Source organism: Paenibacillus sp. GQ49 (assembly GCF_059759055.1).
The window spans coordinates 1-48443 of record NZ_JCAXEL010000035.1; the positions used below are offsets into that span (position 1 = coordinate 1).

The following is a 48443-nucleotide window of genomic DNA, read 5'->3' on the forward strand; positions in this document are numbered from 1 at the left end:
AAATTCGTCCACACCGTCCAGAAATCCGCCCCAGCGTCCATAGGTCTTGCCCGGTGTGCCCGGCGCTGAATCATATACCTGCTCCTGGTCCCAGCGTTCAGATGGAACCTCGGTAATGCTGTCCGTTCCACTGCGCAGATTCTCCCAAAACTCATGGATGTTCCGTGCTCCCGGGTACCTTCCCGCCATACCAATAATGGCGATATCCTGCTGCGTATCGACAGGTGTGTCCTGTCTGGAGACATTAGTCTGTGATTCATTCATCCGTGGTGCAGTTGTTTGAGTCTGTCCAAAAGTTAGATAGGGCGATCTGGTCTCTCCAGGGATGGATAAGACAGATTGCACTAAGGTCTGCTGTACTTTGACATGCTTGGCTTCCAAAGGTATGGATGCTGCATCTGAAGTTGTGTCGGGATCTCCCTCCCTTAGCAACCTGTCCAGTTTTTCGCCTTGCTCCTGTAGAAAGTAACTGCTCAAATCCCCGATCGTCTGGTATTCAAAAAATAATGTTTTGGGCAGTGGTCCAAATAAACTTTCCAGTTTGTTTGTCATCTGCATGATCAGGATTGAATCGATTCCATACTGCTCCAGAGGTGCATTCGCTCGAACGCGAGACTCGGGCAGTCCAATAACTTCGGCAAGAGTTTGGATCAAAAATTGAACCGTTCGTTTGGGTTTGTCAGCTGCCTGTGATCGGTTTGATTCCCCCACAGGAGAATTTATTTCTTTCATCGTTTCCAGTCTTTCGCTCTCACCATTGAAAGCCAGGAATCCCTGTTGGTTTTTGGAATGTAGAAGCCTCCTGATCCGGGTCATATCACCCGACAAAACAGCAATCTGTCCAGCTTCTGTTGCCAAAGCCCGATAGAAGGCCTGTATGCCGCTTGACGTTTCCATTCCCGCCAAACCGTAACGATGGAACATCCTTTGCTGAACGGTTTCAGGTATCGTCATCCTCCCTTCAGTCCACAACGGCCAGTTTATGGACAAGGTCCGCCCGTACCGCTCACCTTTCTGCACTCGCTGGTGCCGTTCAGATGCAAAAGAATCCATAAAAGCGTTGGCTGCTGCATAGTCGGCTTGTCCAGGGTTGCCAAACATCGCGGCAACAGCCGAACAAACGATGAACAGATCCAGTTTGTCCTCCCGAGTGGCTTCGTCCAAATGAACAATACCGGATACCTTCGGTGCAAAAACGTTGCGAAGATCGTCCTCTCTTTTAGCAAAAATGGGGTGATCCTGTATAATTCCTGCACAATGAATGATCCCGTTCAACTTACCAAACTCCATCTTGAATGAACTCACTAATTCTTGCACGGTCTGACGATCCGAAATATCCCCTTGTCTGTAAAGAAGGTTTATTCCTTTCTCACGTAAAGCATCCAATGGCTTCCGAATGGTTGACAAGGATGCTCTCCCTACAGCAACAATGGTGCAGGAGGGTGCATGAAGCGCTATTTCTTCAGCCATGATAATCCCGAGAGCACCTGCTCCCCCGGTAATAACGTAGACCCCTTCGGGTTTCCATGGGATGTCGAATGCACTTTCAATTGGATCATGTTCAATCATTTTCCAGTCCTGAACATGACGAAGCCCAAAACCTGATTGCCCTGGTATACTCTTATAACGGATTAAACCATGCTCCGGGTAGGCCCGATTATCTACGAGCATGTTTGCCAGCATCTCCGATTCCGTTTCATTCAAAATCTCAATAACCTGACCATGAAAGAATGGATTCTCCAGCTCGGCCGTTCTTAACATAGCGGCAATTCCGCGATACAACGACAACTCGCCAGGAATGACAATTTGCAGCCATTTTTCATCGTTAACATGGGACACTGCCTGCATCAGAAGAAGCTGGATCTCTTCAAGTACCCGCAATGCGCCGTTGGTAAATAATTCGTCCCAAGACTGGTTGAAATCCGTTGACGGAATACGTACACTTTGAATGGAAAATCGCTGTAAATATTTCTCAATTCCTGGATACCTGTGATTGCTATCTTCGAATAAAAGCACCACATGATTGTCCACGGTTATGGTCTCATTCCCGGGAACACCTCCGGCAAATGTGTCAGCAGGTGCCACTTTCCAATAGGGTTCAGCCAGCAAAGTCCCTTCATCCCCATGCTCTACCTGTCTAGGAAGCTCGCGGAACGTCAGCCCCTTGATTCGAAGGACAAGCTGTTCCTTATCATCATATCCATCAATATCAACCTTTTTCGTTTCAACTAGAGAGTCATTCGGAGTACAGACGTGAACATGCGACCACATTAATGATGCACTGTTTCCCCATATCTCCACTTGCTCCATGGCAAACGGAACCGGTGTTGTAACAGGTGGACCTCCTGCTGCCATCAACAGAAGCCCAATGGATGCCTGTAAGGCACTGTCTGTAAGACCAGGGTGAAGCTGACCTTCACCATATTCATGGGACAACCCTTCTGCAAGGCTCAGTTTGGCAAGCGCCTGATTGGTCCCGATGTACAACTCTTCAATTCCCTGATAATAATCCCCGTATTGCAGACCCATTTGTTTAAACTGGTTGTAACAACCCTCTCTTGTATAAAATCCTTCGGTGCATTGGGCTCTGATCTGTGTCAGATCTGTCTGTCCAGCTTCCCGAGGCTGCATCCTGACCGCTTGCCCAAGACAGTGAACTACAGCCTCTTTCGCACCATGGCTCTGTATCCGAAACTCGATCGTTCCCCGTTCAAGCGGATGAAGCAAGACGTCAACCTGAACAGGCTCATTGTTCACCTGTAGTGGACCATACCAGCCGATATGGCTAAGACTTATCCATGTCTGTTTTAGATCATCATGCGTATGGGCCATTTCCATTGCAGCACGAGCCATCTCCAGATAGGCTACACCCGGGAATACACTTTCCCCTTGCACGACATGATCCTTCAGGAAAAGCTCTTCGCCATCAAAGGTGGAACTGAATTGGAGGGCAGCCCAATTCGAAGTATTACGATGCAGCAAAGGATGAAGCAACTGGTTTGAGTCCTCTATGCTCTGGTTAGCATGTTGTTGGATCGTATGATCATTTGTTGGTGGGTGACCAGCATCAATCCAGTACTTATCCTTGGCAAACGGATACACGGGCAGTGAGATTCGTCCTGTGGGCGCATGCTTAAACAACAATTCAAAATCAAGATGATATCCCTGCATATATAAGCTTGCTGCTGCTGCTAATTTTTCCGTAAATTCGGCCGAATTCGGTGATTCCGAACAATGCTGCAAACATTCATTTCCATAACGCATTAATGAAGACTGCGGGCGCAGTGTATGTGACAGTTCCACCACCTGAACTTCTGCTGCGGCTCCCTTTTCAAGCCACTTCTCCAATATTCTGATCAACTCTTGCTCATTACGGACAACACAGCTCAATCGGGAGTTCAGATGTTTTCGTCCCATGAGCAATGTATAACTCATATCCCAGCAGCTCACATCGGATTGTTCTTTGCAGAAGCTAACCAGTTGCTTGACTTGAACTTGCAATTGTTCCTGTGACTGAGCCGATAAAACAATCAGGTTCCCGGGACGATTGACCTTCTGACTTCCCATGACAGGTGCTTGTTCAATGACCATATGCGCATTCGTTCCACTGAAGCCAAAAGCGCTGATTGCGGCCATCCTTTTAACACCTGGCGGTGTGATCCAATCGATTGTCTCTGTATTGATGTAAAAAGGACTGCTTGCAAACGGAATGTGTTCGTTGCCTTCCTGAAAATGAAGGGAAGCTGGAATTTTTGCATGTTTTAAGGAAAGTAAAATTTTGATCAGTCCAGCCACACCGGCAGCGGCCGCAGCATGTCCAATATTCGTTTTGATTGAACCAAGGGCACAGTAATTTTCCTCTTCGGTGTACGACCGGAACGCTTTCACAAGCGCACTGTATTCAATGGGATCTCCCAATTTAGTTCCCGTTCCATGGGCTTCAACCAGTTGGATATTTCCAGGATGGATGTCAAAACGATTGTAGACCTCACTCATGAGCTGCTCCTGAGACTTCGCACTCGGCGCGGTGAGCCCGTTCGAGGCTCCATCCTGGTTAATGGCTGTACCGCGAATAACCCCATGGATGTTGTCCCTGCCACGCAAAGCGTCACTTAAACGCTTCAGCACTACAACTCCTGCACCTTCTCCAGGCACAAATCCGTCTGCCCGCTGGTCGAAAGTATGACATTTTCCTGTCGTTGAGAGCATGCCGGCCCGGTTGGATGCAATGAAAAAACCTGGGGTGGACTGTATAAAGACTCCTCCGGCAAGCGCCATTTCCGTCTCTCCAGACCATAATCCCTGACAAGCCAAATGAACCGATACGAGTGAGCTTGAACATGCCGTATCCACTGCAATAGCAGGGCCCTGCAAATTCAGATAATATGCAATTCGAGCAGGAATGACTGAACCCGAGTTGCCCCAGAATGCCTGCGGAACAGGATTCGGTCCAAGCAGTGTCCGGTAATCAAGCTCATTAAATCCCGCGTATACACCACACTTCAGCCCGGCAACTGCCTGCCCTGCATATCCAGCATCCTCCAGCGCCTTCCAACATTCCTCAAGAAAAATTCGCTGATGCGGGTCCATATGAGCAGCTTCCGTACCTGAAATGTTAAAAAATTGAGGATCAAATTCATCTATGTTTTCCAAAAATCCACCATGGCTGCAATAGGAAGTATCCTTTTCAAAATAAGATGATAGATCCCAACGCGTAACTCTCCCGACCAGATCCTTTCCTGTGACTAAATTCCCCCATAAGGAATGAATATCATCTGACTGCGGAAATCGCCCGCTCATCCCAACAATAGCGATATCTCCCCGCTCCACCTTTAAGGGACTATAAGACTCTGGGAACACAGAATGCTGGTCATGATTGTGTTCGGATGAACCTTCTGTTTTGTATGCATGCGGGGCAGCAGCTTCAGAGCTCAACTCCACCGGATCTACAGATTTGGAAGTCTTTTCGATGGTTTGCACAAGGCCGTCCCTATACTTTTCAACGATATGGTTGGATAACAACTCAATGGAGCTATAATCAAACAGGCTGGAGACCTGCAAAGATATGGATAACGCCTCGTTGATCGACTGAATAAGCCGCACGCCTGTAATGGAGTCCACACCATATTCGGAGAAGGGTTCCTCTGAATCAATCATGGTGGTGTTCACTTTAAGCGAAGCAGACAGCATATCTGTAACGATCTCTCTTACATGTGCTTTCAATGTGGTTGCTGAAGTGCTCTCCAAACCAAGAGATGACTTGCTCGGCTTCTTTTCTTGCAGTTCAGGACGGCTTCCTGGAGAGAACGAATCATTGGACTGTAATTCAGACCGTGCCTGATTGGATGATCCAACTGGAGTAACTTCCGCGTCGATCTGCCTTACTATGCCGTCACTGTATGCCACAATGACCTGCTGCCCTTCCTCGTGCCAATCTTGTGCAGGAAATTCGATAGAATGAAAACCCGCTTCCAGTAACAGCTGTTCCCATACATGAGGTGCTACTCCGGGAGAATCGGTTAGACGAAGCTCGGGGTCCTCATACAGCCACCATCCATCCAACAAACCAAAGGTAAGGTGAGTAAAAAGGGAATTGCTGCTAATCTCGTTAATTAACAGCATTCCGCCTTGTTTTAGCAGAGCCTTCACATTACGCAGTGTTGTCCGCAAATCGGGAGTTGCGTGCAGCACATTGGCTGCGATGACCACATCATAGGCACCGGTGTCTATCTGTTGGGCAGACGGAGCATAACGAACATCAAACATACGATAATTCAGGAATGACCTGCCTGCTCCATACTTCTGTTCACCATGCAAAAGGAATGCTTGGGATACATCCGTATATGCATACTCTTGAATATGTTGTTCCACCGGTTTCAGTCTGTGCAAAACGGCTGCGCTTGTTCCTCCGGTTCCCGCCCCAATCTCCATCATGCGGAGAGCAGAGCTGTCCAACTGGATTTTATGCTGCACATAATGTAGTGCTGTTTCAGCAAGCACTTCGTTATAACGGTTTATTTTCACGTGTATATCCCCCCGACCAATTCCATAGAGGAATCAGGAAACATAATCTCGGTTGCTAGGCATTTTCCGCCGATAATATCTGGCAGCGCCTTCAGCATCGTTTCAACCAATCTGATTTGTGATTCCGCGCCGTGGTGTTTGATCCATCCGGGTTTGTTATGCTCCCATTCCTGCCAAGCCGTTTCGGCTTTCGGCTCGTCGTAATTGCATACCCTGTAACCAAAATCGGTTTTCATCAGATAGCCGTAACGGACTAGCGCGGTCAAACTTCCTCTGATCCAATGCGCATAGGTGTCCGACAAATTCTGTGTTAATTCAGCCAGAGTACCGGAGCTAACATCGGATTCAAACCAACCGGAGGCTTGCAGCTGCACCCACATCAGTTTTGCAAGCAAAGGCTCCATCTCTTGGAGCAAATGGCTTGTATTCTTGTCTGGATGAGAGGTATGCACGAGGTCACGAGTCACTGGCCTGCTTGCCTTTAGAGGCTGATCCGACATATAGACTTGTACAGATTTTTGCATATTGATTCCAGGAATCGAATATGTTTTTGTTTTTAACAAGGCAGCCTGTGTAAGATCTATGCTCATGAGCATCTCCAAGGCTTCCATCGCTTCTGGCGCCTCAATTGAACTCACACCCATCCGGTTCATGCGTTCCCTGTATTCCAATGAAGCCACACGGCCTACACTCCCCCAGAAACCCCAGTTCATAATTTTGACCGGACATGTCCAGGATTGTCGCAACCAATGCGCAAACGAATCTTTAAACATACAGCCCGCCGAGTAATTGCTCTGGCCTTGTTGTCTGGTAAAAGAGTTCATAGATGAGAAAAAAAGGACAAAGTCCAGATTTTCTTTCGCAAATATGTTTGCCATCACAACACTTACATCCAGTTTGGCGACAAATACATGTTGAAACTGTTCCTCTGTCATCTGCTCCAGACTGCCATCTTGCAAAACAATTGCTGAATGCACAATACCATTTATGGTCTTGAACCGGCTTTTGATCGTTTCATACGCACTCATTAATTCCTCTTCACTGGCTGCATTGGCCGAAATATATTCGGGAGCAGCCCCCAGAGCTGACAAACGATTCTGTTTATTCCGTATCTCGTCGTTGCATTCACTTCTCCCGATCCATATTACTCTCGCCTGATAGGTCCGAATCATATATTCACTCCATACTTCTCCGATCCCGCCGGCTCCGCCAATGACAACATATATTCCACCATAACGATAATTGTTGTTGTCCTGAGGGGCATTGCTCTCCAGGCGAACAAGTTCCTGACTGTACCAGCGGTTGTTTCGATGGACCTGGAGATCCCCTTTACTTTTCGGTTCCAGTGAGAGCGCTCCACGAATGGAACGTTCATTGATGTTACCAGCTTGCAAATCCACAAGACGCACAGACCATTGTGGAAACTCCTGCGCCATTGAGCTGGCAAGACCATGAACTCCGGCATCCGCAGGATTAACCGGGTCGCTAGACCATACGGATTGTGTCTGACAGGTTAAGAATGACCATTCCAACGGACGATGACCATATCCCAATTGAATCATGGCTTTAATGATTCGAAACACATTTTTCACGCCCATATTCTGTGCCAATATCATATGATTCAGTGACGTTGGAGGGAGAGACATATGATTGGATAACCAAATGATATGATCAATCGTATCGACCTTTTTCAAGGCATTCATCAGACTGACGGGATCTACAGCCGTTTCCGCATCCATACGGATTGATTTTGCATGGATCTGATGAACCATCTCCCATTGCTCCGTTGTACCTCCAATCACCAGCCATCGTTTATTTCCAGGATTGAATTCGGACTTTTCAGTCTTTTCGACTACTTCCCATATTGGGGTCAGCATAAGATTATGGTCCGATGGCTTTGATGACTCCACAGGGGAAGTTTCCTCCTCAACCTTTGATTCACTTATCATGTTGGCCTGAGCTTGCTGCGGAATCCAGTACCTTTCTCTTGCAAAAGGATAGGTTGGGAGACCGATCCGTTGGGGTTTACCCTCAGCAACATATAATGTATTCCAGTCCAGGTTCAGACCCTGCACCCATAATTCCAGTAATTTCTCATGCTGGCCCTTCTGAATCCACCGGTTCACCATTTCTTCCATATCCTCATCCCGACTAAGGATGGAAAGCATCTCTTTACCCTTTTTCACATGACCGGTATAAAAAACCATTTGCGAAGCTTGTGTTTCCAGATTGTTTGCCTGTTCAACATACTCTTTTAGTTTCGCAATGAGTTCCTCTATGGACGCCGCTAGCAAGCCCAGACGCTCCTCCATCGATTCACGTCCAACTTGCAAAGTATAGGACAGGTTCCTCATATCCGAATCCACATATATTCCGGTACATAACACCTCAAGCAAGTCTTTGGCCTTTGCCAAGAGTCGTTCCTGATTTCTTGCGGACAGCACAACGATAACAGGAGATTTAGGGTGATCTTTGCCAACTGTTATTTGTTCCGGATACATACCTGTCGGGGTATACTCTTCAATGATGATATGTGCATTGGCACCCCCAGCTCCAAATGAAGATACGCCTGCACGTCTTGGGATCTGCACTCCGTCTATTTCCGGACGCTTCCATGGTTCGAGCAACTTCTGAACCAAAAATGGACTCTGGGTAAAATCAATGTTTGGATTGGTCTCTTCCGCGTGCAAGGATGGCGCGAGTTCCCCATGCTGCAGCTGCAGCAACACTTTGGTTACCGCAGCAATACCTGCTGCGCTTTCGCAGTGACCAATGTTGGATTTGGCCGAACCGATAGCACACTTGAAGTTGGATTGGACCGTCTGCTGAAATGCTTTTGTTAAACCCGTCACTTCAATGGGGTCCCCGAGTGAGGTTCCTGTTCCATGCGCCTCCACGTAACTGATCGTTCGCGGATCGATACCTGCTTCAAGCAGGGCGTCACCGATAACCTCAGCCTGTGCGTTGGGATTCGGGACGGTATATCCATTGGTTTTGCCTCCGTGATTCAGCGCTGATCCTTTGATCACACCGTAAATCCGGTCCCCATCCGCTATGGCTCTCGCCAACGGTTTCAACAGAACCGCGCCGACACCTTCACCCGGAACATAGCCGTCCCCACCTTGGCCAAAGCTCTCGCATCGTCCTTTGCTGGACAGAAACTTCCCTTGAGACAAAAGAATATATTTGTTGGGATGGACCGACACATTCACACCGCCAGCTACAGCTACCTGGCACTCGTTCTGTCTCAGGCTTTGACAGGCCAAATGAATGGATGTTAATGACGATGAACACATTGTATCCACGGCCATGCTTGGTCCACGAAAATTACAGAAATACGAAACCCGATTGGCAATGGAAGAAGGATTACCGTTGAATGCCATGGAATTCTGGGACCCATAGAGCTGATACTCCTCATACATTACACCTACATAGACGCCCACTTTCTCCGTGCTCAAGCTTTGTCTTGTGTATCCCGAATCTTCCAGTGTTTCATATACACACTGCAAAAAAAGTCGTTCTTGAGGGTCCATTGTTTCGGCTTCACGAGGAGACACCTTGAAAAACAACGGGTCAAACTCATCTACACCATCCAAAAAACCACCCCAACGGCCATAAGTTTTGCCTGGAATTCCTGGCTCTGGGTTATACACCTGCCCGTGATCCCAACGTTCAGATGGAATCTCGGTAATACTGTCCACACCATTTCGCAGGTTATGCCAGAATTCCCCGGTATTACGGGCACCTGGATATCTGCCCGCCATTCCAATAATCGCAATATCCTGATGCTCATTATTCTTGCCCTTTTCACCATCAGAAGGTGAGTCCATATGAATGGTAAGGTCCGGGTCTGTTTTTTTCAAAATAGGTTCGGCTTCGGCTTCAAATTGGGTTCCTGTCAGCAGCTTTCGCTTCAACATCATGGTGTGCGTTGGTGCGTGCGTTCGAGAGTCCGACACATTCTGTACATTCGCTAACACATTCTTCTGCGACGTTCCGGCTGGTTTCATCCCTTGTTGTTGAAGCAGCTTATCCAAACGCACCTGATGCATGTTCATAAAGTAATGACATAGTTCCCTCAGGGTCTGATATTCAAAGAACAGCGTTTTGGAAAGGGAACCCAATTCATTCTCCAGTACGTCCGTCATCTTCATAATGAGCAGCGAATCGATACCATATTGCTCCAGTGGGGCATCCGGCTCAATCCTTGATTCTGGCAAGCCAATCACGGGTGCCAATTTTTCAATTAACCAAAGGATCGTTCTATCCTCACGATTGCCTTCAAGTTCGGTGAATTCTTCCGTATTCTCAATACTCGCAGGTATATCTGTTTTTGAACTTTTGGCAAGGTTTAATTGACCCACGAACTGCTCAGCGGTTGCGTGGAGGTTCATTTGTTCCAACAGTGTCTCTGCGGAAATGTCCCATCCATGCCGGGTCAGCAGTCTGCGGGAAAGCTCGCTCCATTGCACCGGGTCCAAACCATATTCGCTCCAGTCCATGTCCGGATCAATCTCCTGCTCCCCTACGTTCAACAAAGCGGCCACTTCCAACGTGAGCACAGCTACAGCTTCCTGTTGGGCCATGCCTCCAGCCAGAGGCGCTCCAAGCTCGGTTGATAACGATTCCGGGGAAGGTCTGTGCCCGTTAGCGTTAGTGTTTACGTTAGTGTTTGCTGACTCCATCAGTTCAGTTGACCACGAATCTATCGGCTCCAGCAGGCTTCTGCGCAGCGCCAACAGATTGCCTTCCGCAACCGCAACCTGACTGCTTCCACTCGCCCAAGCCTGATACAGCGCCTTCACACCCGACGTGGTTCCCAGCGGTCTTAGTCCATGCTGGTTCCACAGACGCGCCTTCCCCTCTTCCTCCAGCTGCATCCCGCCTTCTTCCCACAGCGGCCAGTTAATGGACAAGGTTCGACCCTGACACTCCCCGCGTTTCATCCGCGCATTTCGGCTCACCGCATACGCATCCATATACCCATTCGCGGCGGCATAATCGCCCTGCCCTACATTCCCCGTCACCGCTGCACCGGAGGAGAACAGCAGCAGTACATCCAGCGCCTCTGTCCCGATCGCTTCTTCCAGGTTCCGTGTGCCATTTACTTTCGGGGCCAGCACCGCCTGCCAGTCGGGTTCCGTTTTGTAGCGAATCAGACTGTCCCGGATCTCTCCAGCACAATGCAGCACTCCGTTCACCCGACCGTATTGCTGACGAAGACGCCGAAACAGTGCATTGACCGCCTCTCTGTTGGTGACGTCCACCGTTTCATAAAACACCCGGGCCGGAAGCTGCGCCATCTCTCGCTGTACCGTCTCTGGCATCGCCGGAGATCGGCCAGTCAAAATGAGCGTACTGCCTTCTGTTCGAGCTGCAATTTCCCGGGCCCAGATCCGCCCCAGTCCACCGGCTCCACCTGTAATGACGTACACGCCTTCGTCCCTCCAGGGAGACAACCGTGGGACACCGGTCTTCGGCTTCATCTCCGTTTCCGCATGTACATTTCGAATCCAATTTTCATCCATATCCACATTCTCATCCATGTCCACGTTGAGCGCCTGCCAGCCCGTTCGCTTCAGCTCACCTGCTTCCCAACGCAGATGAGTTTCCTCCGCATGGAGCGCACACTGGTGCAGCTGCTCGGTCAACATTGCGGCGGATGTCTCTGGCTGGACTTCGACCAGCTGTGCCAGACAGCCCGGATGCTCCAGTCGCACCGTTCGCAGCAGCCCGCTCAGGCCGGCGAACCGTCTTCCTTCTTCATCTCCCGCCACGACGACCTGCACAGCCATCCGGTGGCTCCGCTGCATCGCAAGCTGCTGCTGCACATCGTGCAGAATGGCCTGAACAGCCTGTCCGTATCGCGCCTCCAACGACCCCGTTAACACCATCTGCTTCCAGGACACATCCGCAGCCGCGAAGTCTTGCGGGGCCCAATCACACAGCAGCACCGCGGGTTCAACCCCCACAGCTTTAGCCGGTAGGGAGCGCTTCGGCAGCTCCTGCCACTTGGGCTGCACCAGCAGCACACCTTCCCGGCTTTCGGGTACACGCGAGGTCACGCCCCGCAGTCGAATGCAAACCTGTCCCTCTGAATCGCACAACTCCAGATCCAGTTTACGGACGCTAGCCTCAGCGGAAGATGCCGCTGGCTCGGGGCGAACACGCACCACCCCCCACATGTGCGCCTGGCAAGGGGACATCACTTCCGCCTCCTCCAGTGCAAAAGGCAACGGAGCGGAGGCGGGCGGGTTCCCATGTCGTTCTGTTGTGCTCGCAAGGGCCGTGCTCTCCAAGCTTACTGCACCACCCTCCAGAGTAGTGGATCTCAGCACTTCCGCGATCTGATCTCCGGCCAGCAGGGCGATGGATGCTTGCAAGGCCCCATCCACCATACCGGGATGCAGCACGGTGTCCGCTTGCCCTTCGAAGAACGCTTGTGGCAGACGCAGCTGCGCCAAGGCCTCGTTTGCCCCCCATTGCAATTCGGCAATGGTCTGATGGGACGGACCGTACTCCAGACCCAGTTTTCGGAATGCTTCATAACAAACTGCTCCACTGGCCTGTCCCTCTGTACACCGGCTGCGTACAGCGTGCAAATCCAAGGTTTGCACGGCTTCTGCGAGAGGTCGTCCCACACTTACACGCCCTTGACTATACACCGCTTCGCTGGACTCAATTGATGACGCTGCCGATATTTTATAGGACAAGCTCTCATCTGCCTCAGCCTCAAGCGCCAGATGAACCTCCACAGGCTCCTCTCCAACAACGAGCGGTCTGCCCCACATTACATGCCGCAGCAGCAGACTGTGTGTGAGCGGAGCCCAATTCGCTGCATGCGCCGCTGCTGCCCGGGCCATTTCCAGCTGAACAACAGCTGGAAGCAGCTTGTGCCCCTGTACCACATGATCGCTTAGGAAAGGCTCATTGCCATTGAACTGACTGCTGTACCACTGGCCCCGCAGCAGATCCGAACGGTTGTGGTGCAGCATGGAGTGCAGAACTGTAACCTTTTTGCCGAAACCTGCAGTCCCGCTCCCCCTTTTTGCATGGACCATGGGGACCCAATAGCGTTCTCTTTGAAATGAATAGGTAGGGAGACTGATTCGAGTAGGCCTGCTGTCCTTCTGGTACATGCTGTTCCAATCAATGGTTATTCCTTTGGCCCATACTTCAGCGATTGAAGCCATCTTTCTTTTGTTCATCCATATTTCGATTGCTGTCCGAATGTCTTCATCTGATTGAAACAGTTCTGTGATCGCATCTTCTTGAAGCCTGACTTCTCCCTCATAACCAACCCGACTGTTCAAAGATCCAATCCGCTGGCCTTGGTCTTTGCTCTGCACATACTCTGTACATTTCCTTCTCAGCTCTTCAAGAGAACTGACAACAAAGGCAACCCTGTATCGCATATGCTCTCTGCCCACCTGCACCGTGTATGCTAGATTGGATAGCTTGATTCCCAGTGTGGCGACGGAATTTTGATGTTCCTTACTGGTGGAGAGATAATTCATCATGTCGCGCACATGATCAAGCAGACTTGTTTGACTTTTGGCAGATAACGGAACAATGACTGGAAGCTCGGACTCCAAATCTGAACTGGAATTTACTGCTGTTGGTGCATATTCTTCAACAATCAAATGGGCGTTACTGCCGTTTGCTCCGAAGGAGCTAATACCCGCTCGCAAAGGATGGGTTTCTGGAGTGTTACGATCTGCCTTCATAGTTCTCCAGTCCTTTCCTTCCCTCTCCACATAAAAAGGAGTGTTCTGAAAAGGAATGTACGGATTCAGACGTTCCGCATGTAAGGAAGGAAAAATCCGATTGTGTTTCATCTGTAACAGTACCTTGGTTAACGCAGCCACACCCGCAGCCGCTTCCAAATGCCCGATATTGGACTTCAGTGAACCAATTGCACAACTCTGTTCCGGCAGTGACCAGTCCGCCAATGCTTTGTTCAGTCCCTGTACCTCGATCGGATCTCCGAGGGACGTTCCTGTGCCGTGTGTCTCAAAATAACTGACCGTTCGAGGATCAACCCCTGAACGTTTGAATGCATGTTTAATAACTTCCGACTGTGCTGTTGAGTCTGGTACCGTTGGGCCTGATGTTTTTCCTCCATGATTGATTGCAGACCCTTTAATAACACCATAGATGGAATAACCTTGCTCTTCGGCATGACTCAGACTGGTCAGCAACACCGTTCCGGCTCCCTCACCCGGCACATATCCGTCTCCGCCCTCTCCGAAACTGCGGCATCGTCCATCGGTAGATAATAGCTGTGCCTCTTTCAAAAACATGTATCGATGTGGATGCGTAATGACGTTGACTCCGCCAGCAAGAGCATACTCACATTCCTCATTTCGAATGCTTTCGCAGGCCAGATGAATGGCCGTTAGTGCGGAGGAACACATGGTATCTACCGCAAGAGAAGGACCATGGAAATTCATGCAATACGATACCATGTTTGCAACGGACGCTGCACTGACCCCCAAGGATGTAGGTACACCGCGATCTGTCAATTCCGATGCAAACAGCTCATAATGATTCCAGAATACGCCGGCAAATACACCCACACTCCGGGTACCTGTTGAAGTATCCTGGTGCTGACTGCGTTCAACGCGAAATCCCGCATCTTCACAGGCTTCCCATGCCGTCTCCAGAAAAAGTCTTGCCTGGGGGTCCATCATCTCCGCCTGACGGGGAGATAAATTAAAAAATAGTGGATCGAACTCATCAATCTTATCGATGAATCCCCCAAACTGATAATATGAATCCGGCGTATACGAAAACCGCCCCTGTTCCCAACGATCTCTGGGAAAACCTGTAATGCAATCCTTACCTGATAACAGATTGGCAGCAAATTCATCCACATTCCGAGCCATCGGATAGCGGCCAGCCACACCAATAATGGCTATATCTTCTGTATGCATTTCCGATGGTCGCTTTTCTTTTCGAGGAACCTCATGATTTAAAACTTTTGCTGCAGAAAGGCCCTCCACATGGATAGTAGTTTGTGCAAAATTTCGGATAAACGAAGGTTTACCATACATCACAACAGTCTGCGTTGATGCATTCATCATAAGCGAATCGAACAGTTGCATTCCTTCGTCTTGAGGCAGCGGGGCCAATCCCGTTTTGGCTTCCAACTGCTGCTGGTAAACTGGATCGATTGACATGCCTCCATTCGCCCATAGAGGCCAATTAATTGAAAGGGTTCTGCCTGATCGCTGTCCTGCCACAACCTGTTGCTGACGCCGCTCTGCAAACCTATCCATAAAAGCGTTACCACAAGCATAATCTGCTTGTCCCATATTCCCGAGCACAGCCGATAGTGAAGAGAATAAAATAAAAAAGTCCAGTGGTTGATCACGAGTATATTCATCCAGGTACCAAAGTCCGCTCACTTTAGGGCCTAGCACTTCCGAAATATTCTCTTTTGTTTTCTGTAAAATGAATTGGTCCCGGGTAACTCCTGCACAATGTATGATTCCCCGAATAACTCCCAGACTGGTCCGAATCTGCTGGATGACATGACTCGTCTGCTCGCTATGCGTTAGATCTGCCTGAAAATAATGAACATCCGCTCCCAGACTCTTCAACTCCGATATCTTATTGGACTCTTTTTTGCCAAGAGAAGAACGCCCCACCAGCGCCAATGTAACCCTCCCTTGCTCAGCCAAATGGCGACCTACCATCAAGCCTAATCCACCCAATCCACCAGTAATCAGATAAACACCATCTTTTGCAACATACTGGCTTTTCTGCAGCATCGGTATCGGCTTCTCACGGTATTTTTTCACCATCCGCACACGAGATTTTCCGGTGTAACACACTTCACTGACTCCCGAGGAATGTGTTACTCGCTCTTTATCCAACCAGTCCGCCCATTGGGTTCTTGTAACGTTATGAATATCATTCACCGTGATGATCTGTCCATGCAGATGAGGGTTCTCTGCATGAGCTGTTCTTAAAAGGGCTCCCATCGCGCCTGAAAAATCAGTGCCCGTTCCTGACGGACCAATTATTTGAATATGGGTCTCCGCTTTGGGAAACTGCTGCATGTAATTCTGAAGCCAGACTATACATTGCTCGCACATTTGTTCAAATGACTGTGGCATGGTACGTTCACTGGTTAGTGTGACAACCTCTGATTGCGGAAAACATTCCTTGATCATTTGATCATGTCCAATTGCCTGCTCGCAAAGAATAACAACGTGGCTCCGCACTGTGTTTGAGGTGTTACGCATATGCAGCGTGACCTCTTCCCAGAAGGGTTCGAGCATGACAGATGAGTAATCATCACTCTTTCCCCGATCATGATTGAGTTCTGAAGTTTTGATGCTTGCCTTGCTGGCCGAAGCTTTGCTCTCCGTGTACTGATTTTCAGTAAATGCCTCAGGCCAATGTTGGTGCAGGTATGCAGCAAGAGACTTAATATTGGAATATTCAAATAACAGCGTGGGGTAAAGCTGCTCCTTCACTTTGTTCTCCAGCGTCCTTGAAAGGTTGATAAGCTGCAAGGAATCCAGTCCCATCTGATAAAATCCCAGCTCTGTGTCCAAATTCGCTTCAGATGTTCCAAGCACTTTGCCTATCTCTACCTTTAAGTAGTCCGCAACCTGCTTCGTGTTCCCTTTTGGAACACCTCTTCGCTGATTCGATAGTTCGGATGTATCATCTATACTGAGAGGTGAATCTTGTATATTGACCTGTGTGGCCAGCTCTGGTACAGATGCATCCTCTGAACCTGAGCCTTCTACCCCATTTGGATTCTGATGTACTTCGGCCCATTTCTGTATCAAATGAGGATTACGAATACGTTTAGCGGTTAAACGCTCAAATTCAACCAAGGACTTGCCAGCAGAATCAACCACTCTAATATCTGTAGAAATCAGATCTGGTGATGAGGCAGAATTATCGTTTATCAATGGTCGAGCGAGCGAGTGCACACCAATGGTGTCAGGTAACGGACCATAAATACAGAAGCGTTCAATCATAAAAGGAATATAGGGAGTCTGATCATCAAACATCCCCTGTGCTTTTTCCTTTAAACGAAATGAGGAGCCCGCAAAAGTTGCCCCATCCAAAAAAGCTGCATGTGCATAAAAATCATTGGAGTAAACGGAAGCCTGCTCACTGAGATTCAGACACATAAGCTCCTGATTCTCATATTGGTAGACGACCCCTGAAGTTTGCATAAATGGCCCATGCTCGATGTTGACCTGCCTTGCCAATTGATAAACCTCATCCATGCTCCACTGATCTCGGGATTGAGTTTTCAGATCCTGAACATGGATCACGGGTGGATTAAACTCAGGATCAACAAGAAACATCGTACATTGCATATGTTGTTCTTCACTGCCCTGATCGATGGTACCATTCATCACTTTGTTGCTTGTAATGGTTACCCTCCATTGCAACTCTGAAGGTACAGGTGAGAACGTCACAGCAATCTCGCGGTCAAATTGCTCTGATGTCACAATGGGCGTTGTAAACAAAATCTGCCGCAATTCGACACAGTGTGTCTCTAAATATAAAGCCGACAAACGATAGATCATATCCAGTAGGGTGACCCCGGGTAACGTACAAATTCCGTGTACACGATGATCCTGAACGATGGCGTTGCTGTGGCTTAAACGTTGCACGTATGTTTCTTGATTGCGACCTATCAACGACAGTTCCCCCTTACTGCAATTTTTTCGGTGTGAAGAAAGACAGCATATGCTCAGACTTACGATAGGTTTGTCCTGAAGACGATCCGAACACCAAGTTTTTCTCCTCAACCTCATCCGGCCAAAACCGGGCTCTGTTCCAGATAATGCGATTGAAACGAGGTTCCAGTGTTGCTTTATTTGGGTCTGGTACACCTTCATTGCTGACAAGGATATGAGCATTATTTCCTCCGAGTCCAAAAGCGCTGACACCCGCACGCAACACTTTATTGGTCCAAGGTGTAAGTTCTTGAACAAGGAATAACGGACTTTCTTCAAACCGAAATCTCGGATTCGGATGCGGACAATTTAAACTGGGCGGGATCTGACCATGTACCATACTCAGCAAAACCTTGATCATGCTAACTGCCCCTGCTGCACTCAACAGATGTCCGACATTGCTTTTGACACTTCCCACACCGCAAAGATCCCCCTTTTTCATACTGATTCCCAGCACTTGGGTTAACGCTTTAAGCTCAATGGGATCTCCAATGACCGTGCCTGTTCCATGTGTTTCTACATAATTGATTGAAGCCGGATCAATATTTGCATCCTTGATGGCACGTTCGATTAACGACTGCTGAGCCTGGGGGTTCGGTGTAGTGACGCCCATTGTATGACCATCATTGTTAATCGCAGAGCCATCAATCACTCCGTAGATTTTGTCACCGTCCGTTATGGCCTGTTCCAATCGTTTCATGACGATTACTCCACAGCCCTCCCCAACCCCAATTCCATTAGCGGAGGCATCAAAGGTTTTACATTGTCCATCTGGTGACAGCACCCTTGATGCAGTCAGGGAAAGATAAGGGGTCTCGTCCAATAAAACTTCAACCCCACCGGCGATCACCAGATCTGCTTCCCCATTTTGCAAACTCCGGGCACCCAGATGGATGGCTGTTAGGGAACTGGAACAAGCGGTGTCCACGACCATGTTGGGACCTCTGAGGTTATATAAATGAGCCAAATGTGCCGTAATAAAATTTTGACCTGTGCCAATAATGGTTTGTTTGTTGTCCCGACGTATTTTGCTCATGAAATGACCTGTTCTTGCCCCTGCAAACACACCAACCTCAAGCGACTCAAGCTGACTCTTTCCATATCCTGCATCTGCAAGTGCTTCAGCGCTAACCTCAAGCCACTGCCTTTGCAAAGGGTCCAGATGAGTTGCCAGGGAATGATCCATTCCGAAAAAATCGGGATCAAACCATTCCAGCTCATCGAGAAAAGCCCCCCATTTGCTCATGCTTTTCCCGGTTTTGCCATCAGGATGGTAGTACGTTCTCCAATCCCACCGGGATGACGGAATTTCACGTATACTGTTTTTGCCTGTTTTTAGATTGTTCCAAAATTGTTCCGGGTTCACCGCATCCGGGAAATGACAGGCCATTCCAATGATGGCCACTCGGGATCGAGAACGATCTTTGGGCGGCTGGAGAATCTGTCGAGCCTCATGTCTGTTGATCTTTTCGGGAGATGTACGTGGACTTGTTGCGTATTTTTGCAGCAAAGCCCCTGTCAGTCCTGCAATCGTTGGATAGTCCAAAAAAAGACCAGGTTCCACCACAGGAATTTGAAGTTCGCGTTCCATCCGGCGTGCCAGCTGAGCAATCAAGATTGAATCCATCCCGAAATGTTCGAAGGATCGGTCCGGGTTCATTTTCTCGGGTTCAATACACAATTCCTCGGCGAATATGGAACTTAATTTCATCTGTAATATCTCGAATGTATCAGAAAAAGGAACACCACTTGTCATAGGTATTTCGGACATCGTTTCTGCTTTCACCACTCTGGAAATTCCCGATTTCCCCTCAGCGTCAATGAATTCGCTGCTCACGATTGCCGGAAGCATGACTGCACCTGGTTGAGTGATTAGTGCCCAGTCCAGCAGCTTCAATCCTTCTTCATCCGTGATGCTAAGCAGACCGGTTTCGTTATAAGCTTGACTTGGAAACTCACCCATCCCGGATTCCTTCCAGTTCGGCCATTGGATACTGATAAGTGGACTGGTATGGGCATTCGCTGCGGCATAATAATCCATGTAGGTGTTAGCCATAGCGTAATCGCTTTGTCCGACACCAAGTTTCGAAATGGCTCCAGCCACAGAAGAGAACAAGACAAAAAATTGCAAAGGATCGTGACGGAAGCATTCATAGAGTGCTACAGTGCCTAATATTTTGGGAGACAATACGTTCCGGATCGACTCCAGCGGTTTACGAATAAAGGCGGGATTTTCCATGTCGGCTATACCAGCTGCGTGAATTACTCCTCCGGCTACGCCCATCGTTGAACGTATGTGTTTTGCAGCCTCCAGAAGTTTCTCTTTATCACCTATATCAAAAGAGAGTACTTCAATCTGTACGCCCTGTTTCTCCAATTCCAGGATATCTCTTATTTTGCTGCCAATCTCTTCTTTGTCCCCGCGTCGCGCCTCCCATTCATGTCGAGATGGAAATGGGGTCTGACCGATCAGAACAAGTTTACGGACCCCGTAGTGTCGGACGGCATGCTGCGCACACAGCATGCCGAGACCCCGTGTGCCCCCAGTTACCCAAAGAACATGATTGGATGAAAAAGGAAGTCGGGTTTGATTCAACTGCTGTATATTGATGTTTTCGAGTGTATCAAGATAAGCACTGTACCGCTGTCCTTCACGATAACAGACTTCCTGTTCCTTACCCGTATGAGTTAACTCCTGAACGATTTGTGCTGCGACATCAAGCTCACTGTCTGCCGGGTCCACATCGATATGCCGCGAAATAATATGTCTGTACTCACTTTGTAGTATCCTGTAGAGCCCAGCCCGTTCTGCTCCACCTAGATAAATCGATTTATTTTGGAAAGACTCCAGCCCCATAGTGACTCCAAGCAGCTTTAATTCTTTGTGACCACGGGTATCAATCATTTGTTGAAGCCTTTCTAACCAGTAGATCAGTTTGTCCAGCATCATTTCTTCTGCTTCCATCTTTCGGCCACAGCCTGACAGATCTATAAAAGCATCACAATTCATCAAAACATCGAGCAAACATCCAGAGTCCTGCTCCTCCTCACTCAGAAGCACAACCTGGCTGCCCTGTATCATTTGTGAAAGTTTATTGGCAAGCCCAACGGTTTCCAGTGTAGATCCAACCACAACTTTTCCATGCCCAGGATCAGGATTTTTAACCGCCGAATGCTTCCATTGCTTCAAAAGAAGCTTTGCTATTCTCTCCTCTTTGTTGTCAGAAGCAACATTCGATATCTCACTTTTTACATCTGTTTCAACGGACCTCGTCGCTATCCCAGACCTCACCCAATATTTTTCCCGTGCAAAAGGATACGTTGGCAGAGGTATTCTTTTATACTTTTCTGTCAAATAAATCCGGTTATAATCCAATTCATACCCTTGTACATACAGTTCTGCAATAGTATGCAGGTTTTCAACATATCGCGAATCATCTAATGATTCGGTAGCTATTTGTTGGATACATTCATTGCCAAAACGTCGAAGAACGGATTGCTCTTGGGAAGGCTGGCCTGATAAATCCGTCGTATAGATCTGTGATGAGCCTCCGGTTTCAAGCCATTGTTCCAAAATGGAGGCCAGATCGTCCGAATGCTGGACTACACACGCTGCTCGATGCTCCAAATGCCTTCTCCCCGTCATCAAAGTAAAGCTTGCACTAGCAAAATCAAGCAGGCCAGCCACTTTCCCGTAATGTTGCACCATTCGTCTCACTTGTTCCCTTAACTGTCCTGTCGATTGTGCAGACCACACCAATAGATAACCCGGTTTATGTATTAAAGGAGACAACTCTCCGGGAGGCTCCTCAATGGCAAGGTGAGCATTGGTTCCACTAAAGCCAAATGAGCTTACAAGAGCAGCCCTTTTTTGTCCGGGGGGTGTATGCCATGGAATTAATTGAGTATTGACATAGAATGGACTTTTCGAAAAATCAATATCGGGATTCGCTTTGGAATAATGAATGGATGGCGGAATCTGTTGATGTTTCAAGGCCAATAATAATTTGATCACACCGGCTATGCCGGCTGCTGCAATCGAATGTCCCATATTGGACTTGATCGAACCTAGTGCAGCATATTGTGAACGACTTGTATACTTCCGGAAACTTCGATTCAGCGCATCGAATTCAATGGGATCACCCAACTTCGTTCCAGTACCATGTGCTTCAACCAATTGGATCTGATCCGGATTAACACCGAACTGGTCGTATAACTGGCGTTCCAGTCTTTCCTGCGAAGCTCTACTAGGGGCTGTGATACCATTGGTACTCCCATCCTGATTGATACAGCTGCCTTTGATGATCCCGTGTACATGATCGCCATCTTGGATGGCATCCTCCAGCCGTTTGAGCAACACGGCCCCAACACCCTCACCCGGTACAAAACCGTCTGCACGTTCATCAAAGCTATGACACCTTCCAGCAGGGGACAACATGCCCGCCCGACTAGCAGAATTATAAAAATCAGGCGTGGATTGCACAAACACTCCACCTGCCAGAGCAAGCTCCACTTCCCCTGACCATAGAGCTTGACAAGCCAGATGAATGGCAACCAACGAACTAGAACATGCGGTATCCACTGCGATTGCTGGCCCCTGTAAATTCAGAAAATAGGATACCCGGGCAGGTACGATGGATGCAGCATTACCCCAAAAAGCTTGTGCAGGTGCCTGTTCACCGATCAACTTCTCATAGTCTCCTCCGCAATATCCGGTGTAGACTCCGCATTTGCGGCCATGAATCAGTTCCCCTGCATATCCAGCGTGTTCAAGGGTTTTCCACGATTCCTCCAGAAACAATCGCTGCTGCGGGTCCATATGCATTGCTTCAACATTGGAGATTTTGAAAAACAAGGGGTCAAAACAGTCGCTATCTTCCAAAAAAGCTCCATGATTATTTTCCGTTTTCTCTAAGGATGATCCTGTCTGTTCCGAAGTCCACCGCGCCCCACGCTGAATCAAGTCATGACCTGCGGCCAAATGCTCCCATAATTCATCCACATTATCCGATTGCGGGAATCTGCCGCTGTAGCCAATGATCGCAATATCCTTGTGTCTGTTGTTGGAACCGGGGGATGTTATACCGCCATCGGAATGACTCTCCATGGCATCATCCAACGTGAACTCTCGCTCTTCACTAATCCGTTCAGTTCGTTGAACGTCGGGCTTCTCGGCACTGCAACCTCCATGAAACTCCATTTGTTGTTCTGGCTCCAGCGGTTTCTCCTGATACATAGGGGCAATATACTGTGCAAGCTGGTTGACACAAGGAAAATCAAAAATATCGGTGGTGAACAGCTCCGTTCCCAATCGTTCATTAATCGAATGAATTAATCGAACACCCGTTATGGAGTCAACCCCATAATCGGAAAAAGCCTCCTCATGGTCGATAAGCTGTGCCTCAACTTTCAAAGATTCGCATAGTGTCCGAACAAGCACTTCCTTTATGTACTTCAGTTTTTCTTCGGATGAACGTGAACTCTCCAATTCAGGTAACCGGATTTCTGACGGTTTTTCCTGCATATTCTGCGAATTACGGCTCGTTTGACTTTGGACCTGATGTTTTACCGTTTGCTCATGTTTCAAGGTTTGCTGACGTACCACGCCATTGCTTGTCCCCATTATCACTTGCTGGCCCTTGAATTCGTCAGTGTGAGCCAGTAACTGAACTTCCCCGAACCCCTCGGATAACAATACGTTTTTCCAAGTTTCCTGTTCAAGCAAAGGTCCTCCAGAAATACGCAGAGCAGGGTCCACATAGCTCCACCACCCATCCAATAACCCAAACGTAAGGTGATTCATAAGCGTATTTTCGGTAATTTCATTAATCAAAAAGACACCCTTACAACGGAGCAATGCCTTAACATTCCTTAAGGCAAGGCGAATATTAGGAGCAGCATGCATGACATTAGTTGCTATCGCTATATCATAGGTCCCCGCTTGCAAAGATTGGGTGGACACCGGTTTGGACAAATCAAACGTTCCGTATGTAAGGTACGGATAACGCGGGCCATATACCTTTTGGGCATGACTTAAAAAAGCCTGGGAAAGATCCGTATAACAGTATTCCAGAATATGGGGATAAAAATCATTCAGACGGTTAAAAACCGCCTGGCTCGTGCCTCCTGTTCCAGCTCCGATCTCCACAATGCGAATATGTGCACTCGGCTCCCGCACAAGTTGCTGTTTTATAATAGCTGCAACCCGATCTGCCAAAACGGCATTGAAATAATCGGCAGCAGGATTGTTCATGTAAATGTTCTCCACCAGATGCATGGAACTATTCGGAAAAATAATGTCGGTTGCGGACTTCTGACCAGTCAAAATGTCCGGCAGTGCTCGGAGCGTGGCATCCAGCAGTGGAATGTAGGAAGATACATTTGGATCGGATAGCCACAGCAATTTTTTCCTATCCCATTCTTTCCATGCATGAGCCAGGTCCGTATCGTTGGTCTGAATCAAGGGATTTACAGCGTCAGTAGAGGTGCAATAACCGTATTTTCGCAAATAAAGGAAACTCTCCCGCCACCATCTTTCGTAACGCTCGATCAATGAATCAGGTATTTCTGCTACAGCTGCATCTTCACCCCGGAAATTGCTCAAAAGTCCTGCAGCATGCAGTCTGCCCCATAATAATTGACCCAACAACTCTTTCAGTTCTGTCATTACACGTTCCCCCCACCGTCTGATAATCCCCGCTCTTCAGACCCCTGTTATATAACCTGAGACGGTACAGCCCCCTGATAGACCATAATGGATTCTTCTTCATCTAAGATCTGTATATCTACCAAAGACTGTTTCTTTATCAATGCAATCTGATCCAGCACACCATTCATCAGTACATCTAGAGCCTCCATCGCTTCAGGAGCTTCGATTGAACCTTGTCCTGCTTTCGCCATGCGTGTCTTATAATATTCAGAACGTACCGAACCCACACTTCCCCAATATCCCCAGTTCATCACTTTGATAGGAAAATCACAGCACTGTCTCAAAAATTGGGCAAATACATCTTTGAACGTACAGCCGGCTACGTAATTCGCCTGCCCGGCCGAATTCAAAAAGGAATTCATGGACGAAAAAAAGAGTACAAAGTCAGGCGACTCTCCGATACACGCTTTGGCTATATTGATGCTGATGTCTACCTTGGTGGAATAAGCTTTCCGAAAAGAAGCTTCGTCCATATATTCCAGACTGCGATCCTCCAACACGATGGCAGAATGAATAAAACCATGAATGGCTTGATGATTTCGCCTAATATTTATACATGCCTGACGCATTGCTTCCGAATCCGTTGCATTAACAGCCATGTAACAGGGCGCGGGGCCAAGCTCGCCCAGCCTTTGCAATTTCGCTTGAATATCAGCATCCAGCTCCCTTCTTCCCAGCCAGATGATCTGGGCTTTGTAATGCCGGATCATATATTCACTCCATGCCTCTCCGATTCCGCCTGCTCCTCCAATAACAACGTATACACCCCCATGGCGATAGGAATGAGACTGCCCGGAACTCACAGGAGAATATGTAACGGGCACAAGTTGTTGACGAAACCATTCGCCTTGTCGGTTTACATATGGGAATCCATAGGAATCAGCAGAAACCGAAAACAATTCGTACATATTCTTATCATTCAACTGATCCAAATCCACCTGTCTAACCTTCCATCCGGGTCGTTCTTTGCACAGTACTCCTATAAGACCATGTATCCCGGCATGAGTGGGATCAACCGAATCAAGTGTATGAATGGCGTTTGCCCGCATTGTGATTACAGTCCATTCCATGCTCCGATTCCCATATCCATTCTGAAGAAGTGCCTTAATCAGTCTGTAAAGAAGAAACACGCCATCTTCCTGAGCCTCAACCATTCCCTTGACATCAGGCGAGCTTCCAGCGGTTATCGGAGATATCCACACCATATGACGAAGGTTCATGATTAGGTTTAGTTGTTCAGAGATCCGCATGATCGAATCCTGTGGATTCAAAACGATCATCTCGGCATGTGGCAGGTGTTTGAGCAGCTGGGTCAAGTACGAGCTCTTCGTACCTATCAAGCATATTTCTCCCGGGAGATCGTTGAGTACACGTTCATGTTCATACAAGCCGATTGTCTGCTCTTTCCATACAGGGGCCAACATTTGTAACTCGTAAGTCTCCATCCCTTTAGTCTCTTCGAGGCCAGAAGCTTTCGGCTCAGATCTTCTAAAACGCATTGCCCTAATAGATACTCGTACATCACCCTCAACATTAAACAAATCCATGTCATATTCGGTATCTGCGTGTACAACGGCGCTGCCACTCTCCTGACGTACTCGGACATGAGCCCACATCTCGGCTTCGCAGGAGCCAAATATTTGAATTTGCTGTATGGAGAAGGGCAACAAAGACGTATCTTGCTGCTCCTCCTGAATTTTTCCCGAAGCACTGGACCAGATCCCGATGGCGGCCTGAAAAGCATTATCCAGAAGACCTGGATGAAGGGTACCCTCCTGAAATCCAGCGATAATATTCGAAGGCAGAGCAATTCTGGCCAATGCCTGATCATGACCCACTGATACAGATTTCAGACCCTGGAAGTCTGGACCATACCGCATGCCTCTTGCTGAAAAAAAGGAATAACATTGCTCTGAAGTGAGATTTTCCAGATTACAGCTGCTCAGGATGGTCTCCACTTCGCTAGTCTTGCGTACTCCACGCTTGGTAATCACAGCAGTCCCCTGGCTAAAAACTATGGTCTCTGTCTCATCCCCCTGGGACTCACTTGGAGATTGAACGGTCACCTCAATATCTCCATTAGAGGATGGAATAAGAAGGATTCGAAGCCTTCCCATACCTTGTTGAGCTACAACAGGTTTGAGCCATATCAGCTTTTGGAGGTTGATTTGTTCATCCTCTCTGGGTTGAGCAGCCATCATGACAGCGGCTCTGATCAATTCAATATGAGCTGAGGCAGGCAATACGTTATATCCGTTTATTTCGTGATCCTGAAAAAAGGATTCTTGTCCAGTAAATGCAAATTCGTAGCTGTATGCGCGAAAATCCGATCTATTTTCCAGCTTCATCATGAATCTGTTGTCCACTCCCGACCGATGAATCTCTTGGCTTTCTATCCGTTTGACTGGATTAGGAAGCCAGTGCCGTGTCTCTGCAAACGGATAAGTCGGGATGGAAATTTTCCGTTTCCGTTCTCTTTTATCCATTGAAGACCAATCAATCCGGTTGCCAGTTACCCAGAGCTGAGCAAGTTTATGGAGCTCTGCTTCAACCATGAAATCCTGATCTGTGGAAGGCTGATGGTAAGCTATAGCCTGTTCATCTTGTGAGGGCTTGCGCTTGGTTACGCTCCCTTGCCAACATCGAGATAGATCTGCCTGACCTGCAACAAACCGCTCAAGCATTTCCGCGGCATCCGTGATGCTCGAACTCACCAATGCAAGCCTTTCCTCCATCTCTTCCCTGCCCGTTTGCATCGTAAATGCAACATCAGCTAGGGTAATCTCATCCGTTTGACTCAGAAATTCAACGAGTCGCCTCGCATATGCTTTCAATCGATCCCTGTTCTTTGCAGAAACGATGAGTAACTGGGGGCGATTGGATATATTTTGGGAACTATTGTGCTTGGTCACATATTCTCGGATGACGATATGAGCATTGACACCTCCAAAGCCAAATGAACTTACGCCCGCACTTCTTGGGACAGTGTCATGTTTGCGATTCCACGTCTGTCCTTCCTTTACGATATAAAATGGACTGTTCTTCAACTGGATGTACGGGTTAACTTCATTTAACTGCAGATTTGGCAGCAATCGGTTATGCTTCATACTGAGTAACACATTTAGTACTCCCGCTACTCCTGCTGCTGCCTCCAGGTGCCCAATATACGTTTTTATAGTTCCCACTGCACAGTGCGGAACAGTGGAATCCGGGGATGAGCCGCTCTGCGTGCCATGCAACTCATCCCAGTTTTGAACCAGCTGAGAGAATGCTTTTTTTAGCGCATTTATCTCGATCGGATCACCCAATGGCGTCCCCGTACCATGTGCTTCAATATAATCTGCTGTCCTCGGATCAATTCCGGATCTGGACCACGCTTCAACAATGAGTTCTGCCTGTGCGTTAGGATTTGGAGACGTCAAAGTGTTGGCATGTCCCCCATGATTTATAGCCGTTGCCTGAATTACTCCATAGATATGGTCTCCATCCGCTTCCGCTTTGGACAATGGTTTGAGTAGCAATGCCCCACTACCCTCACCACGAACGTACCCATCAGCACCTTGATCAAAGGTTTTACAGCGACCATCCACACTGAGCATACCTGCCTGATTAAAGGCAATCATCAGCTGTGGACTTGCGATAACACTGATGCCTCCTGCAACTGCCAGTTCACATTCTCCGTTGTGTATCGACTCCACTGCCCGATGAATGGCGACCAGCGAACCGGAACAGGCTGTATCCACAGGCTCACTGGGTCCATGCAGATTTAGAAGATATGAAATTCGGTTAGCCAGAATGGAATGAAATATGCCCAAAGCTGTATGTGCCTCGGTAGGAATGCCTGATTGATGCATCAAATCATAATAATCTGAACTAACCACCCCAACAAACATGCCTGTTTTACTCCCGGACAAATCGGATGGCCTGTAACCAGCATCTTCAATGGCTTCCCATACGGTTTGCAAATAAATGCGCTGTCTCGGGTCCATCAACCCAGCTTCATGAGGCGAAATTCCAAAAAACGAAGCATCAAATTGATCAATGGCTTTCATAAATCCGCCCCATTTGATGTTGGTTTTATTAACTTCCTTTATTGGATCCCCATAATATTGATGCCAATCCCAGCGTTCAGGGGGGATTTCGGAAATAAAGGTTTTTCCGGAAACCAAGTTCTCCCATAGTTCATCCATACTCTCGGATTGAGGCATATGAGCGCCTATTCCAATAATGGCAATGGGTTCTTTATTGCTCCTATGGACATCGACAGGCTCACTTGAGTTCTCATTTGTTTCATCATCACTGACCGTATGTGAAGTCTGCATTACGGGTTCATCGTGTCCCCCACTCATTCCATGATATCGGGCAATGTCTTCGCCATAAGCTCCGATCAGGTAGGTTGCAAAGGTCCTTAAAGTCGCATATTCAAACACAACAGGAGGCGTCAGATCAATGTTATACGTTGCGTTGATTCGATTGACAAAATCAGTCGTCGAAATGGAATCAAATCCATAGTCGCTCTTATCCGCATCCAGATCCAGTTCCTGTATGTCAACACTAAGAATCTTTGAGGATATGGTCAAAATGACCTCTGAAACCCTTTCTAGTAGAACTTCTTCATTTATGCTGTTCTGCAACAACACATCCTTTTTCGACGGGTCCACATCCGCAAACGATGTTTTCTCGTGTACCTTCTGAAATTTGACCGCATCTCCGCCAACAATTACCAGCTGATTTTCCTTACAATGGAGAGCATCTTCAAAAGCCTGTATGGCATGTTCGCTGGATATCGATGAAATCCCGAGCGTATTCTCCAAAAAAAGGCGATGAGTTGGATCTACTCCCATCCCCGCTTCCGACCATAGAGGCCAATTCAGGGAAATCGTCTGACCAGAACGTAACCCCTCTTTGTTCAAACGATCCCGTTGACGGCAAAAACCGTCCATAAAGCCATTGGCAAAGGCATAGTCACATTGTCCAGCGTTGCCCAGAACGGACATGACGGAAGAGCAAACGATGAAAAAGTCCAACTGTTCATGACAAGAAGCTTCGTCCAGCCAAACCGTTCCGTATACTTTAGGAGCGATAACAGCATCCATGTCTACTTTATTTTTGGATTGAAGCGTTGAGTCTCTCAATACACCAGCGCAATGAATCACACCATGAATGCCTCTAAATCTGGCTTTGCACTCACGGATGAGATTAAAAGTGGACTCACGTTCCGATACATCCACCGGGATATACACTATTTCAGCTCCAAACTTCCCTAGATCATGCAATTGTTGTTCCTGATCCCTACTCAGCATGGAGCGTCCAGATAAAACAATGACACGAGCGGATTGGGCAAGCAAGGAGGCAAACTTTAGACCGATGCCGCCCATCCCACCTGTGATCAAATACACGCCTTCTTTGTTCCACTCCACTTGTGAATATTCTCTTTTCGGCAGCGATACCAATCTTTTTACATAACGCCGATTGTCCCGATAACGAACCTCCACCGCTTGGTCCCGAGCTTCCAGCTCCTGTTTGATGAGTTGGAACATATCGATTGGTTCATTTCCCATGTCCAATGTACGGCATGTCCATTGCGGGTGTTCCCATTTCACACTGCGCATGAAACTGCTTACAGCTTCATTTGCCGGTTCTTCTTTACGATCGCTGGAATAAGCATATAAAAGATGTACTTTCTTTTTGTCAGCACATTTCGCTAGCCATTGGCATGTATAAAATAAAGCGTACACGCCCTGGGCAAGCTGTTTACTCAGCAGCGTCCCTCCATCTTCAGAAAGCACGGCACCACTCCATCCATGAACGACAGTATCAGGAATCCACTGTAATTCGGACAGTCGGTTGAATAAACGCTCGTAATCCTCTTCATGTTCCGGACGGACTACGAATGTACCAGCATCCTGCTCGATGAATTGACTTCCTTGTAACACACGAATGATGGAAGCACTCTCATCCCATTGCCCCATGTTTTCTTCACCAGTAACAAATAACAGAAGTCTCTCACTTTTGAAAACAGTACGTTGAAGGTCTTGAATTTCCCAGGATGGATACAGATACGTATTCTGCTGTATGTTTTTTTCATTGGAAGCCGAATTATCATGCCGCTCTATTTCCTGTATAAGCTGGTAGGCTATCTCTGATGAGAGACGTCGTCCCTTCACCATTTCAAGAATCTGATCCAGTGATAACATCTGATCTTTTCTCATCGTTCCTCCATATAAGTTAAGACATCAATGGGTTCAACCTCTCCGGCTTCCAATCTTTGCAAAAGTGTTTTCAGTGAGTCCTTCGCATGGCGCTTTTTGTCCTGAACCTGTCTTACCGTAAAATCACGCATCTCCATGCATATTTGTTCCTGTTCATCAAGCAAGACAATATCAAACTTGAACGCTTTTCCCCCTTGTGTACTCTGCTGCCTAACATACACACTCCCCTTATCGGGAAGCCGATTCCACCATTTGACGGTACCTATAGAATAGGGCATACAAAGACTAGAGCTTACCTTTTGGACAAGTAACATCGCTGTCTGCAAAGCACTGTCCATCGTTACAGGATGAAGCGTATATGCATGTGACTGTTCATCACAAGGGAGTGGGAACGCAAAGCTGGCAATAGCCTCACCTTCACTCACCCAACAATCCGTTATGGATTGAAAGGACGGACCGTAGACGAGAAGACTCTTTTCAAGTGTACGATATACTCCTGGAACAGGGTCACCACACCTTCTTCTAATCGCATCCATATCACGTTTAACTTCGTATTCAGTGCCTTGTCGCAAGGCTTGTTTATTGCCTTCTGTTTTTATTTCATACAACGTTCCTTGCCCGTGAATTCGTCTGGAGTTTGAATCATCGCCGGTCCATACGTGAAATTGAACTTTTTCCTCAGCTCTCGACAAAGAGATATTTACTTCAACAGGATGCTCCATAACCGTCAGGGGTCTTGACCACACCACTTCACCAAAACCAGTAACCTCCTGGATTCCTGCCTTCTGCGCAGCAGCCAATGCCATTTCCAAATAAGCCACACCTGGTAAAGTCCGTTTACCATCGATGATATGATCATTCAGAAAAAATTCTTTGCCAGTAAACAGTGTTTGGTACTTGAATTCATCCAAGGTTGAGTTATTCCAGCCAATCATCGGGTGCAAAGCTGGATCTATCCCCTTCCCCTGTGGACGCGGAAGCTTATGTACATCCATAACCGATTGATTAGCCAGGGTATTGTTATTGTCATGTAATCGATGTATTACAGACTCGAAACGCTGAGTCGGCAAAGCACACTTGTTAAATGTTCCTGAAGGGAACCATAGGTCCCACCTCACATTCACGCCATGGAGCCATAATTGATCGAGGATATTCCAGACGTCATATCCCGCTTCATCCTCTTTTAAAGCAAGTTTCAGCGTATCAGGCGCGGCCGATTGAACTACTCCGATGTCGATGATCTTGATGTCTGACGAAATTTTTTCCAGATCAACTTGGCTTTCTTGTGTTTGATGCAGCCATTGCTCAACATTTCCAATTTCGGGCAGGTTATCGTTTCGGTCATGTAATGGGTTTTCGTTTTGATCCGTATGCATCTGTTGCTGTTTCAGGTTCATGAATTGGGCAATCGCCTTATAATCCGCATTGGAATCCAAAACAAGCTGGGCGACCATTTCAGGAAGTAAGATGTGATCGTCCATCAGATCCAATATTTGTTCGAATCGTGGATCGGGCTCAGTCATTATCGTCAAATCCCATTTGCGATTCAACCTCCGCAGTGAATGAGCCACAGCCGTAACGATAATGAACAACTGTTGAGTGGAAAGCTCCGTAAACATCAAGACATCAACAGGCTTCCCAAGCAACTCCTCCAAATTCCAATCGTCCCCACTTACTTTACCTAGAAGATTCGACCATTCATCTATATACTTTCTGAAGGTGAACTGATGAGAGATGAGTGATTGACCCTTAGTTAGATAATATTGAACCCGTTCGTGATCACTGACCATTGGATATTCCAATCGATCATCTTGTCTGTTCCCAGAGCCCACACTTTCAACTAGTGTGCCACCCAACAAGTGACGAAGATAGGCCTCGTTAAAAGAAACCGGATACAAAATGTCTTGCAGTATTGGATCATAATAGGGAATACACGGACGATGAAGTTTAATGATGTCAGCTTCATTTCCCCCTGCAAGCCTCGAAAGAATTTGTTCTGGCACAATCATCTGGTTTACCCCAAGAACTGCCCACATTCCTGTACGTTCCCCTGTCATCCATTCCACTTTTAAGCCCGCATCAAGTAAACATCGAAGAACGGCATATCCCGCAATGAACTGACAGCAAGGAATTGTCTCTTTCCCCCATGGTTCATTGTAGAACATGTTCCGATAGTGATCGGCAAGTGGACGATCACTATCGGCAATTTGATTCAGTAAGGATTGGATGATGTCCTCCACATACGGTAAGTCACGGGTTAACACGCTAAATTGCTCATAATTTATATAGGAAAAGTAACCTACTCTGATTGCCCACTTTTGCTGCTTTGGCATGAAAGGATGACTTGATTCCGAATGCAACTCTTCCTTCAACTGCTGTAAGTTGTCTACCATCACAGCATAACGATAAGGAAAAGCCACTCTTCCTGTGAGCAATGTTCCACAAATATCACGCAGCGTACATTCATCAAATTCGGGTGTGAGCGAGTATGCTCTCCACGATTCAAGCTGTTTTTCCAAATGCCATTTCGATTTGCCTGATAGCGTGAACAGCTGAGAACGGGCGGCGACGGCATTCTTCTGTTTGTTCGAGGGTGCAGTGCACCACTGTTCAATCACCAGATGTGCGTTGACTCCACCAAAACCGAAAGAGCTTATGCCCGCTCTTAAAGGTAAACCTTCGCCAGCACTGTTCCAATCAGTTAGAGCCCCTGCCACTTCAAAAGGAGTATTCTTAAAATCTATGATCGGATTAGGATCGTTAAAATGAAGGTTGGCAGGTATTTTGCCATGTTTCATCATCATGATCACTTTCACAATACCAGCCATGCCTGCAGCACTCTCCAAGTGGCCAATATTGGTTTTTACCGAGCCAATCCGACAGAATTGGGTTCGGGAAGTATAGGCAGCAAATGCATTTTTAAGCGCTTCAATTTCAATCGGATCTCCCAATGACGTTCCCGTTCCATGTGCCTCAATATACGTGACCATTTCCGGGGAAATATCTGCATCCTGATAAGCAGCCAAGATGACGTCTTGTTGTGCCTTCATGCTCGGAGCAGTTATGGATGCGCTTCTTCCACCATGATTGCAGGCAGATCCTTTGATAATCCCGTAGATATGATTACCTTCCGCTAAAGCATCTTCAAGCCTTTGGAGCAATAACACGCCTGCTCCATCCCCTGGTACATAACCATTGGCTTCCTTATCAAAGGTTTTACAACGTCCATCCGGACTTAACATTCTTGACTTGGAAAATGAAATAAACTTCCAGGGATGCAAATTTAGATTTACACATGCAGCTAAGGCGTAATTGCACTCATTTCGTTGCAGGGCTTGTTTGGCTTCATGCACGGCTACTAATGAAGATGCACAAGCTGCATTTACCGATATACTCGCGCCCTTGAGGTCCATAACGTAAGAAATTCGATTGGCAAGAATACTTTCATAATTTCCAAGACAAGCGTAGCTATCTATCTCCAATTCGGGAAGGCACGCCATTTGGCGGTGATCTACCGTCATTACTCCGGCATAAACGGAAGTGATCTGATTCTGTAACCTTTGAAGCGAAATCCCGGAATCCTCTATGCATTGCCAGGATACTTCAAGCATCATTCGTTGCTGAGGATCCATATTTTTGGCCTCTCGGGGAGAGATACTGAAAAAGCGGTGATCAAAAGAATACACATCATCCAGCAGACCGCACCATTTACCAATGCTCTTATTCGGGGCGTCAATATCTCGAGAATAGAACTTCGATACATCCCATCGATCTGGAGGAATCTCCTTGACAGAATCCACTCCATTCGCAAGATTATCCCAAAACGTCGTATAATGATCAGCCTGCGGAAACCTACATGCCATACCAACAATTGCAATATCTGTAAGTCGAAATTCTGGATCAATATCAGATGTTGGCTCCATGTTCTTCTTTTGTCGCATCATCACACCCCCTGTCCCTAACAATGCTAAAAGTTAGTTCGTCTCAACCTGCCCAGCCAATTGCTTCAATCGTTCCTGTAAAACCAAAGCCGTATCTTCCATCAACTTTATGCCCACTTCAGCTACACGACGGTTTCTCCAATCCTCGAGATTTGTACCTTTCACCCATTGATTAAACGCTCCCAAGGCTGGACCACAGTGGATCTGATAATCGACCTGATGACCTGCTGTTCCTTCCATTGCAAGCTTTGTACTGTGGGCAAAATACCACTTAAACACCAAGGCCATTTTGTATTTGGGATTCTGCTCGGCTTTCTGTATTTCCTCGGAAGATCTATATTGAACAACCTGGCGGTATACTTCATCAAAGGTTTTTTTGAAATATTTGTTTTCCAGCTGCTGTTTGTTTTTTTCGCTAATGTCATTCAAAGAATCATGCTGCCGATATAAATCATAAAGCTTGTTCGCTCTGGCGGGGAAAAATACACCTTTGCGAAGAACCTGTATCTTGGCTCCAATCTCAAACATGTCTCCAGCGGGGGCATATTCCGTGTCGTGAATGTTCATATCCTGTAGTAAATCCTTGGCAGCATCGCTAGTAGCTGCTTCAACCGTGCATTGATTGATTGAACCTGTTACAATAAAATCCGCTCCGAGCAAAAATGCTGCTGCTGCTGCTTCAGGTGTACCAATACCACCGGCAGCACCAATGCGGACTTCTTTCGAATAACCGTACTTTTCCATCATTGTATTGCGAAGACGAACCATGGCAGGCAGCATGACATATGCCACACCCGCATCTGTATGTCCACCCGAATCAGCCTCAAGGCACAGATCCTCTGCAATGGGTACTTTTTTCAGGAGTTCTGCCTGAACAGATGTAATCTTGTTTTCCTTCAACATCTTCTCAACCATGAATTCCGGAGCGGGGCTTAAAAATGCTTCAGCCACTTCAGGTCTGGATACTTTGGCAATAATGCGATTGGTTGCGGATACCCGCCCGTCTGAAGAACGCTTCAGTCCATGGGCACGGTACTTGATTAATGCCGGAGTAACACCCATGAAGGCAGAAGCCTCTACTGTATTTACACCTTTACGTAGTAATAAGTTAACTTGTTCTTCTTCACGTTCAGGATGTGTCATTTGATGAAGAAGATTTAACCCATATGCCTGTCCATCCTGCAAATGGTGTTGTATATAATCGATCCCTTCTTCGATCTGCTTCAGGCTTAACCCCCCTGTGCCCAAAAAGCCCATCATTCCCGATTGCCCCACCTTAACAACCATCTCCGCCGAAGCAATGCCTCTGTACATTGCACCTGTCAAATAGGCCAATTTCAAATTATAGTCCTTTTTGAAGGGTTTCGAGCCAAGAGACTCGGCCAGTCGAGTTTCTTGGCTGCCAGGCTGTACAACGGATGATATTGGAGTATCGGGGTGGACTGCTGACGATAACGGTTTGACAGACATGTCATCAGGACGATATACGATGGGTTCGCACTCTGTCTGAATCTTTGTAACCAGCTTAGTCAGCACGTTGCCTGGACCGATCTCTTCTATTGTGTTTACGCCCATGCCCATCAGAACCCTTACCGTTTCACACCAGCGAACCGGATGTGTAATTTGGCGGACCAAATTGGCATGAATTTCATTTGTACGGTAGGGCTGGGCTGTATAATTTGAGATGACGGTCATCGTAGGAGCGGAAAATGTATAACGCTGGAGGTGCTGATCGAATTGTTTGGCTGATTTTTCCATATAACGGGAATGAAATGCCCCGCTGACCCTGAGAGGGATATACATCTGTGCACCGTTTTGCTCAAAAATTGGTTTGGCCTGATCAATGATATCTTGAGGCCCTGCCAGAACAATTTGGGTCGGGGAGTTCAGATTGGCGATATCCAGCTGATGCAGTCCAAATCGTTGAAGGATTGTCTTCAATGCACTCTCGGTTAAACCGATAACCGCAGCCATCCCCCCTTTAGGGGCCATGCTCATGATTTCTCCTCTTTTATGTACAAGCTTCAATCCTGTAGCAAAATCAAATACGTCTGCGGCAAAAAGTGCATTGTATTCTCCCAGACTGTGGCCCGAAACCAAACTTGACTTTCTGCCCGTTTCCTTGATTTTATGTAGATACATCATGGCATTAACAACAAACAAAGCCGGCTGCGTATATTCTGTCAGGCTCAATTGCTGAGACCGATCGTACAAGCACAGTTCCTGAATGGAAAATCCAAGAATATCATCCGCCTGCCGGGTCAACTCTGGAAACTGTTCAAATAATCCTTCACCCATGCCCAACTTCTGTGATCCCTGCCCTGGAAATACATATGCCCACAAAGGTTCATCCCCTCCAGTTTCATTCGAATTGGCGTAACGACTAATGATCTGTTCCACATGTTTTGCATCCTGATGGAAGGGAGTCATGGTTATATATGTTCGTTCCTTCCTGTGGCTAATCTGATTTACGAGGCTGGAAAGTGTACCCGAAGGCCCCAAATCCAGAAATATACTATTCGGTTTCTCTTCTTTTATATGGGTTAACGCATGAGAAAATAGAATCGGTTCCTTGACAACTTGCCAGAAATGATCGGTAGATACCTTGGTCACAGGTTGTCCCGTCAAACTGGAGACAAGCGGGATCGCGGGAGTATTATATGACTGCTTGTCCAGATAGGCTAAGTACTCTTTGGCCGCAGGATCGATATAGGCTGAATGGAAGCCGTGAGTCACAGGCAATCTGACATAAGTAATCCCCTGACTTTTCAGCCAATCCTCTGCCCTTGTAACCCCTTTCATACTTCCAGAGATTACTAGATGATTTGACGAATTCACAGCAACAAGCTGGCACTCTGCATGCAGCTCCAGATTGGTGTCATAGACTTCACGACTATGCAATACAGCCAGCATGCCTCCCGGAATACAAGTCCTGTGTATAATTTCAGCTTGTCTATACACTGCTTCCAGTCCCGCTTTGGGAGTTATTACGTTGGATACAGCCGCTGCAGCGAACTCCCCCAAACTGGTACCAACAACGGTTGTGGGTATAACCCCGTTCTCCATTAATGTCCTTGCAAGCGCATATTCCAGCATATAAATGGCGGGATGTGTAATTAGAGTTTCTTCGAAACTATCAGAATAAGGCCGATTTGAATCATATAATTCCTGTATAATGGATCTGCCGCCGATGTCTTGAACCCAACGATCCATCTGCTGCATCCATCGGCGAAATACCGAATAACTCCGGTATAATTCTTTTCCCGCTTGAAGATATTGTGAACCCTGACCGGAGAACATAAAAACAACGTTTTCTTTCATATGCCACTCCTCTTGTTCCTTCACACAAAGCTTTTGGCATCCGGCTGATTCCTTCTCATCCGGAAAGCAATAAACTGTTCTTCATCGAAAATATTAAAATATATGTTTCTCTCAAGCAGCATCTGAAGTGTCTGACCCGGTTCAATGCCAAATGAATGTGCAGGGTATACCCTGACGGAAGGGTGTATTTGCTGCCGTATTTTTTGCAAACTCTGATACATCGCACCTGGATCCCCTCCGCGTTCGGAGCATATGCCACATCCCTCTGCAAACAAAGTATCTCCTGTAAAAATATGATTTGTTAATGAATAGCATATAGAGCCCGGCGTATGTCCTGGGGTGTTTATACAGGATATTAGTGTATTGCCCATCAAAACGGCATCTCGATCCTTTACAGGCTTCAAATTCTTACAGTGGTACCTAAAAAAATCAATTTCGGCACCCCCCATATAAACCTGAGGATTAAAACGGTCGAGCAATGCCCCCACAAGATGTACATGATCCGTATGGGAATGTGTCAACAGGATGTGTGTGAGTTTGGCCTGCTCAGCTTCCAGGGAATCCAGAATGGCTTCGAGGTCCCAGGAAGGATCAATAACCGCTGCCTCCCGGGTCGTTTCATCAACGACAATATAGCTATAATTAATGAATGCTTCATAACTGGATTTAATAGAAATCACCTTGTATTCACTGGTTGTCATATGAAGTTCTCCTTGTTAAACAAATGAAATGATCATGTACAAACACGCAAAACCAACGATAAGTATAAACGGTGTATCTACAGTATGGGGTGAGAATGCCTCAGCTAGAGTTACAGCTATAGGAAGAACCAGCAGTGCAACAACTAATTGTGGAACTGTAAAACTGCTTGCAAACACCAAAAGGATCAATACTGCGGATAGGAACACACATAAACTGCCTTCGATACTTCTCGTAAACTTTTTCTTCGAAAATAAGGCATGAACACGATATTTATGTTTTCCAAAGCGAATACCTATCGGTTCGGCAAGCCCGTCTCCTAGTCCATTGATGATAACGGGAATAAAGGCCAGCGTGCCATAACCTATGCTTTGAAAATACAGAAAGCAGGGTGCCAGAACGACGTAGCCGGCAATTAATTGCGTATTCATCCACAGCAAAGTATGAGGACGATCTTCCGGACGATCAAAAGAAGCAAACATGCGTTGAACCAATACACTTTTCTCGCGAATTGGCTTAATATAAATGAGCATAATAACGCAGTTCATCAGCATTCCGACGATAAAAATGGGCCCGGTATATCCTGTACTGGAACTCACGATCAATTCAATAACCATTGGTGTAATAAAAGACATGAAATGAACAATTTTACGAGCGTAATTCACACGCAACTGATATTTGAGTACAATCGTACCGATCAAAAATTGGATTCCATACAGTATGACAAACATGATGCTTTGCTTTATGATGAATGGTGTCATATTTTGCGCTCCCACCCCAGTAGATGAATCTCCCTTGATAACTACCTATTTCCAAAAAAAAAGCAAAAGGGAATCTTTCCTTTTCAATGTGAGTTGATAAAAACACTGATCATGGATAAGACTCCCGGCGACGGTTAATTTATTCACATGTAATAGATAATAAGAATGCTCTAGTTTAGCAAAAAGATCCAAAAAGCGGCTGCCAATACAAAACGATAGATTGCAAAAGGAATCAGTTTAATCCGGTTAATCAACTTCAGGAAAAATTTAACTGCAATCATGGCTACAATAAAAGCAGTCACAAACCCCGTAATAAATAAGGGAAGATCATCAACCGACAGATAATCCCAGCTCTCGTATAAATCCTTCAGTGAAGCTCCGAACATAATAGGAAGTGCCATTATAAACGTAAATTCCGAGGCTGTTTTGTGACTCATGCCTGCTAGCAAACCTCCCGATAGCGTAGCACCCATTCTCGAAAAACCGGGAACAAGTGCAAAGCACTGGAACAGACCTACGATTAAAGCCTGCCGGTAAGTGACTTGATCCAATGTTTCTGCGGCCGGCTTTTTCGGTTTGAATATCTCGGCTACAATCATCAGAATCCCGCCAAGGATTAACGTTACAACAACCGTTTGAGCACTGAACAAAACCTCTTTTATGTAATCGTAAAAAAATACGCCCCCAACACCAAAAGGGATAACACCAATAATGATATGAATAAGTGTTAATTTTTCCGTAGACTTTGTCGCTTTCCGATCTTCTCCAACATGGATACCGAGGATGCTGAGAATTCGTTTCCAGAACAGAAAAGCCACAGCCAGGATTGAACCGAGTTGGATTACAATCTCAAATGTCGAAGCACGCACAGTACCCTCGAAACCTAGCAAATGTCCCACCAAAATCAAATGACCTGTAGATGACACTGGGGCGAACTCCGTAAGTCCTTCCACTATACCTAGTATAAGCCCGATAATAATATCCACTAATTTTCCTCCAGATCCAATGAATTAAATTTATCGTGGTATGAATTCACAAAATACGTTATATTTTGATAAACATTTACACTAGATTCGCTCCTCCCCAAAACTCTTAAACAAAATGGTAATGGATGCATCAAATTTTGTCAATAAATCCAATGAATAAATTTTATTTGTTTTTATTCCATATATCTACCTCATCATGTTCAAACTGGACTTGACCTGAAAACCCCTTGTACAATAAATATGTCAACCCCTTACCTTATATACTAAAACCTGTTGAGTTATGAGAATTGTTCTTTGATCACTCGTTTCCACTCTCACGAAAACACCCTATAAAGTAGACGACGTGTCTGCTCCATAGGGTGAAATAGCGTAGTTGTGATGTCGCCTCAAGTCACTGTGACTTGGCGTGTTTTCTGGACTTGTTATGTTGCACAGACTTGATCTTTTTCACCTCAATCGTAGCAGGCTCCTGCGGATGTTCCACCGGGTACATTTTGCGGAACAATAATGTCTGTAGTACCAGGAATGAACCCCCAACTGTCCAGTAGAGCGGCATTGCTGCCGGAGCTGTAAGAGAAAAGAATGCCATCATCAATGGGGAGAGATAACCCATAATAGCGAACTGTTTTCGCTGCTCAGGCGCCATATTGGCTTGTGATACCTTGGCTTGAATCAGATATATGACCGCAACCACCACAGCGAGTACGTAGTCCGGCGCTCCCAGTTTGAACCACAGGAACGAGTGGGAGGACAACTCCGGTGTAAGTCGGATGGCTGTGTAAATACCTGAAAGTATAGGCAACTGAATGAGCATCGGCAAGCAACCAATGTTCAGCGGATTGAACTTATGTTTCTTGTATAGCTCCATCGTTTCCTGAGACAGCTTTTGCTTATCAGCAGGATCATTTTTGCCTTCATATTTTTTCTTGAGCGCATCCATCTCGGGTTTCATGGCGTTCATAATGACTCGTGTTCCCTGCTGGGACTTGGCTTGACGCATCATCAAGGGTAACAGCGCTAAACGAATAACCAGCGTAATGACGATAATCGCGACCCCGTAGCTTCCGTTAAATATGGTGGCAATATGCTGAATCAGATACGACAGTGGAAATACAATGTAGTGATTAAAAAATCCCGGTGTCGACGAAGTAATCTCCGACACGTTGTTGCTGCATCCGGCAAGCAGCATGACTGCAAACAAAATGGCAATCAGGCCATAGATCCGTCCCTTGCCCGAAATAAAAGTGAATCCCTTGTTAGTCTTATGTTCCATATATATCCTCCTCGTTGATTTGTTGACCAATCGTTCAACGAGGAATGACAATCTGGTTCATCTTCATCGGGCGCTTCTCTTCGTCTAATCATGCGACTCCAGTCTTCCTGTCTATGCTGTCTGTCCAAACACAGGGCGGGAAGTACAGGTTCAAGTCCACCACCGGCGCCACCTTCCACCCAGTACTCCGTCATGCCACAGTGAAGATGGGCAATATAGGCATAACTGACGGTGAAGATGAGTCCAATCGAAAATAAATATGGTAATAACTCCTGCAGTTCAAACAAGGGATTCACCCCCTTTATAGGTTAGTTTTTATATTATAACACTTACATATTGTTTTTGCATAAATCCGTACGTGAAAACAACTGCTATTCAGCTATTCCGTTCTCAATTTAGACATTTCTAGCTCAGCTCGGTGTCTTGCCACGTTATAGGAAGGCCATGAACGATCTGATGTATCCATATCCAGATATGCTTGACGTTCCAGCATTTCCCTCTTGAGATCCGGATACTCCTCCAGAGCAAACTCACGAAGTAACGGAACTGCATCTGCCGACAGACTCGCCAGATAGGTTGCATCAATATTGCCAGTCTGATGATAACGTTCTATGTTCAGCTCGGCAATCCGTTTATCCATGCCCACATAGTTGACTGCAACATAAGCTGTGAGCGCCAGCACGATATACCAGCGGATCAGCGGTATTGATGTGTACCGTATACGAAGGCCAGCAATCAGCAACAGGAGTGCGAGGAAGATCATGAATGCGTGTACCAGGAAGCGAATGTACGTATAGCCATATGCCTGCTCATACAGATTTAGGCGCATAAACGCGGAATACAACATAATTGCTGAACAACTGACCAGAATCAGGAGCAGTACCTGATGCACGATGGAACCCACTTTGCCACTCGAACGGGTATACTGCAAAGCAACAATAAGAATAAAGAAGTTAATACCTGTGACGAGAATTAACTCTGCGAATCCACTTCTCGCATAGTCTGCGTAAGACAGATCTACCGGAAGATGCCCCTCACCTGCACCAAACAGATACGAAAACTGTACAAGTACAAACAAAACGTACACACAGTTAATGACAATCAGCATCGTCCCCACAATGATGGGGTCCAATCTGAATGGTTCCCGCTGAACCAGAGTGCTTTCGGGCTCGGGTGTAATCTTATTGGTAACCTGACCTTCAGTGGCCGGTCCCACAGGAGAGAATATATAGGTGTGATCACGCTTATCAACCGTGGATGCCGCTCCATTTTTCCAATGTGCGTTCGCTCTCTTCTCTGCCTCATATTGCATTGGCTGTACAAATCCCCATACATAACCGAACAGCAATACACCTGCGATGACAATCCAGATGATTCTCGGTATCCCTGGAGTAAAAGCCAATTGATTCAGCCACTCCGGAAAACCGGCTAAATACTGATCAAAGACCCCGTCAGCAGAGGACAGTAATGCAACGACTACAATGAGGATAGGCAAGGACGCCACAAGACCAATGAGTACTTTGAAAACAACTGTTTTCTGGGATTTGCCCATGCCACGCCCGCCTGCTCTCACAGCAATGGCAGCAACAGTCCCCCAATGACGTATGGCTTGAGGCAGCATGTGGTCAATAGCCGTACCAATCAAACCAATCTCCCACCACTGCTTCTGTTTTCTGCCCATCAGATACGTCATATGTAAGATAACTACGCCGGGTATAACCAGAAAATTAAGAACATACAGCAGTTCATTGTCGTATAACAGGAACGTTAGCGACAACAATAGCACTACAGCAACTACAAAAGCATCAATGAACTTGAAAGACCTCATGCGATCCTGTGCAAACAGATACATGAACACATAAAAGAGAATTACAAAGATAGGATACGATACGCCAATCTCATTACCATAGAATAAATACTGGTGAATGATCGCCAGCATCCATGCAGACAGTAGCGTGATTAGAGCGCGTTGCGGTGAAGCCATTATTTTATCAATCATGGGAAAAACCTCCATTAACCTTTCTATGCTATATTCTAGATGATAAAATAGGAATATAAATAGAAATTAAAATCGACAAAACTTCTTATTTTAGAGGAATACGTCAAAGTTCACCTCCAGGAGGGAATCAACACTTGAAATTACATCAGCAATATTTGCTGTTGCATCGTCATTACGGTCACCATACAGAACATGAACTTACACTCGCCGATCTCGCTGAGTTGCTAAATTGTACACACCGCAATACGTTAACGATTGTCAAAAAGATGGTTGCCCATGATTGGATTCGTTGGGTTTCCCAGCGCGGCCGGGGTCGGCGTTCTTCACTGACTTTGCTTGTTCCGGCTGATCAAATCGCCGCAGAATATATGATGCAGGCCATGAATCGCCGGGAGTTACAGGAAGCTGCCGAGCAGGTGAGCGCATTCTCCAGTTCAACAATCATGCAGGATCATCTAAACCAGTGGTTGCTTGGATATTCAGGACATCATACGGAAGCAGGCACCAATAATGAGCAGATTGATACGCTTCGGTTGCCCCTGCGCCAACAGCTTCATGCACTTGATCCGCTGTACATTAATCTATTAGCTGAATCCTTTGTTACTAGCCATGTCTTTGACGGGTTGGTTCAGCGGGGTGAACAGGGAGAGATTCTCCCATGTCTCGCTCATACCTGGGATGTCAGTGCAGACCGAAAGACCTGGATCTTTTATTTGCGAAAAGGGATTACATTTCACGATGGTCAGTTGTTGACGGCCCATGATATTGTTCATACGTTTGAACGGCTGCAATCTACAGATCGCCGGACACTGTACCGTGATGTAAGTAAACAGATTCTATCTATTGAAGCGGTCGATTCCTTAACCGTGTGTTTCCAGCTTAAAAATCCTCATGAATTGTTTTTGTCCTTCCTGACAACAAGTCGTGCGGCGATTGTACCCTCACCAGGAACAAACGAACATAAGATGAAGCATTCGCGTGATGTGCATGGGATGCAAAAACCTGTTGGGACGGGGCCGTTTAAGGTCACTGCTTGGGATGATCACTTGTGCAGACTTGAAGCCTTTTCATCGTATTTTCAGGGTAGAGCACATATGGACCGGGTAGATATCCTGCAAATTCCGTGGAGTGCCTCGGCAAAAATGGACGATAGCCAAGATATCGAAACTCCGTTCTTTCATCTTGTTCATAATCCTTCTTCGTCTGCGGGTGCAGACTGGACACAGATTAGTGCAGGTGTGATGGTTCATAAATTACTCACGTGTAATACACAAAAAACCGGACCGTTAAACGATCCGGAAGTAAGAGAATGCCTTAAGTCATGCCTTGCTGGAATGTATAGAGATGACGGACATGCAGATAACTCTGAGGTCGTTGTGCCTGATTTTAGTGCGGTGAATACCGGAATGGTTGACCCGGAGAGACTTAGAGATATTACTAAACTACTCACTTCGGCTAGTCCCATCTCCCTGCACATTGCAACCATCCCACAATATCGCAGGGATGCCCAACATCTGGCGTCCATATTGGATCAGTGTGGTTTCTCCTGTACCGTCCGTACCGCTACGATGGAGCAGTTCAAAGGAAATCTGCGGCTGGAATCTGATTTGATTCTCTTCTCTCTCATTCGGGATAGGGATGAAGAACTGCGCAGGTATGATCTCTACTCCACGTTATCTGAGCATCTGGAAGATTCTGCTCGTATAACGATTCATAAGATTTTGCAAACCATCGTCGCCTCTCCCATCGCAGCAGATCGAACTTCTGAATTAGACCAAATTGAGCAATTCTTGGTCAGCGAGAACTTACTATTCCATTTATCCGAGAAACCGGTAGAGACCGCCTATCTACCTTCGGTACGTGGTCTATCTTTCAACAGTCAGGGTTGGGTGAACCTGCGTCATATCTGGTTTCCGTGAATGCTCGTTATAAGAGCATAACAATCCCTTCATTTCATGATGCGGTAATGATTTTGGATGCCTATGAATTGGTCAGTAGGTTGGCATCCACCTTATGCCGTATTTTTTCATTTTTCTTCGACACAGTATCCTTGCGGCGGTAAATACCGAGCAGTAAACCGAGCATGGCGTAATCAAACATAAGGTGATTTCCATATCCAATAAAAGGAAAAGAAAAACTGATAATCGGTGCCTTGCCGGTAGTCATAGCCAACGAATAGATGATTTGCATTGCAAACATAGCTGTGATACTGACAATAATCATACGGCCAAAATCATCCCATATGCGAGGAAGCATTTTCACCATACTGGCAACAAACCAGATGATCCCCACCAATAGCAGTATCCCGGCTGACCAGCCAAACACATCAATGAGCAACACACCCGGGTAATCGAAATAACTCGTTTTAAACCTGTCAAACGTTGTATCAATCCCGTTACCCCACCAGCCCGATGATCGAATAACTTCAATAATGGAATAGTTACTATAGGCACTGCCGTAAAGGTCATCCTGAAGATTCAAAACGACAGTGAGCCTCTCCAGCCGTCCGTATTGATCTGCAAAGAACAATAACAATACAAATATACTTCCTGTTATAACAGCACCTATGACTGTATAAAGCCATTTTCGCGTGAGCCAGCCAAATAAAATAATGCACATTATGCCAAACAGAAACAAGCGAACCCAGTCCAACGTTTGAAACAATAGTACCGCGGGCAACATTACCATCGCAATGTAGGTCAATATGGATTGCATATTACAATTGGAATGAAGCTTGTCCAGCATAATGGCACCTATAGCAAGTGGCAATATCCACACTGAAGCTGTGGTAAGGTCTAGTGTTAAGCCAAATAAGATCCAATACCTGCTATTACCATAAATATCTGTAGTTATCATTGGACTGATCCACAACATGACATTAAGTAGAATATATATCCACCCAGCTGCTTTTTTCAACTTACGATAATCAAAGTAAATAAAGAACATCATCATCATTACACCTATAACGGTGTACAACACATGACCGCGATATAAGAACTGATACTTTTCATCTGCTACATTAATTGTAAAAATCCACATTAACAACAGGCTAATTATAGACAAACCAATTAATCCAACTAACAGCCCCCAATGCATACGATGGCGATGCAATCGGTGCATACTCTTGCCTACGACAGTAGGATCGCCCATCTGTTCAATGGCATATGCAATTGCTTCTTCCTCTGTATAACCTTCTTGTTCTTTATCCAAAATCATCTCTTCCATGTGGTTTCCTAATTCATCACGCAGGTCGTTATGTACTTCGCGAGCTTTAACCTGAACACACATGTGATCAAGATAATGCTGAATTCTCTCATGTCGATTCGTCATGTCAGACCTCCTTCCCCAAGCACCCGATCCACAGCTCTACGGAACAAATTCCACTCTGCTTTTTTACTTTGTAAGGCCTCCATGCCCTTGTCACGAATCGAATAATATTTACGTTTACGGCCTTCAACCTCCATCCAGTACGACTCTACCCAGCCTTCAATCTCCATGGCATGCAAAATAGGATATAACGTGCCCTCTTTCAGATTAAACACACCCTCAGATTGACGATGTAATTCCTTAATTAATTCATAACCGTACAACGGTCGTTCCTGAAGCAGGGTCAGAATCAATGTTTCGGTACTGCCTTTAATCATTTGTTTGTTAACCTGCAACGCGCTCACTCCTTCCTTTTCAATTCATTTAGCATGAGTTTTTAGATTTCGAAAAAAAACAAATCTCTTCTTTTTATATACATCGGAAACCTATGCATAGAACAACTAGGTATGATATTACCTTATCCTTCCTTTTCTGTCTAGCCAACAAGCTTCTTTATTTATGTTAAAATAAACAAGTCCTTTCATTCACGAACTCTAATGATAAATCTATATACTCGTGTATTTTTCAATTACATATCCTATTTTTTGAATCTAATTAAAGGAGGCATTACATTCATGAGCAAACTAATTTTCTTTCTCGGCGGGGCCGGAAGCGGCAAGACCACCCTTGCCAAAGCCCTTTCCCGTAAACATAAAGCGGCTTTCTTTGATATGGATATTCTGCTTCGTCCCGCGGCTGAGGCGATCATGACCCTTCAGGGACTTGATCCATCTGATCGGGATTCACCGGAATACAAACGGCTGTGCCGTGATCTTGGGTATCGCATTACGATGGACGCCGCTCTGGATAACGTACAGTTGGGTATCGATACGATCGTTGTGGGGCCATTCACCAAAGAAATTGGAACTCCCGATTGGATTGCTCAGGAACTTGCACGAATTGGACGTTCCTTGGAAGATACGGATGTGCGGGTGGCCTATATTTATCTGGAGAATGAAGCATTGTACCACAAACGGATCTCTGCGAGACAATCCCCACTGGATGAATGGAAGTTAGCCAACTGGGATGCCTTCACAGCTTCTCTCGTCCGTAAAGAAATAGCCTGGCCGCTACCTGCTTCATCCGTCGCTTATATTGATAATTCCAGTGATGATCCTGCGATTGCCTATGCTGAACTTGAACGATGGATGTACGAGTAAAAAGAAATCACTCGCTCACTAACCTAATCTGTGATGATAGATAGTATCAACGCTACTCTCGCCAAATTGTTGTAACTCACTTCTTGAACTCTAATGAATCTCAGGCACCTTATTGCCTTGTTTTGACTAATAGGAAAATTGTAACGAATCTCAGCAATGCTAAACGGGAGCATACGAGTGGAAATGGGCAAAAACCAGCTAAAAACGAAGAGTTAAGACGTCTCAGATTCGTTGCGATTTCAATATGGTTCATATACTTGAAATAGGTTGTGCCA

Annotated in this window: 16 protein-coding genes; 2 read left to right on the forward strand and 14 right to left on the reverse strand. The window is 46.5% G+C overall.

Translation table 11 applies throughout. The features are described 5' to 3' along the window. The 12 genes from AC6CIF_RS31460 to AC6CIF_RS31515 all read right to left on the reverse strand — a co-directional run. Nucleotides 1–6024: SDR family NAD(P)-dependent oxidoreductase (locus tag AC6CIF_RS31460; protein ID WP_498202701.1), on the reverse strand; the 6024-nt coding region annotated here is incomplete at its 3' end. Continuing rightward, complete coding sequence (locus AC6CIF_RS31465; RefSeq protein ID WP_498202702.1) at nucleotides 6021–17702, reverse strand: SDR family NAD(P)-dependent oxidoreductase; 11682 nt, start codon at nucleotides 17700–17702, stop codon at nucleotides 6021–6023. The genes AC6CIF_RS31460 and AC6CIF_RS31465, both read right to left, overlap by 4 nt. Before the next feature lie 13 nt (nucleotides 17703–17715). Then, on the reverse strand, nucleotides 17716–24408 hold the full coding sequence (locus tag AC6CIF_RS31470) for a beta-ketoacyl synthase N-terminal-like domain-containing protein (protein ID WP_498202703.1): 6693 nt from the start codon (nucleotides 24406–24408) through the stop codon (nucleotides 17716–17718). A gap of 47 nt (nucleotides 24409–24455) precedes the next feature. Then, the gene (locus AC6CIF_RS31475; RefSeq protein WP_498202704.1) at nucleotides 24456–30662 is read right to left on the reverse strand and encodes an SDR family NAD(P)-dependent oxidoreductase; all 6207 of its coding nucleotides are present in this window, start codon (nucleotides 30660–30662) and stop codon (nucleotides 24456–24458) included. Next, nucleotides 30659–34606, reverse strand: a complete 3948-nt coding sequence (locus tag AC6CIF_RS31480) for a type I polyketide synthase (RefSeq protein ID WP_498202705.1) — start codon at nucleotides 34604–34606, stop codon at nucleotides 30659–30661. The genes AC6CIF_RS31475 and AC6CIF_RS31480 overlap by 4 nt, the downstream gene beginning before the upstream one ends. A gap of 30 nt (nucleotides 34607–34636) precedes the next feature. Continuing rightward, a complete protein-coding gene (fabD, locus tag AC6CIF_RS31485; RefSeq protein WP_498202706.1) occupies nucleotides 34637–37924 on the reverse strand; it encodes an ACP S-malonyltransferase in 3288 nt (1095 codons plus the stop codon). 20 nt (nucleotides 37925–37944) lie between these two features. After that, nucleotides 37945–38625 (reverse strand): MBL fold metallo-hydrolase, encoded by a 681-nt coding sequence (locus tag AC6CIF_RS31490; protein ID WP_076217160.1) that lies wholly within the window; start codon nucleotides 38623–38625, stop codon nucleotides 37945–37947. A gap of 15 nt (nucleotides 38626–38640) precedes the next feature. After that, nucleotides 38641–39384 carry a hypothetical protein gene (locus tag AC6CIF_RS31495; protein ID WP_498202707.1) on the reverse strand — a complete coding sequence of 248 codons (744 nt, stop codon included), beginning with the start codon at nucleotides 39382–39384 and terminating at the stop codon, nucleotides 38641–38643. A gap of 170 nt (nucleotides 39385–39554) precedes the next feature. Continuing rightward, on the reverse strand, nucleotides 39555–40391 hold the full coding sequence (bacA, locus tag AC6CIF_RS31500) for an undecaprenyl-diphosphate phosphatase (protein ID WP_498202714.1): 837 nt from the start codon (nucleotides 40389–40391) through the stop codon (nucleotides 39555–39557). Nucleotides 40392–40761: 370 nt separating this feature from the next. Further along, a complete protein-coding gene (yidC, locus tag AC6CIF_RS31505) occupies nucleotides 40762–41643 on the reverse strand; it encodes a membrane protein insertase YidC (protein WP_498202708.1) in 882 nt (293 codons plus the stop codon). Beyond that, the gene (locus AC6CIF_RS31510) at nucleotides 41580–41930 is read right to left on the reverse strand and encodes a hypothetical protein (RefSeq protein WP_498202709.1); all 351 of its coding nucleotides are present in this window, start codon (nucleotides 41928–41930) and stop codon (nucleotides 41580–41582) included. The genes yidC and AC6CIF_RS31510 overlap by 64 nt, the downstream gene beginning before the upstream one ends. Nucleotides 41931–42022: 92 nt before the next feature. Then, nucleotides 42023–43642: a DUF4153 domain-containing protein gene (locus tag AC6CIF_RS31515; protein WP_498202710.1), complete on the reverse strand. Its 1620-nt coding sequence runs from the start codon at nucleotides 43640–43642 to the stop codon at nucleotides 42023–42025. A gap of 134 nt (nucleotides 43643–43776) precedes the next feature. Between AC6CIF_RS31515 and AC6CIF_RS31520 the strand changes: the two genes are divergently transcribed. Then, entirely contained in the window at nucleotides 43777–45561 is a 1785-nt protein-coding gene (locus tag AC6CIF_RS31520; RefSeq protein WP_498202711.1) for an ABC transporter substrate-binding protein, read from the forward strand. A gap of 61 nt (nucleotides 45562–45622) precedes the next feature. Here AC6CIF_RS31520 and AC6CIF_RS31525 read toward each other — a convergent pair whose 3' ends face one another. Both AC6CIF_RS31525 and AC6CIF_RS31530 read right to left on the reverse strand, forming a co-directional pair. Further along, nucleotides 45623–46972 (reverse strand): FtsW/RodA/SpoVE family cell cycle protein, encoded by a 1350-nt coding sequence (locus AC6CIF_RS31525; protein ID WP_498202712.1) that lies wholly within the window; start codon nucleotides 46970–46972, stop codon nucleotides 45623–45625. Then, on the reverse strand, nucleotides 46969–47304 hold the full coding sequence (locus AC6CIF_RS31530; RefSeq protein ID WP_017688825.1) for a PadR family transcriptional regulator: 336 nt from the start codon (nucleotides 47302–47304) through the stop codon (nucleotides 46969–46971). Before AC6CIF_RS31530 ends, AC6CIF_RS31525 begins: the two co-directional genes overlap by 4 nt. Before the next feature lie 279 nt (nucleotides 47305–47583). Here AC6CIF_RS31530 and AC6CIF_RS31535 point away from each other — a divergent pair, with 279 nt between their 5' ends. Then, entirely contained in the window at nucleotides 47584–48168 is a 585-nt protein-coding gene (locus AC6CIF_RS31535) for a P-loop nucleotide/nucleoside kinase family protein (RefSeq protein WP_498202713.1), read from the forward strand. Nucleotides 48169–48443 lie beyond the last annotated feature (275 nt).

Coding starts and splice junctions, on each gene's coding strand:
- AC6CIF_RS31470 (WP_498202703.1), bottom strand. CDS start 24,408: ATGACAGAACTGAAAGAGTTGTTGGGTCAATTATTATGGGGCAGACTG.
- AC6CIF_RS31475 (WP_498202704.1), bottom strand. CDS start 30,662: ATGAGAAAAGATCAGATGTTATCACTGGATCAGATTCTTGAAATGGTG.
- AC6CIF_RS31480 (WP_498202705.1), bottom strand. CDS start 34,606: ATGATGCGACAAAAGAAGAACATGGAGCCAACATCTGATATTGATCCA.
- fabD (WP_498202706.1), bottom strand. CDS start 37,924: ATGAAAGAAAACGTTGTTTTTATGTTCTCCGGTCAGGGTTCACAATAT.
- AC6CIF_RS31490 (WP_076217160.1), bottom strand. CDS start 38,625: ATGACAACCAGTGAATACAAGGTGATTTCTATTAAATCCAGTTATGAA.
- AC6CIF_RS31495 (WP_498202707.1), bottom strand. CDS start 39,384: ATGACACCATTCATCATAAAGCAAAGCATCATGTTTGTCATACTGTAT.
- yidC (WP_498202708.1), bottom strand. CDS start 41,643: ATGGAACATAAGACTAACAAGGGATTCACTTTTATTTCGGGCAAGGGA.
- AC6CIF_RS31515 (WP_498202710.1), bottom strand. CDS start 43,642: ATGATTGATAAAATAATGGCTTCACCGCAACGCGCTCTAATCACGCTA.
- AC6CIF_RS31525 (WP_498202712.1), bottom strand. CDS start 46,972: ATGACGAATCGACATGAGAGAATTCAGCATTATCTTGATCACATGTGT.
- AC6CIF_RS31535 (WP_498202713.1), top strand. CDS start 47,584: ATGAGCAAACTAATTTTCTTTCTCGGCGGGGCCGGAAGCGGCAAGACC.